The organism is Paraburkholderia tuberum STM678 (assembly GCF_902833905.1).
GTDB lineage: Bacteria > Pseudomonadota > Gammaproteobacteria > Burkholderiales > Burkholderiaceae > Paraburkholderia > Paraburkholderia tuberum.
Genome location: NZ_CADFGP010000026.1, coordinates 55,591 through 111,682 on the forward strand (window position 1 = coordinate 55,591; position 56,092 = coordinate 111,682).

Here is a 56,092-nt window from a genome sequence, read left to right on the forward strand (position 1 = left end):
TCTCCAATGCACTGCCCGCGACCAGGCAGTAAAAACAGGGCCTCGAAGCCGCAATGGCTGAGGCCCAGGATAGCGGCAAGAACCTTCGTTCGTTCATGCCGATTGTGCAAAAACGCCGCGTGTCGCGTGAAGCGGTACGCGGTGTCTTCGCAAATGCTTAACTCTCAGCGAACAGCGACATCACCGAATCGCCGCGGCGGATGCGCGAGAACGTTTCGGCGAGCAAACCGGCGCTCGTCAGCGAACGGATCTTCGCGCACGAACGGGCTTCTTCGCCGAGCGGAATCGTGTCCGTGACAACGAGTTCGTCGAGTGCGGAAGCGGCAATACGCTCACCCGCGCCGCCCGACAGAACCGGGTGGGTGGCGTACGCGAATACCTGCTTCGCGCCGCGTTCCTTCAGAACCTGCGCGGCCTTGCACAGCGTGCCAGCCGTGTCGACCATGTCGTCCATGATCACGCAGGTGCGGCCTTCGACTTCACCGATGATGTTCATCACTTCGGCGACGTTCGCCTTCGGGCGACGCTTGTCGATGATCGCGAGATCGCAATTGAGTTGCTTCGCCAATGCACGGGCGCGGACCACACCGCCGACGTCCGGCGAAACTACCATCAGGTTGTCGTAGTTCTGCTTGCGCAGATCCCCGAGCAGCACCGGCGTTGCGTAGATGTTGTCGACCGGGATGTCGAAGAAGCCTTGAATCTGGTCGGCGTGCAGATCCATCGTGATGATCCGCTCGACGCCGGCGATTTCCAGCATGTTCGCCACGACCTTAGCCGAGATGGCGACTCGCGCCGAACGCGGGCGACGATCCTGACGGGCATAACCGAAGTAGGGGATGGCTGCGGTGATCCGGCCTGCGGATGCGCGCTTGAGCGCATCGACCATGATCATCAGTTCCATCAGATTGTCGTTAGTCGGTGCGCACGTGGATTGCAGGACGAAGACATCCTTGCCGCGCACGTTTTCCTGAATCTCGACTTGGATTTCACCGTCCGAGAAACGGCTAACCATTGCTTTGCCGAGGGGAATACCGAGGTTTTTGACGACTTCCTGTGCAAGCGCGGGATTTGCGTTGCCAGTAAAAACCATCAGGCCGTCATGGCTGCTCATCGTGCACCTACTTCAGGCTGGGGGCGGGAGAAATGCGAACTACAGCGAACTACGAGAATTTTTGGCAGGGGAGAAAGGATTCGAACCTTTGCATGCCGGAATCAAAATCCGGTGCCTTAACCAGCTTGGCGACTCCCCTACACTAACTTTGAGCTCCGCCGAACGTGGAGTTTCGTTCGACGATGCAAAACTTATGACGCGAAAGCAAAGAGTGGATGCTGATCCAAGCCCGCTGCTACTGCACTGTTCCACTCGCCGGTCAGTTTGGCTTGCGCCGCTTCTGCTTCAGCTTTGCTACGGAACGCTGCAAAAACGCTGGCACCCGATCCGGACATCCGCGCTGGCGCGATGCTTTCAAACCACCGCAACACTTGCGCTACTTCCGCGTACTTTCCTACGACAACTTGCTGCATGTCATTCCGGCCGAAGCTTTCTGGCCATCCAGTGTTGCAGCTGTGTTCTGCAGGAAAGTCCGTAATTTTGAGGGGCTTTGTATCTCTTGTCAACGCTTTTTCGGAAAAAATCGCTGCAGTCGGAACCTGCACCCTCGGCGTCACTACCAGGAAGTAACGCGGCGGCAATTGTACAACGTCCAATGATTCTCCGACACCCTCTGCAAACGCATTTTTTCCAAATACGAAGAAAGGCACGTCCGCGCCGAGTTTCAACGCAAGATCCTGCAACTCCTGACGTGGCAGATCGAGCTTCCACAGGCGATTGAGCGCGAGCAGCGTCGTCGCCGCATCGGAACTGCCGCCGCCGAGGCCCGCGCCCATCGGCAGGCGCTTGTCGATTTCGATATCGACGCCTTCGCGGGAGCCCGTATGTACCTTCAGCAACGTCGCGGCGCGTACGGTCAGGTCATGCTCGGGTGGCACGTCGGCGATTTCGGTGCGGCGCGTGATGAAACCGTCGTCGCGTCGCGTGAAGTGCAGCGTGTCGCCCCAGTCAAGCAACTGGAAGACCGTCTGCAGCGTGTGATAACCATCCGGCCGACGGCCGGTGATGTGCAGGAAGAGATTGAGTTTCGCTGGCGCGAGACAGTCGCGCAGCGAATTGCTTGTTTCGATCATGAGTGAAGGCTACATGCGCCACGGTGGCGCCAAACGGGTAGCAAGGTTACGTGAGCGGATGCTGGACAAAAGGCCCAGCAAGAACGACTCACTGATCCAGCACGAGCTTGATGTCGAGTGGCGGCTCCGAGCGGCTCAGATTGAGGCGCTTCACGCCGGTGGCTGGCGCATCGGCATAGGCCACATAGTCGATCGTCCAGCCGTCCTGGGTGATCTGCTTCAGGCGCGACGGTTGCTCCGGATCCTTCTCGGTCTTCGCGCGCGAAGTCGGCGCCGGCGACGGTTGCAGCCAGTAGCGCAACCCTTCGACCGGCAGCGTGAAGCCGAGCGCGTTCTGCATCAGCGTCGACACGTTATCGGCGGTGAGCGGCTGGCGGTTCGGCAATTCGAGCGTGGCCGAAGCCGGCGACGAAGTCACGATGGCCAGCGTCTGGCCAAGCGGATTGCGCAACTGCAGCGTGACGGTGTCGCCCGTTTCCTGCCACGAGAAATTGCCGTAAGCGTTGCGCTGCTGGCCGTTCTGATCGTTGTATTGGATCGCGAAGCGGCCCTGATACGAGCGGCTCGTCTGCGCGGTGACTTCGGTGGCGGCGTTCGACGTGGACGGCCCCTGCGGCTTCACCGACGCGCAGCCGGCCAGCGCGACAACCGCCGCCGCCGCGAAACCAACCGCGCTGCCGCGAGGCGCCCTGGAAAAAGAAATCAAACGGGAAAGACGCATCAAAGGTTGTTTACCTGAAGACGTTGCAACGTTTTGACGAGCGTCTCGTTGTCGGGTTCGAGCTTGCGAGCCTCGCGAAACGCGGCGCGCGCCTGTTCCTGCTCGCCGGCCTTCCACAGCACTTCGCCGAGGTGCGCGCCGATTTCCGCGTTCGGCTGGAGGCTGTATGCCTTGCGCAGCAGCTTGATCGCATCGGCCGTGTCACCCATCCGGTACTTGACCCAGCCGACGCTGTCCATGATGAACGCATCGTTCGGTGCGAGCGCCGAGGCCTTCTCGACCAGCTTGTCCGCCTCTGGCAGGCGCTGGTTGCGATCTGCGAGCGAATAGCCGAGCGCGTTATACGCCTGCGGATTGTCCGGCTGCGTCTGGATCAGCTTGCGCAGCTGCGCTTCCATGATGTCGTAATGGCCGGTTTTCTCGGCGGCCATCGCGTAGTCGTAGGTGAGGTCGGGGTCGTCGGGAAAGTTCGCCGTGGCTTGCTGCAGACGCGCTTCGGCCTCCGGGTAGCGCTTCGCGTCGAACAGGATCGCCGCATCGGTGCGCGCAATCAGCGCCACATCACGCGGATCGGAGGTCTGCAAGTTGGAAAGCAACTGGCGCGCCTCCTCGGTCTTGCCCTGTTTCGCGAGCAGTTGCGCGCGGGTAATCTGCGCGGCCAGGTATTGTTGACTCGCTGGCGAGATCTTGTTCAGCCAGTCGCTCGCGGCCGCCTCATTCTTCTGTTCGAGCGCTAGCTGCGCGAGGTAGATGTAGGCCTGGCCCGCATCGACACCCGGCGTCTTCTCGGCCTGCTGCGCGTACTGCACCAGATACGTCTGCGCTTCGGGGAGATTCTTCTGCTGGATCTTGATCAGCGCGAGGGCCATCAGCGGTGTCAAGTCGTTGGGGTTTGCCTTGCGCATGAGTTCGAACTGCTTCTGCGCGTCGTCGAGACGGTCGCTGGCAAGATACATCTGCGCCAGCGCGAGCCGTGCGTCATGCGATTTCGGATTCTGCTGCACGTACTTTTCGAGCGACGCGATGCCTTCCTTGCGCTCCTCCGGACCCATTTGCGACAGCATCAACGCCGCCGGCAGATAGTCGGGCTTGATCGTGAGCGCCTGCTCGAGCGACTTGTGCGCGCCCGGCGCGTCGTCGGCCAGCAACTGCTGACGCGCGAGGGCCAGTTGCGCCTCCGGCCGGTTCATGTCGTTCTTCAGCAGGTCCTGCAACACGTGCAGGCCACCGACGCGGTTCGGGCCGCGCGACAACAGCAGTTGCAGCGCGAGGATCGCGCTGCCGCGATTTTCCTCGGGTACCTTCGCCAGTTCTTGCGACAGGATTTGCGACGCATCGTCGGGCTTGCCAGACAGCACGAGCAACGACGCGTCGAGCTGGGCGGCGCGTTCCGAACTCGGCGCGTACTGTTGCCACAGTTGCGCGGCGGCGAGCGCGTCCGACGGGCTCTGCGCCGCCAGCGCTATTTCGGTGGCGCGTTGCGCCATGCGCGGGTCGTGAGTGTCGCGCGCGAGCGCGAGGTAGGTCTGATAGGCCGGTGCCGGCTGGTCGCGCTGCAGCGCGATCTCGGCGGCCAGCACCTGGAAGACGATCTGGCTCGACAGCGGTACGCCGGGCAGCGACTTTTCGTCTTCAGGTGTTGCCGGACCCAGCGGGTCCGGCATCGTGACCGACGTGTCGTCGGAATCCGGCGACGGGTCCTGCGCATGCGCGGGCACGGCGGCCAGCGCACACAATCCGAGCGCGGCCGCACCGAGCATCCGGCGAGCGGACACGGCGAGCGGCACGTTGGACACGCGCGCGCGGCGCTTTGATAGCAGCTTCACGAAGGACACGTTCATGGAAATCCGTTCAATGTTTCAGTCGATTGTAACGCGCTCGCTACAATACGCGCACAACCACTCACGCAAGTAGCAGACCAATCAGCCATGCCAGAGTTGCCAGAAGTCGAGGTTACCCGACGGGGGATCGAACCGTATGTGTCCGGGCGCAAGGTTGAGCGCGTCGACGTGCGGACGGCCGCGCTGCGCTGGCCAATTCCGGCCGACCTTGCGAAAACCTTGCGCGGCCACGTGGTGCGCAAAGTCGAGCGACGCGGCAAGTATTTGCTGTTCGAAATCGACGCTGGGTGGTTCATCGTCCACCTCGGCATGACGGGCACGTTGCGCGTTCTGCGTCATGTGCCGCATCCGCCTGCCGCGGCGAAGCACGATCATGTCGACTGGATCTTCGACGACTTTATCCTGCGCTATCGTGATCCCCGCCGCTTCGGCGCGGTGCTATGGCATCCGCGCGAAGCAGGCGACATCCTCGAACATCCGCTGCTCGCGAGCCTTGGCGTCGAGCCTTTCTCGCCGGCTTTTTCGGGCGCGCTGATGCATCGGTTGACGCGCGGGCGCAAGGTGTCGGTGAAGCAGGCGCTGCTGGCGGGGGACATCGTGGTCGGCGTGGGCAATATCTACGCGTCGGAGAGTCTGTTTCGCGCGGGCATCCGGCCGACCACCGCGGCGCGCCGCGTGTCGCTCGTGCGTTATGAACTGCTGGCCGATGCCGTGCGCGTGACGCTCGCCGCCGCGATCGACAAGGGCGGCAGCACGCTGCGCGATTTCGTCGGCAGCGACGGCGAAAGCGGCTATTTTCAGCTCGACTACTTCGTCTATGATCGCGCGGGCCTGCCATGCCGCGTGTGTGGAACGCCAATCAAACAGATCGTGCAGGGGCAACGCTCCACGTACTTCTGTCCCACTTGCCAGCGCTAGATTCTCGATGCCTTCCCGCCTGACCCCAACGACCGGCGCGCGCTCCAGCGCGTCCGACACCACGCCCGCGTTTGCGCCGATGCCCGAGTTTTCCGCGCGGCTGATCGCGTGGCAGCGGCAGCACGGCCGCCACGATCTGCCGTGGCAGAACACGCGCGATCCGTATCGCATCTGGCTGTCCGAGATCATGCTGCAGCAGACTCAGGTGTCGACGGTGATTCCGTACTACGCGAAATTTCTCGCGCGTTTCCCGGATGTCGCCGCGCTCGCCGCCGCGCCGTCCGATGACGTGATGGCGCTGTGGGCCGGCCTCGGCTACTACACGCGCGCGCGCAATCTGCATCGCTGCGCGCAGGTCGTCGTCGAGCAGCATGGCGGCGCGTTTCCCGCGTCGGTCGATCAGCTCGCCGAGTTGCCCGGCATTGGCCGCTCGACGGCCGCGGCGATCGCGTCGTTCGCGTTCGGCGCGCGCGCGACGATTCTCGACGGCAACGTGAAGCGCGTGCTCGCGCGCGTATTCGGCGTCGAAGGCTTTCCGGGCGAGAAGAAAGTCGAGAACGCAATGTGGACGCTCGCGGAGTCACTGCTGCCGTCGAATGCGTCGAACGCGGAGCTCAGCGGGTACACGCAGGGCTTGATGGATCTCGGCGCGACATTGTGCGTGCGCGGCAAACCCCATTGCTCGCGCTGTCCGTTCGCGCCGGACTGCGTTGCCAACGTCACCGGACGTCAACGTGAATTGCCGACCGCGCGCCCGAAGAAAACGGTGCCGACACGCCGTACGTGGATGCTGCTGCTGCGCGACGGCAATGCGGTGATGCTCGAGCGGCGTCCGCCGTCGGGCATCTGGGGTGGTCTGTGGAGTTTGCCCGAAGCTGCCGACGAAGCATCGCTGGCCGAGCGGGCGCGCGCGTTCGGCGGCGACGGCGAAGTGTCCGCGCTCGCGTCGTTCTCACACGTATTCACGCATTTCAAGCTCGATATCGAACCGCGGCTTGCGGAGTTCGATCGCGGTGTCGGCGCCCTGGCCGCGCTCAACGATGCGGACACCGCATGGGTTGCGCTCAGCGATCTGGATTCGTTCGGCGTGCCGGCGCCGGTGCGCAAGCTGCTCGCCAGTCTGCATGGTTCGTTGCTCTAGCGGAATGGATCGGAGGTGCTGAGCGGGCGACTTGGGTCCGACGCGGCAGCCTTCACGACTTCAGGATTTCACAGCAACTGATGCTGTTGCATGTAGTGATGCACGACGTCGATGCGCGCGCCGGCATCGGTTAATTCCATCAGCTTTTGCCGTGCGCGCAACGCGATTGGCAGCACCTCGGCGAGACGGTTCGACACCCACGACGGATCGTCGAGCCGGAACGGCTCGGCGAACGGTAGGCTGTCCGGATCGCGTTCGCGGATCGTTGCGATGATCCGCTCGAGCACTTCCGCGCACGCGCCGAATTTGGCCAATAGCTCATTGCCCTCGAGCGGGAGATCATCGGCGAGCGGCTCGGCCATGCCGACCAGCAGACCGCTCGCTTCGACGCGATGCGATAACAGACGAAAGCGCGTCGTGCCGCGCGCGCGAATCAGCAGCATGCCGAATGCATCGACGTCGCACTCGTCGATTTCGGCGAGACAGCCGATCGTTTCAGGTACCGAAGGTTCTTCCTCGCGCGCGACTTCCGCGCCGCTTTTCAGCATGCAAACGCCGAACGGTGTTTTTTCGCGCAGACAGTCGCGCGCCATGTCGAGGTAGCGCGCTTCGAAGATTTTGAGCGGCAGCAAGCCATCGGGAAATAGCACCGTATGCAGCGGAAACAGCGGCAAATCGGCGTACACAGTAGGCGTAGAGGACATGGCGCAACGCTTCGGGTTAAGGCCGCGCGATGCGGCCGGTTAAGCCACCAGCTTCGATGATTCGCCGACGTCGACCGGCGCATCGCGGTGCCGCACAATCACATTCGCCGATGTTGCGAGACGCGCGGCAAGCGTCTCCGCGATAAATACCGAGCGGTGCTGGCCGCCCGTGCAACCGATTGCGACGGTCAGGTAGCTGCGATTGTCGTCGCGGAAATGCGGCAGCCACTTGGACAGATACTTCTCGATGTCGTCGATCATCTCGTGGACGACCGGCTGCGCATCGAGAAAATCCATGACCGGTTTGTCGAGGCCGGTGAGCGGCCTCAATTCATGATCGTAGTATGGGTTCGGCAGCGTGCGTACGTCGAATACGAAATCCGCGTCGAGCGGTACGCCGCGCTTGAAGCCGAACGACTCGAACATCAGCACGAGCCCCGCGTCCTCCTGTTCGATGAAGCGCTTGACCCATGCGCGCAGCACGTTCGCGCGCAGATTGCTCGTGTCGATCTGATGGCCGAATTCGGCAAGTCCCGCGACCAGTTCGCGCTCGCGTTCGATCGCTTCGGCGAGCGACGTGAGCAGGCCAACGTCCGCGTCGTGCGCGGGCGAGCCGGACAGCGGATGGCGGCGACGCGTTTCGGAAAAGCGTTGAATCAGCGACTGCGTGCTCGCGCTCAGGAACAGCACGCGCACGTCGTGCGAGCGCTTGAGGTCGCGGATCATCGCGGGCATTTCGTCGAGCGACGAACCGGAGCGCGCGTCGATCGCGACCGCGAGACGATCCTGGCCGTCCGCGGCGAGGTAGGTGGCGAGTTGCTGCAGGAAACGCGGCGGCAGATTATCGACGCAGTAATAACCCGCGTCTTCGAGCGCGTTCAGGGCAACCGATTTGCCGGAGCCGGAGATACCGGTGATCAGGATTATGCGCATGGAGTCGTCGAAAGCGTAGATTTCATCATAGCATCTGGCCTCCATGCGCGTGCCCGCGGCCTGCCTTTTGCGGGCGCTTCGTGGCGCTGTGGCGGGCTTCAGATCAGCTTGCCGGGAAACTGGCTATCGGGATCCTGCATGGCGAGACGTTGCCGATCCATGAAATCGCGCAGCGTGTCGATACCGCGCAGCTGCAGAATCGTGTTGCGCACGGCCGCTTCGACCAGCACCGCGAGGTTGCGGCCGGCGGCCACCTGGATCGTCACCTTGCTGATCGGTAGGCCGAGCACGTCGACGGTCTGGCTTTCCAGCGGCAGTCGTTGGAATTCGCCGTCGGGGCGGCGCACCAGTTGCACGATCAGCTTCAGTTTCATTTTGCGGCGCACCGCCGTTTCACCGAAGATCGTCTTGATGTCGAGCAGACCGAGGCCGCGAACTTCGAGCAGGTTCTGCAGCAGCGGCGGACAGCGTCCTTCGACGAAGTCCGGGCCGAGGCGCACGAAGTCGACAGCGTCGTCGGCGACGAGACCGTGGCCTCGGCTAATCAGTTCGAGGCCGAGCTCGCTCTTGCCGAGGCCCGAGTCGCCGGTCAGCAACACGCCCATGCCGAGGATGTCGAGAAACACGCCGTGCAGCGTCGCGCGCGGCGCGAGAATGCGCGACATGTAAAGACGCAGACTATCGATCACCGCGGCCGCCGAGGTCGGCGTCGTGAACAGCGGCGTCGACGAGCGCGTGCAGCGCAGCACCAGCTCCGGCGGCGCCGCGACTCCGCCCGCGACGACGAGAAACGGCGGCTCCAGCGCGATCAACTCGGCCATGTGGCGCGAGCGGTCTTCGTCGGTCTGGCGTTTGTAGTAGTCGATTTCAGCGTCGCCGAGCACTTGGATCCGGTTGGGGTGGATCAGGTTCAGGTGGCCGACGAGGTCGGCGCTCGACGTGGCATTGGCGACCGATTCCGAAGAAAAGCCGCGCTCCCAGCCTTCATGCCCCGTGAGCCAGCTGAGCTTCAGCATGGCGGCGTTGTCGTCGAAAATGCTTTGGGCGTTGATGCTGGACGTATCCATGAGTCAGTGACTCCAGTGTGAGCCGCTTGCCGGGTCTTTGCTGCGTGTGCGGGCGCGTATGAACTACCGCCGCCGTTGCATCAAGGTTGCCACTGAGTAAGCAGGCGATGCAACGATTCGCGTTCTTCTTCAGTGTGCAGCCGCTCGCGGGCGTCGCGATCGGACAGCAATTGCGCGATCTCGGAGAGAATTTCGAGGTGCTGTTGAGTGGCCTGTTCGGGGACGAGCAGGAAGATCAGCAGCGAGACCGGCTGGCCGTCCGGCGCTTCGAAGGGGATCGGTTCGGCGAGTCTGACGAATGCGGCGAGCGGCTGCTTGAGGCCCTTGATCCGCCCATGCGGGATCGCGACGCCTTCGCCGAGCCCGGTCGAGCCGAGTCGTTCTCGCGCAAAAAGATTGTCTGTGACGGTACTGCGGGCGATGCCGTTCTGGTTCTCGAAGATCAGGCCCGCTTGCTCGAACACGCGTTTCTTGCTGGTGACCGATAGTCCGATGACGACGTTATCGAGGGGAAGAAATTTGGCTAAACGATTCATTTTGACAGGCGAAAACGTGGCCTGAGTTCTCCCCACCGGGGCGGTTGAGTGACGTTCCATTCGTTCGATGCTGGCGAAGACGGACGCTCAGAGTCGATCGCGAAAGCGTTAGATTTCGATCGGCCGTACTTCATCCTAACTGGCTTGACCCCGATGGTAACTGGAACATTATAGAACAGGGTGACGGCCGATGGTGCGGCGCGCCATCTATGCATATCAGGTTTTTCAGCGCTTGCGCCGCGGCACGTGTCGCGCTGCGCAAACCTCTGCGGGAATGGTAGGGGTCGGCCTCGGCGAGACGCACCGGCGGCGAGCGGAAACCGGGGCGCTGAAACGAAAAACCGCCCGGTCGCGGGCGGCTCGACGAGTTCAAAGGAATTGAGGAAGTTCCTCTAATTTCTCCTATTGCGGCGGTACGTCCAGTTGCGGCGCCGGCTGATACTTGATCGCTTCGTGCTGATGGCCTTGCAGACGATCCTTGTGGCGTATCACCTGCCTGTCGAGCTTGTCGATCATCAGATCGATTGCAGCGTACAAATCGCTGTCACAACTCTCGACGAAGATATCCTTACCCTTCAGATGGAGGTTGATTTCCACCTTTTGACGCTTGTCCTTTTCCTTATGGTTGTCGACCGAGAGGACCACACTGCCGTCGATGACCTGATCGAAATGTCTTAGCACCCTGTCCAGTTTGGTGATCACGTATTCGCGCAACGCAGGCGTTACTTCGAGGTGGTGTCCACTGATCTTGAGATTCATAGTGCTTCTCCAAGCTAATGGCCGCTTGGTCCGCACAATGACAAAGGTCCGGTCGATCTGACGGCTTGCCTGTGTCGCCCCCCGGTGACGGACATCTGGCAGGTCGCAGCGGCCGGCCTGTCCGCCAGGTGCGGAGCGGCCGGTAAATGCCCGCTGCAAAACGCGGCGGGCTACAGAGACTTGCGCAGGTTGACTGCCGGGATTTTGAGCGCCTCACGGTATTTCGCAACGGTACGCCGTGCGACCACGAAGCCCTGTTCCGCCAGCAGTTCGGCTATGCGACTGTCTGAAAGTGGCGATTTCGGGTTTTCCGCTCCTATCAGTTGTTTGATCAGCGCGCGAATGGCCGTGGAGGAGGCCGCGCCGCCGGTGTCCGTCGAAACGTGTGAGCCGAAAAAGTACTTGAATTCCAGCGTCCCGAATGGGGTCAGCATGTATTTGCCGGTTGTCACACGCGAGACAGTCGACTCGTGTAGGCCCAGCGTATCAGCTATTTCCCGCAAAACCAAGGGGCGCATGGCAATTTCGCCGTGCACAAAAAAGCTCTTTTGACGCTCGACAATTGCCTGCGCAACCCGCAGGATCGTCTCGAAACGCTGCTGGATATTTTTGATCAGCCAGCGTGCTTCCTGCAGTTGCTGGCGCAACGAACCACTGCCCGGATCACCGCGGTTATTGCGCAGAATATTCGCGTATAGATGGTTAATCCGCAGCTTCGGCACTACCTCGGGATTCAGCTCCGCCAGCCAGCCCTGTGCCGTTTTGCGCACCATGATGTCGGGCACGACGTAGTCCGCTTCGGCCTTGCCGTAGGCCGCGCCCGGAAATGGTTCGAGCGAGCGGATCAGCACATGCGCGTTGCGCAGATCGTCGTCGCTGGCCTTAAGGTGCTTGCGCAGCCGCGTGAAATCGCGCGCGGCGAGCAGTTCCAGGTAATGGCTGACAATGTCTAGCGCAAGCGTGCGCGTGGGCGATGGCTCGAGCCGCAGCAACTGCAGCTTCAGACATTCGGACGCGGAGCGCGCGCCGACACCTGATGGGTCGAAGCTATGCAGCAGCGCAAGCGCGGCGTTCAGTTCGTCGACGTCGACTTCGAGTTCTTCGGGCAGGTCGGCCAGCACTTCTTCGAGCGTGGCGGCGAGATAGCCGTCGTCGTCCAGCGATTCGATCAGGAACGTGATGAGCGCGCGGTCGCGCTGGCTCGCCTGGGTGACGCGCAGTTGCGTCATCAGGTGGTCGCGCAGCGACGTGCTCGATTCGTGGATTTGCAGCGGGGGCAGGTCGTCGTCGTCCGACGCGTTGCCGGAGCGGCCGTAGTCGTCCAGGTTCCACTGCGAGGTATCGCCGCCGCCGTCGCCCGAAAGGCCATTGTATTCGTCGACACCCTGCGGCTCGCCGCTTTCGGCCCGCTCGCCGTTGCCCTCGGACGATGCCGAACCGTTGCCGGCCATCGGATCGGCCGGCGTCGAGGAGCCCGGTGTCTGGGCGATCACGGAACCGTCGGATGCCACCCGCAACGGGCTCGCGATCCACTCGTCTTCGTTTTCGAGGAGAGGATTCTGCGAGATCGCCATGGCGACTTCCTGCTGCAGTTCGAGCGTCGACAACTGAAGCAGCCGGATGGACTGTTGCAGTTGCGGCGTGAGCGCAAGATGCTGCGATAGGCGGAGTTGGAGGCTGGCTTTCATGGCAAGTTGAGATTCATTGTAGAGAGTTTGCCACGACCGCGATACCTTGCGGCACTCGCAATTTTTGGGTACGCCCAATTTGGCGCGCCGCGCGGCGCCACCCTGCGCCGCCTGACAACGAATGTGCGGGTGCCGCAAAAATGGCGCCGCGGCCGGCCGCGCGCGCTCGCTTGGCCGGGGACGCCGTACGTGCTTACATGCGGAAGTGCTCGCCCAGATAGACGCGCCGCACGCTTTCGTTTTCGATGATGTCGCTAGGCGCGCCGGCGGCCAGCACGCTGCCGTCGCTGATGATGTACGCGTGATCGCAGATACCTAGCGTTTCGCGCACGTTGTGGTCGGTGATCAGGACGCCGATATTGCGCTGCTTCAAGAACTTGACGATTTTCTGGATTTCCAGCACCGCGATCGGGTCGACGCCGGCGAACGGTTCGTCGAGCAGAATGAAGCTCGGATTGGTTGCCAGCGCGCGCGCAATTTCAACCCGACGACGCTCGCCGCCCGACAGCGACAGCGCCGGATTTTCACGCAGATGCGCGATCTGAAGCTCGTCGAGCAGCGCTTCGGTGCGTGACGTGATCACGTCTTTGCCGAGGCGCTTGCCGTTTTCGTCGTGCTGCAATTCCAGCACCGCGCGAATATTCTGCTCGACGCTCAACTTACGGAACACCGACGCTTCCTGCGGCAGATATGACAGGCCGAGCGATGCGCGTTTGTGAATGGGCAGTAGGCTGATCGACTTGCCGTCCAGATCGATTTCGCCGGCGTCGAGCGGCACGAGGCCGACGATCATGTAGAACGACGTGGTCTTGCCGGCGCCGTTCGGGCCGAGCAGGCCGACCACTTCGCCGCTCTTCACGTCGAGCGACACGTCCTTGACGACCGTGCGCGAGCCATAGCGCTTCTTCAGATTGCGCACGACCAGCGAACTGCTGGTGCCGGCCGGCTTCCTATGGGGGAGGGGCGCGATGGTGCTGCTCATGGTGCTCACTGGTTCGGCGCTCCCTGGATCGAGTTGGACGGCGTGAGCGTGGCCGACGCGCCGGTCAGCGGCGCGGCGCCGGCGTTGCGCGGCGACAGCATCGCGCGCACGCGGCCGGTCGGGTTGCCCGGACCGGCGACGTCCTTGCCTGACTTCGCGGTGTAGAAGTCGTTCTGGCCGTCGTAGGTGATCACGCTACCGTGCACCTGGTCGAGCAGCGTCGTCATGCCCTGCAGGCGGCGCACTGTCGCGTTGGTGGTCAGCGTGGTCAGATCCTGCTTGCCGTCGTAGTCGATACGGATGGCCGTACCCTCGATGTATTCGTCGAGCCCTTCGCGCTTCTGGCGGAAATACGACAGATTGCCGCCGCTCGAGGTGCCGGTCGCGAATTGGTAGCCCTGCGGGTCTTGCGACACTTCGACGCGATCGGCCTTGATCAGGATCGTCCCTTTGGTGGCCACCACGTGGCCGGTGAAGATGCTGACCTGCCGCAGGTCGTCGTAAGTCATGTTGTCCGCTTCGATGTTCAGCGGCTTGTCTTTGTCGGCGCGGTCCGCGTGCGCAAGCGGCGCGAAGCCGACGAGCGGCAGCGCGACGACGAGCGCAGCAAGTGCGGCGCGGCACGCGGACAGCGCGCGCGAACGGCCGGTATCAAAACGGGGGTGCGATTCGTTCATGCAGTCACGCCTGGAATGGATTACCCGGTATGCGTTGGCTTAGTGGCCGGAATCGGACGCGGCGATTGCGCCTCTTACATTGCCGAACAGTTGCATAAACCGGGTGACATTGTTGTATTTCATGCCGCTGGCAGTCATCACGGACATGCCGCGCTGAAGTTTAACTGGCTTTTCAGTCTCGATCACATCGTCGTTGACGAGGACCCTGAAATGCTCGGAATCGGCCTGCATCTGCGGATCGCCGCCGCCGGGCGCGCGCAGGATGCGCGCGTTCTGGTACAGATTGACGATCGACGCATCCGCGTTGACCGTGCCCGTGTCGCCGGTCGCGGTGACGATCGGCTTGCCGGGCTGGAACGCACGCATCGCCGGCTTGACGAGGTCGCTCATTTCGTCGTCCTCGTAATGGACCAGCGACTGCGCGGTCAGCCGGTACTGCGTCGCGCCTGACTGGTCGAGCTCGGACACCGAAAAGTTGTCGGCGAAGTAGTCCGGCGTGTGTTCCTTCGGGCGCACCTCGTCGTCGGTCTTGCGCGGCAACGTGGCTTGCAGCAGCCACCACGTGATGCCGGCGAGCGCCGCCATCGCGATGAGCGGGATCAGCGAAGTCAGGCGAAACTGGTTCATCCCACGAGGCCCCGTTGCTCGCCGCTGCACGCCGCGGCGAGCAGTGCTTCATATTTGTGCTGGGCACGCAGCAGCGTGTCGCACACTTCGCGCGCCGCGCCGTAACCGCCGCGCGCCTCGCTGACCCAGTGGGCGCGCGCGATCACTTCGGGATGCGAATTGGCCGGCGCGGCCGCGAAGCCGACGCGCAGCATCACCGCGAGATCGACCCAGTCGTCGCCCATGTAGCCGCAGTCCTCGGCGGTGAGGCCGGTTTGCAGCAGCAGGTCGGCGAACGCCTGTGGCTTGTCCTGCACGCCCTGGTAGACATGCGCGATGTTCATTTCTTTCGCCCGCGCGGCCACGATGCCGGACTTGCGCCCGGTGATGAGCGCCGTTTCGATGCCGGCCTGGCGCAGCAGCTTCATGCCGTGGCCGTCCATCGAGTTGAAGCCTTTCATCGTGTCGCCTTCCGCCGTGAACAGCAGGCCGCCGTCGGTCAGTACGCCGTCGACGTCGAAAATCATCAGCTTCACGCGGCTTGCGCGTTCGGTAGCGGTAGGGGGAGCAACGGCCATCAGATCACCTTCTTCGAAAACAGGTCGTGCATGTTGAGCGCGCCGATCAGCTTGCCCGTTTCGTCGACGACCAGCATCTGATTGATACGATAACGCTCCATCAGTTCAACGGCTTCGACCGCGAGATGATCCGGCCCGATCGTGCGCGGGCCCGCGGTCATCACCGAGGCGATCGGCAACTGGCGGAAATCGCCGTCGCGTTCGAGCACGCGGCGCAGGTCGCCATCGGTGAAGATGCCCGTCACACGGCCCTCGCGGTCGACGACCGAGGTCATGCCCATGCGCTTCGCGGTCAGTTGGAAGAGGGCATCGCTGACGGTTGCCTCAGGGGTGACCTGCGGCAACTGGTCGCCGGTGCGCATGACGTCGCGCACGTAGGTGAGCAGGCGTCGGCCGAGCGCGCCGCCCGGATGCGAGCGCGCGAAGTCGTCGCGGCCGAAGCCGCGAGCGTCGAGCACCGCGACCGCGAGCGCATCGCCGAGCGCGAGCGCGGCGGTGGTGCTGGCGGTGGGCGCGAGATTCATCGGACAGGCTTCCTTCGCGACGCCGGAATTCAGATGCACATCCGCGAGTTGCGCGAGGCTTGAGCCAGGACGGCCCGTCATCGCGATCAGCTTCGCGCCGATCCGCTTGATGAGCGGCAGGATCGCCATCAGTTCCTCGGTTTCGCCCGAATTGGACAGCGCGAGAAATACGTCGTCGGCGGTCACCATGCCGAGGTCGCCGTGGCTTGCTTCCGCCGGATGCACGAAGAACGCGGGTGTGCCGGTGCTTGCCAGCGTGGCCGCGAGTTTGCGGGCCACGTGGCCGGATTTACCGATGCCGGAGACGACCACGCGTCCACGGCAACCCAGGATGAAATCGACCGCGCCGACGAAACTGCCGTCGAGCTGGTCGCGAAGCGCGCGCACGGCGTCCGCTTCGATGTCGAGTACGTCGCGAGCAAGCGTGAGTGCCCTGTCGCCATTGATTTTCGCTATCATTCGCGGAGTATAGCAAAGGCGCCTGTTCGCCGCGCCGGGCCTGCTGTGCCGAGCCGCTGTCTGCATCGGCCTGTCGACAATCCCCTTTTTCAGCTGCTTTGCCGCCTTTTTGCAGCTTTTTTGCCGGCCCAATCAATCATCTCGCACGGCGTTCTCGTGCGCGGTTCCGCTGACGAACGAGGACGCTTCACCCATGCGTTTTTGCCGATGATTTCCCCGCTCGAAATGACGCTGTTTTTACTGCTGGCATCGGTGGCGGGTGTGGTGATCTTTCGCTTCCTGAATCTGCCGCCGATGCTCGGCTACCTGACGGTCGGCATCGTCGTCGGGCCGCATGCGTTCGGGCTGATTCCCGATTCGGCGGGGGCGCAGAATCTCGCGGAATTCGGCGTCGTGTTCTTGATGTTCTCGATCGGGCTCGAGTTTTCGCTCGCCAAGCTGCGCACGATGCGCCGGCTCGTGTTCGGACTCGGCTTGCTGCAGGTGATCGGCACGGTCGCGGTGGCGGTGTCGCTCGGCTTCGTGCTCGAGCGTTGGGTGCATATCACGTGGCAGGCGAGCGTCGCGCTGGGCGGCGCGCTGGCGATGTCGTCGACGGCGATCGTCAGCAAGATGCTCGCGGAGCGGCTCGAAATCGAAACCGAGCACGGCCGCAATATCTTCGGCGTGCTGCTGTTTCAGGATCTCGCGGTGGTGCCGCTGTTGATCATCATTTCGGCGCTCGGCGGCCGCTCGGAGAATCTGGTCAGCGCGCTCGGCGTCGCGGCGATCAAGATCGTCGTGGCCCTCGCGCTGCTGCTGATCGTCGGGCAGCGCTTCATGACGCGCTGGTTCAACGTGGTCGCGCGGCGCCGCTCGCAGGAGCTGTTCGTCCTCAATCTGCTGCTGGTGACGCTCGGCGCCGCGTTCATCACCGACAAATTCGGGCTGTCGCTCGCGCTCGGCGCGTTCATCGCCGGCATGCTGATCGCCGAGACGCCGTATCGGCATCAGGTCGAAGAGGACATCAAGCCGTTTCGCGACGTGCTGCTCGGGCTCTTCTTCGTGACCACCGGCATGCTGCTCAATCCGCGCGTGATCTGGGAGCATCCGCTCGTCGTGCTGGCCTTTTTCCTCGGCCCCGTGCTGCTGAAATTGGTCATGATCACCGGCCTTGCGCGGCTCTTCGGCGCGACGCCGGGCGTCGCGATGCGTACCGGTATCGGTCTCGCGCAGGCGGGCGAGTTCGGCTTCGTGCTGCTGAACCTCATTCTCGACCGACATCTCGTCGACGCGACGCTGTTGCAGGCGATTCTCGCCGCGATGCTGCTGTCGATGCTCGCCGCGCCGTTCATGATCCAGAACGCGGACCGTGTCGTGCTGCGGCTGTCGTCGACCGAATGGATGATGCAGTCGTTGCAGATGACGCGCATCGCCACGCAAAGCCTGAAGCAGAGCGGCCACGTAATCATCTGCGGCTACGGCCGCGCCGGGCAGAACCTCGCACGCATGCTCGAGCATGAAGGGCTCTCGTATGTCGCGCTCGATCTCGATCCCGACCGTGTCGCGGCGGCCGCGGCAGCCGGCGAATCGGTCGTGTTCGGCGACGCGGGGCGGCGCGAGTCGCTGCTGGCCGCCGGCCTGCATCGCGCGGCCGCGATCGCGATCACCTACGCGAACACGCCGTCGGCACTGCGCGTGCTGCACAACATTCACGAGATGGAGCCGACGCTGCCGGTCATCGTGCGCACCGTCGACGATGCCGATCTGGAGAAACTGCTCGCCGCCGGCGCGACGGAGGTGATTCCGGAGATCGTCGAGGGCAGCCTGATGCTCGCGTCGCATACGCTCGTCGTGATGGGTGTGCCGATGCGGCGCGTGGTGCGGCGCGTCGAGGAGATGCGCGACGAACGTTATTCGCTGCTGCGCGGCTATTTCCACGGCGCCGACGACATCGACGACGACGACGGCCACGAGCAGGTGCGGCTACAATCGGTGCCGGTCGACGAGAGCGCCGACGCGGTGGGCCGTACGCTCGCCGAGGTTGGCCTGTACGAACTCGGTGTCGAAGTGACCGCGATCCGCCGGCACGGCATCCGCGGCGTCGAACCGGACCCGTCGACGAAACTGCGCGCGAGCGACATCGTGGTGCTGCGCGGTCTGCCCGAACAACTGGCGCAAGCCGAGGAGCGGCTGTCGAAGCATCGCCGCGCCGCTGCGGCCTGAACCCGTGAGCCTGGCCCGTTCTGGCGGGCGACCCTGATTCAAGCCTTTCACCGGACCTGTCGAGGTCCATCCGGAGACATCATGTCCAAGGCGCTCGCGAGCGCGCCGCTCGATGCGGCCGACTACATCAGAAGTCACATTCGCACGGTGCCCGACTGGCCGCAGCCGGGCGTGCAGTTCCGCGACATCACGCCGCTGCTGCGCGAGCCGAAGTCGCTGCGTGTGCTGATCGACCTGTTCGTGCAGCGCTATATCGACGCGAAGCTCGACTACATTGCCGGGCTCGATGCGCGCGGCTTCATCATCGGGCCGATCGTCGCCCATGAGTTGAGCGTTGGCTTCATCCCGATTCGCAAGGCGGGCAAGCTGCCGTACAAGCGGATCTCGCAATCGTATGAACTGGAATACGGTACCGCGACCGTCGAGATTCACGAGGATGCGTGCGAGCCGGGCGACCGCGTCGTGATCATCGACGATCTGATCGCGACCGGCGGCACGATGATGGCCGGCAAACTGCTGCTCGAGCGGCTCGGCGCGGTCGTCGTGGAAGGCGCGGCGATCGTCGATCTGCCGGAGCTGGGCGGCTCGAAGCTGCTGGGCGACGGCGGTCTTGCGCTCTATACCGTGACGAGTTTCGACGGTCATTGAACCGGGAGGTAGTCACGGCGCGTGCCGTGACGCGCGGTAGCGTTTCCCGCCGTACCAGCGGCTAAAGTCGCATGAGCCGCACAAGCCCCGTTGGCCGAGCAAAACCAACCGGGCTCAACGATATGGCTCACCCGTCATGGTTCACCAGTCGCCCAACCAGAAGGCCACCACGATGCCCAACTTCCTGCTGTTTCTTGCCACCTCGTTCGCGATCACCGTGGCGCCCGGCCCGGACAATCTGCAGGTGCTCGCGCGCGGCATCTCGCAGGGCCGCGCGGCCGGCCTGGTCGCCGCGCTCGGCTTTGCCGCCGGCATCACGTTTCATACGACACTCGCGGCGCTCGGCGTCGCCGCGCTGCTGCGCTCGTCGCCGCTCGCGTTCGAAGCGATCAAGCTCGCCGGCGCCGCGTATCTGGTGTGGATCGGCATCAAGGCGCTGCGCAGCCAGGGCCTCGCGACCGCGCACGAGCGTGCGCCGCAGCCGCTTTCGACGGTGTTTCGCCAGAGCCTGCTCGGCAATCTGATGAATCCGAAGGTCACGCTGTTCTTCGTCGTGTTTCTGCCGCAGTTCGTGCAGCCGGACGGCGCGCAGAGCGTCACCGTGCAGATGCTGGAGCTCGGCGCGCTGTTCATGCTGCAGACCGTCGTGGTGTTTTCGCTATTCGGCGTGTGCGCGGGGATCATCGGCGGCTGGCTCAGACGGCGGCCGCGCGTGGGCCTGTGGCTCGATCGCGTGGCCGGCGCGACGTTCATCGCGATCGGGATTCGCGTCGTCTTGCGCGACTGACAGTCGTCACGCCATCCGCCCGCTTCTGCTTTGCCCCGGTTCGCCACGACGGCGGACAGTTTGGAGTTTTCCGATGACTTTGCCTTGCATCACCGCCGCGCGCCGCTTCGACGCGAACGCGCATCGGCCGTTTCTGATCGGCGCCGAACAGGTCGGGTGGATTCGCGAGCGCGACGTGCCGCTGCTCGCGCGCTGGCCCGACGTGTTCGAGATGGCGAATGACGGCGTGACGCTCTGCGCCACGTTCGATACCGTCGATCTGCGCAGCGCGGCGCTCGCTTCCGTGATCGGCGCGCTCGCCGCCGATGGTCGCATCCCCGGCTGGCGCAACGAGACGTACGCGATCCGCAATGCGTTCGACGCGCCGCCGCTCGCGTATATCGAGCGCGCGGCGTCGCGCTTCTTCGGCACGATGACCTACGCGGTGCATCTGAACGGCGTCGTAGAATATGCGGATGGCGGAGCGCCCTTTGGCGGGGCGCCCTTTGGCGGAGCGCCGCGTGGCGCACCGCAATTGTGGATCGCGCGCCGCAGCGATACCAAGGCGACCGACCCCGGCATGCTCGACAACGTCGTCGCAGGCGGGATCGGCTGGGGTTTCGGCATCGCCGAGACGATCGTCAAGGAGTGCTGGGAAGAAGCGGGCATTCCGGCGCAGATCGCGGCGAGCGCGGTCGCGGGCCGCACCGCGCATGTATTGCAATCGCTGCCGGAAGGCACGCAGGCCGAGCAGATTTTCATCTACGACCTCGCGCTGCCCGCCGACTTCGCGCCGCGCAACCAGGACGGCGAAGTGGGCGAACACCGGCTCGCGCGCATCGACGAAGTCGCGCGCTGGATCGAGGAAGGCGCGCTGACCGTCGATGCCAGCCTCGCGACGCTCGATTGCCTGCTGCGCCGCCGCTGGATCGACGAGGACGCGTGCGAGGGCATCGACGCGCTGTTCGCGCCGCCGGCGCTCGCCTAGCTCAGGCTCATCAGTCGAGCTCAACCCGTGCAGCCAGTACCCACTGAAACAAACCACGCACTGAAGAAGGGAGTCACCGAGGTCATGTCGACCGATCACAGCTTTATCCTCAAACTGTCGTGCGCCGACCGGCCCGGCATCGTTCACGCCGTGTCGGGCTTTCTGTTCGAGCGGGGCAGCAATATTCTCGACTCCGCGCAGTTCGGCGACAGCCGCACCGGCGAGTTCTTCATGCGCGTGCATTTTCAGCAGGTGGGCGGCGATCCGGGGCTTGACGCGCTGCGCGCGTCGTTCGTGACACTCGCCGAGCAGTTCGGCATGAGCTGGGAATTGCACGACGCGAACGTGAAGCCGCGCGTCGTGATCATGGTGTCGAAGATCGGCCACTGCCTGAACGATCTGCTGTTCCGCTACCGCACCGGTCAGTTGAACATCGACATCCCGGCGATCATCTCGAACCACAAGGAGTTCTACCAGCTCGCCGCGAGCTACGACATCCCGTTCCATCATTTCCCGCTGCTCGGCGGCACGCCCGAAGCGAAAACCGCGCAGGAAGCGCGCGTGCTCGAAGTGATCAACGAGCATCAGGCCGACCTCGTGGTGCTCGCGCGCTACATGCAGATCCTGTCGCCGAACCTGTGCGAGGCGCTCGCCGGCCGCGCGATCAACATCCACCACTCGTTCCTGCCGAGCTTCAAGGGCGCGAAGCCGTACTACCAGGCGTTCGACCGCGGCGTGAAGCTGATCGGCGCAACCGCCCACTATGTGACGACCGATCTCGACGAAGGTCCGATCATCGAGCAGGAAGTCGAGCGTGTGGACCATAGCATGACGCCGGAACAACTGACGGCGATCGGCCGCGACGTCGAGTGTGTGACGCTCGCGCGCGCGGTGAGGTGGCACGTGGAGCATCGCGTCGTGCTGAACGGCAGCAAGACGGTGGTGTTCCGCTAGGAGCCGCCGAGCTCGGCGCGGCCCTTTACCTGCTCGTGTTACGAACGCGCTGCCGCGCCGCCCGTGCTTCTCGCGAGATTCGCGTTTTGCGCGGAACGACGGCGCGCGTTCAGCTTCTTCAGCCGGATCAGCAGGCCCGTGACGCTCAGCACGGCCACCGCCACCCCCACCGCGCTGATCAGAATCCGCCCCCCGAGACCGAGGATGCGTCCCGAGTGCAGCGGAAACTGCACCTGCAGGAAGATGTCGCCGGCCGTGCCTCGGCCGGGAATCCGCGCGGCGAGCCGCTTGCCGGTGGCGGCGTCCCAATACATCCACGGGTTGCCGAGGCCGGTGTCGCCGTGGTCGTTGCCGGACGTGTAGAAGCCGACGCCATACGCGTGCATGAATTCGGCGTAGTAGAGCGCGCCCGGCGGCGCAGCGACATGCATTTCCTTGCCGGCCTGCCCGGCGAGTTCGACGATGCGCTCGCGGCTCAGCACCTGATCGCCGGGTTGCGGCGCGCGCAGGATTTCGGGGTTGCTGAACGGATCGGGTGTCAGCGTCGACAGTCGTGACACGATCGGCCGCACCACCTGGGACGACAGATTCATCGAAATCGACGTCAGCGCGACGATCGCCAGCAGGCCCCAGATCCATACGCCGCCGGAGCGGTGCAGATCGAACGTCAACGCATAGCCGCCGCGTTTCAGGCGGAACGTGAACGACTTGCGCCAGGCCTTCAGGCTCGGAAACGACAGGCACAGCGCAATCACGCAGTCAAAGAGCCACACGATGCCGACGATCCCCATCAGCCAGGTGCCAAGGTCGACACCGCCGGTAAACGGCAACTGCAGCGTGTAGTGCAGCTTGTAGATGAACGGAATCAGGTTGAGTCGCGCGAGCGACACGGCGCCCCACTCGCGGCGTCCCTGGATCTCGCCGGTGACGGGATCGACGGCGATCTGATTGAAATCGAGCGGATAGGGCTGCTTCGTCGCCGGATCGGTGCGCGGCAGCACCATCATCTGCAGCGTGTGGCCCGGTTCGACCGTGAGCGGCAGATAGGTCACCCGAAGACGCGGATCGGCGGCTTCGACGCGATTCGCCAGTTCGAGGCCGGACAGCGTCGGCCCGACCGTGCGAGCCTGGTAAAACGACGGGTTCAGCGCGGCATCGAGCTCGTGGTCCCACGCGATGATCGCGCCCGTAAGGCCCGCGACGAACAGAAACAGTGCGGTCGCGACGCCGAACCAGCGGTGCAGGCGGACAAGCTGGCGTCTCATGCGCGAGCCGGCAATGCACAACAGGGACCCAGGCGGAGACGCGGGTGGGAGATCAGGTGAAACGTCACGATGCGGACTGGGTGTAAATAGGAATTGTTCGCATCTTAGGGGTTGACGCGGTCGGCTGCAAGTTTTCTGTCAGCAAGAGGCGACGATGCAGGGGCGCGGGAAGCAAAAAAAAGCGGCACCGAAGTGCCGCTTGCGCTTTCGTCGGCTGCGTGGACTGCCGCGTGTGCTGCAGAGCGCTAGTGAGTGCTGACTTTTGCTACTCGACCCAGCCCAACTCACACCAACCGCAAATAAATCAGCTCCCGCTTGATGTACGCATAAAAAATCGGCGCCGCGATGACCCCGGCGAGACCGAACGCCGCTTCCATCACCAGCATCGCGATCAGCAGCTCCCATGCGCGCGCCTCGATCTGCCCGCCGACGATCCGCGCGTTCAGGAAGTACTCGAGCTTGTGAATCAGGATCAGGAACACAAGTGACATGATCGCCGCCGGAAAACTCACCGACAGCGCGACCGCGACGATGATCGTGTTCGAGATCAGATTGCCGATCACCGGCAGCAGACCCACGATGAACGTGACGAGCACGAGCGTCTTCGACAGCGGCAGCCGGTCGTGGAAAACCGGCAGGATCACGAGCAGGAAGATCGCGGTGAACACCGTGTTCAGCGCGGAGATCTTCACCTGCGCGAATACGATGCGGCGAAACGCGTCGGCAAAACGCGTGACGCGCGTGACGAACGCGGTGGACAGCGGCAGCCGCTGGATATGCTTCTGCGCACCGACCGCGATGATCGCGCCGATGATCATGCCGAGCAGCACGTGCGTGAACGCGCGCGCCACGGTCGTGCCGCTTTGCTGCAGCATGTTCGCGTGCGTGTGCATCAGTTCGGCGGCCTTCGTCTTCATCTGCTCGGTGTCCACCGGCAGATAGTTCGCGACGAATTGGGGAATCCTGCCGCGCGCCTGGTCGATCAGTTGCATGGCCTGATCGAGCAGAGCCTGCACGCTCGGCACGTCGTTCTCGAAATGCGAGATGATGCCGAGCGTGAGTCCAGTCAGCGCGCCGACGATCAGCGTCGACAGAATCACCACCGCGAGCCAGCGCGCCCGCTTGCTCGACATGTGACGCTCGATGCGCGGCGCGATCGTATGCACGAGCTGAAACACCAGCAGCCCGGCGAGCAGCGCGCCGAGCAGCTTCAGTGCGATCACCGCCCACATGCCGAACAGCATCACCACGTAGCTGCCGATCTCGACCGCCGACAGCTTCGGCAGACTCATGTCGCTGGTCAGCCTGACCGGGCGCGGGCGCAGGTCCTGCACCCGATCTTCTTCGTGCGCCTGATTACGCTTGGTCATGGCTTATCCCGTCTCCAACCTCGGTAGTGCAGCGTTACTTTGTGGTGGCGGCGCGCTTGAGCAGCGGCGCCAGATATTTGCCGGTAAAACTGGCCTTCGACTTCGCGACCTGCTCGGGCGTGCCCTGGGCGATGATCTGTCCGCCGCCGGCGCCGCCTTCGGGGCCGAGATCGATGACCCAGTCCGCAGTTTTGATTACATCGAGATTATGTTCGATGATCACGACGGTATTACCCTGGTCACGCAACCGGTGTATGACTTCCAGCAACTGCGCGATATCGTGAAAGTGCAGGCCGGTAGTCGGTTCGTCAAGGATGTATAGCGTGCGACCGGTATCACGCTTGCTCAGTTCCAGCGACAGTTTCACACGCTGCGCCTCGCCGCCCGACAGCGTGGTGGCCGACTGACCCAGGCGAATATAGCCGAGACCCACGTCCAGCAGGGTTTTCAGCTTGCGCGCGACGACCGGCACGGCCTTGAAGAACTCGTACGCGTGTTCGACCGTCATGTCGAGCACTTCGCTGATGTTGCTGCCTTTGTACTGGATATCGAGCGTTTCGCGGTTGTAGCGCTTGCCGTGGCACACGTCGCACGGCACGTACACGTCGGGCAGGAAGTGCATTTCGACCTTCAGCACGCCGTCGCCCTGGCACGATTCGCAGCGCCCGCCCTTCACGTTGAACGAGAAGCGCCCCGGATCGTAGCCGCGCTCCTTGGCGGCCGGCACGCCCGCGAACAGCTCGCGGATCGGCGTGAAAAGGCCCGTGTAGGTGGCCGGATTCGAGCGCGGCGTGCGGCCGATCGGCGACTGGTCGACGTTGATCACCTTGTCGAAGTGCTCGAGGCCCTCGATCGACTCGTACGGCGCAGGCTCCGTGGCCGAGCCGTACAGATGATGCGCGACCGCGTGATACAGCGTGTCGTTGATCAGCGTCGACTTGCCCGAGCCGGACACGCCGGTCACGCAGGTCAAAAGACCCACCGGCAGATCGAGCGTGACGTTGTGCAGATTGTTGCCGTACGCTTCGACGATGCGCAGGCGCCGCTCGTCGGGATCCTTGCGCTCGTCGGGGTATTCGATCGTGCGCGCGCCGGACATGTATTGGCCCGTCAGCGACGCCGCGTTCTTCTGCACCTCTTTCGGCGTGCCCTCGGCGATCACCATGCCGCCGTGCTCGCCGGCGCCCGGGCCCATATCGACCACGTAGTCGGCCATGCGGATCATGTCCTCGTCGTGCTCGACGACGATCACCGAGTTGCCGAGATCGCGCAGATGCTTGAGCGTCGAGATCAGCCGGTCGTTGTCGCGCTGATGCAGGCCGATCGACGGTTCGTCGAGCACGTACATCACGCCGGTCAGCCCCGAGCCGATCTGGGAAGCGAGGCGAATGCGCTGCGCTTCGCCGCCCGACAGCGTTTCGGCGCTGCGTTCGAGCGACAGGTAATCGAGCCCGACGTTGTTCAGGAACATCAGACGCGCGACGATTTCCTTGACGACCTTGTCGGCGATCTCGCGCTTCGAGCCTTCGAGACGCAGGGTCTGGAAGTAGCCGAGCGCGTCGCGCAACGGCCAGCCGCTGATCTCGAAGATGCCGCGCGCGTCGCTGTCCGCGCCGATGCGCACGAAGCGCGCCTCGCGACGCAGCCGCGTGCCCGCGCATGCCGGGCATGGCTGGTTATTCTGGTATTTGGCGAGTTCTTCGCGCACCGCGGACGAATCGGTTTCGCGGTAGCGCCGCTCCAGATTCGGGATGATCCCTTCGAACACGTGCTCGCGCACCGACGTGCGGCCGCGCTCGTTGATGTACGAAAACGGAATTTCCTGCTTGCCCGAACCGTTCAGCAGGATCTTGCGGACTTTCTCCGGCAGGTCCTCGAGCGCGGTGTCGATGTCGAAGTCGTAGAACGCCGCGAGGCTCTGCAGCATCTGGAAGTAGAACTGGTTGCGCCGGTCCCAGCCCTTCACCGCGCCCGCCGCGAGCGACAGCGACGGATGCGCGACCACCCGCTTCGGATCGAAGAACGTAATCTGGCCGAGGCCGTCGCATTCGGGGCACGCGCCCATCGGGTTGTTGAACGAGAACAGGCGCGGCTCGAGTTCCTGCAGCGAATAGGAGCAGATCGGGCAGGCGAACTTCGAGCTGAACAGGTGCTCCTTGTCCGTATCCATTTCGAGCGCGATCGCGCGGCCGTCGGCGAGACGCAGCGCCGTTTCGAACGATTCGGCAAGGCGCTGCTTCACGTCGGGGCGCACGCGCAGACGATCGATCACGACGTCGATCGTGTGCTTGTCGTTTTTCTTCAGCTTCGGCAGAGAGTCGACTTCATAGATTTTCGCGGTGCCTTCGTTGGCGGTGCCGCCGCCCGAGCGCACGCGAAAGCGCACGAAGCCTTGCGCCTGCATGTCCTCGAACAGATCCGTGTGCTCGCCCTTGCGATCGCTGACGACGGGCGCGAGGATCATCACGCGCGTTTCCTCGGGCAGCGCGAGCGCCGCGTCGACCATCTGCGACACGCTTTGCGCTTCGAGCGGAATCTCGTGATCGGGGCAGTAGGGCGTGCCGACGCGCGCGAACAGCAGACGCAGATAGTCGTGGATTTCGGTGACGGTGCCGACCGTCGAGCGCGGATTGTGCGAGGTCGCCTTCTGTTCGATCGAGATAGCCGGCGACAAGCCTTCGATCAGGTCGACGTCCGGCTTTTCCATCAGTTGCAGGAACTGCCGCGCATAGGCGGACAGACTTTCGACGTAGCGCCGCTGTCCTTCCGCATACAGCGTATCGAACGCCAGCGACGATTTGCCGGAGCCCGAAAGCCCCGTGATAACGACGAGCTTGTGACGCGGTAGGTCGAGATTGACGTTCTTCAGGTTGTGGGTGCGAGCCCCACGAATACGGATTTGTTCCACGGATTTATTCCATGAACTGCGGAAAGGGAAAGAGGCCAAACCTGCTACTATAACGACTTTTCCAGACCGCCGTTACGGTGTGCTGACAGCGGGAAAAAGGCGTAACTGGGGCCGTTTTCCGTGAGTACAAGATGCCGCGAGGGGTGAGCGGGGGCGATGGGGCACGGGCTTTGCGCGTCTCGTCGGCGCGGACCCGCCGATATGCCGGGGCTAGCCGCCTGCCTGTTCGTTCTGCTCCACTGTGCCGGCGGCCAAGGCTGTCCCCACGGGCTCGCCGCCCGGTTCATTCAAACAACGCTTCGATGTCCAATCCGTCCGCCATCTCCACACGCATGAGCGCGCCCGAATTGCGCGCGACCGTGTCGCTTGCCGCCATCTTCGCGCTGCGCATGCTGGGTCTCTTCATGATCATGCCGGTGTTCTCGATCTACGCGAAGACCATTCCCGGCGGCGAAAACGTGCTGCTCGTCGGCATCGCGCTCGGCGCGTACGGCGTCACGCAGTCGATGCTCTACATCTTCTATGGCTGGATCTCCGACAAGGTCGGCCGCAAGCCGGTGATCGCGACGGGCCTGCTGATCTTCGCGATCGGCAGCTTCGTCGCGGCGGCCGCGCACGACATGACGTGGATCATCGTCGGCCGGGTGATTCAGGGGATGGGTGCGGTGTCGTCGGCGGTGATCGCGTTCATCGCCGATCTGACCTCGGAGGAACATCGCACGAAGGCGATGGCGATGGTCGGCGGCAGCATCGGCGTGTCGTTCGCGGTCGCGATCGTCGGCGCGCCGATCGTGTTCCACTGGCTCGGCATGAGCGGGCTCTTCACGCTGGTCGGCGTGTTCTCGATTCTCGCGATCGGCGTCGTGATATGGGTCGTGCCCGATGCGCCGAAGCCGGTGCATGTGCGCGCGCCGTTCGCCGAAGTGCTGCACAACGTCGAGTTGCTGCGTTTGAATTTCGGCGTGCTCGTGCTGCACGCCACGCAAACCGCGCTGTTCCTCGTCGTGCCGCGCATTCTCGAAGCGGGCGGGCTGCCGGTCGCTTCACACTGGAAGGTGTATCTGCCGGTGATGGGGCTGTCGTTCGTGATGATGGTGCCGGCGATCATCGCCGCCGAGAAGCGCGGCAAGATGAAGATCGTGCTGCTGTCGGCGATCGCTCTTATCCTGATCGGCCAGTTGTTATTGGGCGTTGCTCCGCATACGATTCTGAGTGTGGCGGCGATCCTGTTCGTGTACTTTCTCGGCTTCAATATTCTCGAGGCCTCGCAGCCTTCGCTGGTGTCGAAGCTCGCGCCCGGTACCCGCAAGGGAGCCGCGGCCGGCGTGTACAACACCACGCAGTCGATCGGTCTTGCGCTGGGCGGAGTGGTCGGCGGCTGGCTCCTGAAGGTGAACGGCCAGAGCGCGGTTTTCTTCGCCTGCTCCGGGCTGGTATTTTGCTGGCTTATAATCGCCGCAAAGATGAAACAGCCGCCGCGCAAGGCATAACACAGCGTACTCGGGGCACCTCCCGAATCATCCAGAACTCACCCGGCGGCGGGCAGAGGCGCTCTTCTGGTCTCGGGCCTGCCGGCCGTGAGACGCGAACCGCGTAGTGCCGCGCCGCCTGCAACAGGAATCAACAGGAGAAATTCATGGCATCCGTGAACAAGGTCATTCTGGTCGGCAACCTCGGCGCCGATCCGGAAGTCCGCTATCTTCCGAGCGGCGACGCAGTGGCGAACATCCGCCTTGCGACGACGGACCGCTACAAGGACAAGGCGTCGGGCGAGATGAAGGAAGCCACCGAGTGGCACCGCGTCGCGTTCTTCGGCCGCCTCGCGGAAATCGTGGCGGAATATCTGAAGAAGGGCTCGTCGGTGTACCTCGAAGGGCGCATCCGCACGCGCAAGTGGCAGGCGCAGGACGGCACCGATCGCTATTCGACCGAGATCGTCGCGGAGCAGATGCAGATGCTGGGCGGCCGCGGCGGCGCGTCGATGGGTGGCGGCGATGAAGGCGGTTATAGCCGTGGCGAGCCGTCGGAGCGCAGCGGCGGCGGCGGTGGTCGCGCGATGTCGTCGGGCGGCGGTTCGCGTGGCGGTAGCGGCGGTGGCGGTGCGAGCCGTCCGAGCGCGCCGGCTGGCGGCGGCTTCGACGAGATGGACGACGATATTCCGTTCTGATCGTTGCGGCTCGATGCCGAGCCGACCAGCGTCCCGCTGATCGACACAAAAACAGAGGCCCGCTTTCTGCCAGGAAAGCGGGCCTTTCTGCCTTCTGTTTGCCGGCATTTTTTACGTCACGCGCGCGGACGGGGCATTTCGTCAGAAACTCACCGACTCAAATGCTCCAACGTATCCCGCAACGGCAGACTCGAAATCACGATCGGCCCGGTGAACGGCGTGTCGAGATCGACGATCACATAAACCGCCGAAGCAATCGACACCGCTCCCAGCGATATCGTCACCAGCGCCAACGCATTACGCGGCGCGATCAACCCGAAGCTCAGAAAGATCACGCCTAGCCAGAACGTCAGCGTCTTGAAGAACGGCTGCGAAATCGAGCTGTGCGCTTCCTCGATGATTTTCCAGCGCGCATCGATGACGCGCCGGTACTGCGTCAACGCGTCATCGAGCGCACGTTGCTGCAACGCATCCTGCGTGCGCAGTTGTCGCAATTGCCGCCCCACCGTGGTCAGCATGTCGCCCAGATGCACGTTTTCGAGTTGCTGCGGATTGCCCGGCGGCCCGAGATCGCGCGGATAGTCGCCGCTCGGCGCGGGCTCGCGCGGCCATGTCGAAGCGATCGCCGCCGCCGTGTACTGGCGCAACAGGCGCCGCGATTCGTCGGCCGCGCTGCCGAGCTCGCGCAGCGTCGAGTCGAATTCGATCAGTTCGGCCGCATAGCTGCGCATATCGTTCGACGCGGTGTCGAAGCTCGCTTTCGCCGATGCCGTCATCAAACCCAGCACCAGCGCGGCGAACGTCACCAGCATGCCGATCACGAGCTGCACGAGCTGTACGGTCTCGTGTGCCTTGTGCTCTTCCGGCAGCAGCGGCCGCACCCCGACGCCGAGGCCGGTGGCGATCAGCAGCAGCGCGAACACGAGTACGGCCGAACCGATTTCCGACATGGGCGCGCTCCGGGCAGGAAGGGGCTTCGACAGAAGAGCTTCAGCAAACGGGCTTCGAGACTCTATTGATGTAACGCAAGCCGGGCGAGCGATCAACCATAAAGTTTTTGGCCGATACGCCGTTGTCCCGAATGTGCTGTTTGCTTAATTTTCAGATAAGTTGCGGACCGGGCCGAACGGCGTGGGCGCAGCCTGCGTGGCCATGCAGCTATCGTCAACGATACGGAATCATCGGCCGGGCAGCCAAAGGAGACCAGTCCGATGTTGAAAAAGCTGTCGATTCGCACCAGCCTTACCCTGATGATCGTGTTCTTCGGCATCGTGCTGCTGCTCGGCGCGGCCGCGGGATTGTTGTCGCTGCGCTCGTCGAACGCGTCGCTGCAACAGATGTACACGGTCGACACGCCCGCCGTCGCCGACCTCGAAGGCAGCGCCGGCCAACTGCTGCGCCTGCGGCTCGCGCTCGCGACGTACGCGTCGCTCGTCGCGCTGAACGATCAGGACGGCGCGAACGCCGTGCTCAAGCGCTTCGATCAGTACCGCAAAGCCTCTGACGAGCGGCTTGCCCACTATTTGAGCCATGCGGGCACGGATGCCGATGAGCAGCGTCTGATCGCCGACATGCAGCAGAAGCGCGACGCGTTCCTGCACGACGGCGTCGACCCGACGCTCGCCGCGCTGAAGTCGAGCGACATCAACGCCTTCCAGCAATTGCAGGCGCATAAACTGCCGTCGCTGTACAGCGCGTACGAGAAGGCCATGCTCGCGCTCGAGCAGTTGCAGCTCGATCACGGCGCACAGCGCTACAAGGATGCGCAGGACCTGTTCTACGCGATCAGCACGGCGGTGGCGATCGGCATTGCGCTGTCGCTGGTCGGCGGCTTGCTCGCCCGCTTCGTGCTCGTGCGCGCGATCGTCACGCCGGTCGATGCGACGATCGCGCAGTTCCAGCGCATCGCCAACGGCGACCTGAGCGGCCGCATCGAGGTGCTCAGCGACAACGAGATGGGCCGTCTCGCGGCCGCGCTGCGCAAGATGCAGGAGTCGCTGATCGCGACGGTCAACGCGGTTCGTCAAGGTACCGATTCGATCGATACCGGCGTCAGCGAGATCGCGGCCGGCAACGCCGATCTGTCGCAACGCACCGAGGAGCAGGCGGCGGCGCTCGAGGAAACGGCCGCGAGCATCGAAGAGCTGACCACGACGGTCAAGCAGACGGCCGACAACGCGAAAGAGGCGAGCTCGCTCGCGCAGGGCGCCTCGACGCTGGCCGCGCAGGGCGGCGAGCTGACCGAGCAGGTGGTCGGCACGATGCACGGCATCGTCGACGATTCGCGGCGGATTGCCGATATCGTTGGCGTAATCGAGGGCATCGCCTTCCAGACCAACATCCTCGCGCTGAACGCCGCGGTCGAGGCGGCGCGAGCGGGCGAGCAGGGACGCGGCTTCGCGGTCGTCGCGAGCGAAGTGCGCTCGCTCGCGCAGCGCAGCGCGGCGGCGGCCAAGGAGATCAAGGGCTTGATCGACGCGTCGACCACCCGCGTGGAGCGGGGCTCGCAGCTCGTCGAGCGCTCGGGCACGACGATGAACGACATCGTCGGCGCGATCGCGCGCGTCAGTTCCATCATGAACGAGATCGCGGCGGCGGCGCTCGAACAGAGCACCGGCATCGATCAGGTCAATCGCGCGGTCGGTCAGATGGACGAGGTCACGCAGCAGAACGCGGCGCTCGTCGAGCAGGCGGCCGCGGCGGCGAGTTCGCTGGAAGACCAGGCGCGGCGCCTGTCGACGGCGGTGGCGGTGTTCCGGACCGGCAGCGAATCGCGCAGCCGTGCTCCGGCGCCCGGCGCGAAGCTGGCCGGTGTTGCCGGCGAGCGGAGACTGGACAGCGAGTTTGTCGCGGCGTAACGCGAGCCGTTGCGCTGCGTCAACCCGCGACCTCTCACCGTCCCACTACTGCATGGCCGCGTCATACCTCGCCACCGCATCGATTTCCTCGGGCGTCATCTGCCGCGCGACATTGCGCATCTGCTCGTTGATGTCGTTGCGCCGCGCGCCCGAAGCGAACGCCTGCAACTGCGCGGCCAGATAGGCCGCCGACTGTCCGCCGAGCCACGGCGCCGCGCCCTTGCGATCGAGTTGGCCATGACACGCCGCGCACGGTGCGATATTGCGTTGCGGGTCGCCCTGCATCACGAGCCTGGTTGCGGTCGCATCGGGTCCTTCGCCGGCGCGGGTCTTCTCGGCCGCCGCGGGGAGCGGGAGCGACGCGTAGTACACCGCCAGATCGTGCAGATCCTGGTCGCTGCGTCCCGCAATGATTGCCTGCATGACCGCGCTTTGCCGCTGGCCGCTCTGGAAGTCGCGCAATTCCTTGTCGGTCACGTCGGCGTACTGCCCGGCCAGCGCCGATTTGTGCGTCATGCGAAGAGCCGCACGAGCGCATCACGTGCATTGCTGACCAACTCGCTTTCGCCCGGACGCCGCGGCAGCAGATGAAACTCGATGGCGGGCAGCGGTGGCAAGCCGAAGTTCGCGGCACACGCCACCACGCCGCCGCCGAGCGACGACTCGTTCAGACAGGAAATCCCGAGCCCCGCCTTCAATGCGAGCTGCAGGCCCGCGACGCCCGACGCCGAATGCGACACCACGTACGGTACCTTGTGTTGGTCGAGCAGCTTGACGACGAAGCGCTGCAACTGACACGTCGACGGCAGCAGCACCAGTTGATACGGCGCGATGGGGCGGCTGGCGGCATCGGCGCAACTGGCCCATAGCAGCCTTTCGCGCCGCACGACGATGCTCGCGGCACCGGCACCCGCGCCGCGTGCACGCAGCTGGCCTGTGACGAGCCGCGCCGACAAACCGATGTCGAACGACGCGTGATCGTCCGCGCCGCTGTCGATCACCGCGCTCGGCAGCACCGTCACGTGCAGCTTCAGCCGCGGATGCTGTTCCGAAAACGTCTTGAGGATGCGCGCGATGTCGTGCGGCCGGTAGTAATCGGTGATCGCGATGCGCAGCTCGCCGTCGAGCGAGCGGCCTTGCAGGTCGTCGAAGGCCGCTTCGCTCATCGCGATGATGCGGCGCGCATGCTCGAGCAGGCGCTCGCCCGCCGACGTCGGACTCACACCCTGCCGGCTGCGCACGAGGAGCGGCTGGCCGGCGCGCTCCTCGAGCTTCTTCAACTGCTCGCTTACCGACGACTGCGACAGGAACACGCGCTGCGCGCCTGCCGACACCCCGCCCGATTCGGCGACGGCGACGAAGGTCCGCAACTGCGCAAGGTCGAAACCACGCTGGCTCATGATTCGGTTTTTCCGATGGTGGCGATCTGAATTTCCGGCTTTGCCGATGGAATGCCAAGCCGTAGCATACCCTCGAATGACACACGGAGGGTGTGATGGAAAACGGATCGATGACAGCGTCGGGCGGCACCGGCGAGCGCGGCGCGCGGCATCGCTGGAAGGTGCTGGGCGTTGGTTTTGCCGCGAATGCGAGCTTTTCGGCGGCATTTTCGGGGATTCCGACGACAGCGGTGTTCCTGCGCTCGGACTACCACCTGGGCAACCACGGGCTCGGCCTCGTGCTCGGCATGCTCGGCCTGGGCATTGCGGTCAGCGAGTTGCCGTGGGGGCTGCTAACCGACCGCTGGGGCGATCGCCGGGTGCTGCTGCTCGGCTTGCTGTCGACCGCGGTCGCGCTAGCCGGTCTCGCGCTGTTCGTGTCGCCGGGCGGCGCGCATGTGCCCGACATCGTCCCGCTCGCGCTCGGGCTGCTGTTGGTCGGACTGCTGGGCGGCAGCGTCAACGGATCGAGCGGCCGAGCGGTGATGGCGTGGTTTCGCGAAGGCGAGCGCGGCCTCGCGATGAGCATCCGCCAAACCGCCGTGCCGGCGGGCGGTGGACTCGGCGCAGTGGTCCTGCCGGTGCTCGCCTCGCACTTTGGTTTTGCGAGCGCCTATGCGGTGCTGGCGTTGGCGTGCGCGATCACCGCATGGTTCGCGTGGCGCTGGCTGCACGAGCCCGCACACGCGGACGATACGCCGGCGCCCAAAGGAGTGCGCGCGGCTGCGACGGCCCGTGCTGCGGCGGCCAACGGTCGGAGGTTGGACTCCTCGAACGTCAGCGCACCGCCGCCGATGATCTCCCCATTGCGCGACATCGCGATCTGGCGCGTCGCGCTCGGCGCGGGCGCGCTGTGCATGCCGCAGATTGCCGTGATCACATTCGGCACGGTGTTCCTGCACGACTTCGGGCGTGCCGGCGTGTTCGCGATCAGCGCGACGATGGCCGCGGTGCAGACTGGCGCCGCGATCGCGCGGGTCTGGAGCGGCGCGTGGACCGACCGGCGCGGCAACCGCCGCGCGTATATGCGGGCATGCAGTCTGGTGACCGCCGTGCTGTTCGTGCTGCTCGCGCTCGCGACCGGGCTCATCGGCCTGCGTCGCGCCGGGGCGGTCGCGCCGTTCGCGCTGATGATCGTACTCGGCGGAGTTAGCGCGTCGGCGTGGCACGGCGTCGCGTTCACCGAACTCGCGACGCTCGCCGGTACTCGCCGCGCGGGCACAGCGCTCGCGATGGGCAACACCTGCGTGTTCCTCACGCTGTTCGTGACGCCGCTCGCGATTCCGGCGCTGCTGTCTATCGGAGCATGGCCGCTGGTGTGGACGGTGGCGAGCGCTTGCGCGTTGCTCGCATTGCCGGTGTTTCCGCGCGCCGCGTCGACGCGTGCAATGCGCGCGACGCGTGCTTGCGATGCGGCGTGAGACATGGGGCGAACAGCGCGCTTTGCGTTGCCGAATCGATTTTGATTCGATTCGAATCACGGTGCGCATATTGCCTGGTCGAACTATAAATTATCCCGATTATTGATCTGGATTAGGAACGCTCCGATTGTCGTGAATTTGCGAGGGTGATCAGATGGCTTTTCCGGCACGTCGCTTGAGTGCCGCGACGCAGGTCGACGCCTGCCGCCTGCACAGCCACTGCCGCGCGCATTTCGACCATTCTTATAGCGAGCGAGACTAATCGTGACAAATCTTCGAATCATTCTGGCGGACGATCACCCGTTCATCCTGCTTGGCCTGAAATCGACACTGGAGGCGCACGAAGGTCTGTCCGTCGTCGGCCAGGCGCAGATGCCCACTGCGTTGATCGCATTGCTGCAACACACACCGTGCGACGTGCTCGTCGTCGATCTTTCCATGCCGGAGCCCGCCGGCGAGATTGGCGACGGACTCGGCCTGATCCGGCGCATTCGTGGCGAGTGGCCGTCATTGCGCGTCGTCGTCGTGACCGGGCAGACGAACGCCGCGATGTTGCGTGTCGTCGTCGCCGATGCCGCGGTCAGTGTGATCGGCAAAGCCGATTCGCTCGAGGAGCTGCCGCAAGCGGTCTGCGACAGTGCGCGCGGCGCGCGCTACCTGGGCCGCTCGGTAGTCGAAACGCTCGCGCGTTTGCAGCCGGACAACGGTCGGTTCGTGTCGGCCCTGCTGCTGTCGAAGCGGCAGACCGACATCCTGCGCAGGCTCGTGAGCGGCGAGTCCATCGTGCAGATCGCGGCGGCGCTCGGCTGCCATCGCCGCACGGTGAGCCGGCACAAGCGCGAAGCGATGGCGCGGCTTGGCGTCAACGACGACCCCGCGCTCTTTTCCTGTGTGCGCGCCTGCGGCACGGTCCTCCTCGAATCGGAAGACTAAGCATCAGGCATACGGTTGTTCGTACCATTTCAGAGCGCTCTGATGTTTGTCGCAATAGAAATGCTCGACCATTGCGTGAGCGCCGGTCACACATAACAAGGTCGAGAAATGAAAGTATCGAGGAGCGCCAGACGATGAACCTCATGGCTGCATCAGGCTCGCCTGTTCGAACGATCATTGCGGATGATCATCCGCTGGTTCTGCTGGCTATAGAAAATCTGATTGGCAACTATCCGGACCTGAAGGTGGTTGGCCGTGCGGCGGATGTCGCCGAACTGTTCATCGAAGTCGATCGCAGTCCTTGCGATATCGTGCTGATGGACCTTTACATGCCAGGAGGGCACAACGACAACCGGTTCGACGTCGTCAGGCAGTTGAAGGCGCGCTATCCCAACGTGGCGCTCGTCATTCTGACAATGGAAACGGAGGCGGCGACGCTGCGCAAAGTGATGTCGCTCGGCGTGGATGGGCTGCTGAGCAAACGTGATCGTATCGATCTGATCCATGTGGCGGTGGTCATGGCGCTGGCGCGCGAATGTTTTGTCGGTCCGGCGGTGCGCGCCATGCTGGCCGATGTCACGCTGACGAAACGTCTCGACTTCGTGCGCGCCACCCTGTCTCGCCGAGAGTTCGAGGTTTTTACGCAATACGCGTCAGGACTCGGCGTCACGGAAATCGCCACGCGGCTGGGACGTAGTGTGAAGACGATCAGCGCGCAGAAGTGCATGGCCATGCGCAAGCTGTCGCTGAATAGCGACGCCGAATTGTTTCGCTTCGCAGTCGAGTATGGCGTAGTGCCAGAAGGGCTTGGTCAAAGCCGTTAAGCGGGCGGCAACATTCTGCGCAGGCGCGCGGCGAATATATCGGCATAACCGGGGGACACATTTCGTGCGGTATGCCCGATCGACACCATAAAAAAGTCACGGAAAAGAATGCCAAACAAGATTCACGTCGTCGTGGCGGACGATCACGACTCCATTCGCGCGGGCGTCCGATCTCTGCTGCGCGACAAGCCGAATATCGAAATCGTCGGCGAAGCTGCCGACACCCGGGGTCTCGCGAAGCTGCTCGATGCCTGCGCATGCGACGTCGTCGTGTCGGACATCGGCATGCCGGGACTCGACGGAGACACCAGCGCGGTGCCGCTATTGCGCCGGCTGCTACGGCGCACGCCGCATCCCCACGTGGTCGTGCTGACCATGATTGGGCGCGCGCACGTGTTGGCCGGCTTGCGCAATATCGGCGTGACTGGAATCGTCGACAAGCGCGACACCGTGGACGCATTGATCGACGCAATCGAAGCCGTTGCCGCCGGGGGCACCCATCTATCGGAACAGGTTCGGGCCGCACTCGCGACCGCGGAGCCTGCGCCGCCCCGGCGCGGCGGTGTGATGAGCGCACGCGAGTGGGAGGTGTTTCAACTCTATGTGCGAGGCCTCGCGGTGCACGAGATCGCCACACGTCTGCGGCGTAGCGACAAAACCATCAGCACGCAAAAACGCAGCGCGATGCGCAAGCTCGGACTGGAAACAGAAGCCGACCTGATCAACTACGCCACTCAGATTGGGCTGATATGAGGCGCAGCAACGGTCACAAATTCTTTCTCGATGGATTTGAGGTAGCCCTTATCAGACTTATCTGATTGCCGTGGCGTGGGGGGCACCCAATAATCCTGGCGCCCCTGTCATTGCGCGCCTTGCGCCGCAACTGCCAAGCGGCTGGCTCGTGATCCGATTACCAATGGATCAGGGGAATCCGGTGCAGACCTCTTCGCGCGATCGTTTGGCGTCTGTGCCTCATACTTGATGGACGGGATAGAGATGGTTGCGCTAGGCAAGCGATTGTGCAGCGAGGGTGTGGGTACGGCTTGGCTCGTGTTCGTCGGCTGCGGCAGTACGGTGCTGGACACCACAGGCGTGCTGCAGGGCACTGGCGCGTTGCAAATGTCGTTGGCGTTCGGTCTTGCGCTTGCTACCGGCAGCTATGCCTTCGGCAAGATTTCCGGCGCGCATTTCAATCCTGCCGTCACCATCGGCCTGACGATCGCGCAGCGCTTTCCCGTGCGTGATGTCTTGCCCTATATCGCTGCGCAAATCTGGGGCGCCATAGTCGCCGCGGCGCTGCTCGCCTACCTCGCCAGCGGCCGGCCAGGTTTCGAACTCTCCGCGAGTGAATTCGCGGCGAACGGCTTCGGCGCTCATTCGCCCGCCGACTATCCATTGCATGCGGCGCTCGTCGTGGAATGCGTGCTGTCGTTCGTGTTTGTCGGAGCATGCCTGCTGGTCGTCGTTCGAAAAGAGGTGGCAACGATTGCGCCATTCATCACTGGCGCATGTCTGATGCTCGTCTACCTGGTGTCCATTCCGATCACCAATGGAGCGGTCAATCCCGCACGCTCGACCGCGCAGGCGCTGTTCGTCGGCAACTGGGCGCTGGATCAGTTGTGGCTGTTCTGGGCCGCGCCGTTGGCCGGAGCAATCGCGGCTGGCGTGCTGTTTTCGTTTCTGGACGGCGGAGCCGATTCGTCTTCGGTGTCGTTGGTGGACGGGCAGGGTGACGTTTCGTGAGCGAGGGACGGTACTCACCACTTCCGGTCGATGCGCGGCGTTTGTTGCGGTGTCTTTGGCCGCGCTCGCCGCGCCACTCAATGACGCATTGGCTCGCGTTTTTTCTGCTGGCGGTTACGGATGCGGTCTGCATGGCCGGACCTGCCGGCGCTGCGTCACAGCCACCCGTAATTTCCGCAGTGGGAACGGGTTCTTCCGCGTCGTCATCCATTGCATTTCCTGCCAGATTGACGATCGGCATTCTCGAAGGAGGCTGGGCGCCGTTCGACATTCCGCTGGGCGGCCGGCTCGCCGGCGTCAGCGGCGACCTGTTGCGCGCGCTCGTGGGGCCGAACGTCGTCATCGAGACGAAGAGCTTTCCCGACATGGCCAGGCTGGTCGCCGCGGCTTGCGCCGGCGAGGTCGACCTGCTGACGAGCATAGCGCGCACGCCGGAGCGCGAGCGCTGCCTCAGCTTTACGGCTCCTTACTTCCACTCGTTCGCCTCGGCCGTCGTGCGTCGCGACGACGCCCGGCATGTGAACCCCACCGACCTCGCTGGCGCGCGTATCGCGATCGAGCGCGGTTTTGCGCGTGAGCGTTTGTTGCGCGCAGGTTTTCCTCGCGCGAGTATCGTCTCGTTCGCGAGCACGCACGAAGCGCTGAACGCGCTACTGCATGGCGATGCAGACGTCTACTTCGGCTTCACGCCGGTCGTGCAATACGAACTGGCGACCGACGCGTATCGCAAGCTGCGCGTAGCGTTCGAGCAAGGCGGCAAAGCGCTCGACCTGCGCTTTGCCGTATCGCCTAGCCAGCCTGCTTTGCGCGATCAGCTGAACCGCGCGCTCGTGTCGATGAATCCCGCCGAGGCCGCCGCGATACGCGCGCGCTGGCTGTCCGGCAACTTCAACGCGGCGCCCGCGCCGCATGCACCACGTTTCACGTTGACGCCGGAAGAGAAGAACTGGCTGCGTTCGCTGCCGCCGTTGCAGGTCGGCTTCGACAACGACTGGGCGCCGTTCAGCTATGTTGATTCCGCAGGCCGCCCCGTCGGCCTGACCGCCGATTACCTCACGTACCTGAGCAGCACGCTCGGTGTCGTGTTCAACCGCGCGCGCATGGCCGACTGGGCCGCCGCCGTCGAGGCGTTCCAGCGTGGCGACCTCGCGATGCTGTCCTCCACATCGAGTCGCGCCGCGCTCCTGGTAGGCGCCGACCATAGCCGTGTGTACGAGAGCGATCCGCTGGTGATCGTCGGGCGGAGCGGCGCGCCGCCCCCGTGCTCGTTCGACGACATCACGTCGTGCCGCGTCGTGATGTCGCCGCACGTGGCCGGCTCGGTGCCGCTCGCGTTGGAAGCGGTGCCGGTCGATCACATCGTCGTCGCGGCGAGCCTGGGCGAGGCGCTGCGCATGGTCGCGAGCGGCGAGGCCGACGTGCTGGTCGGCAACGCGGCCGCGATCAACGTGCAACTGCGGCAGCACTACGTCGGCGCGCTCAGGGTGCTCGACTCGCTCGGCGAATCCGACTCGTTGTATTTTGCTGTGCGCGAGGATCTGAGCCCGCTCGTCAAGCTGATCGATCGCGCGTTGCAGGCGATGCCGGCAGCCGAAAAGCAGCGCATCCGGCGCAAGTGGGTGAGTCCCGCCGCGCCGGACAACGCCGTATGGAGCGTGACTGCGGTGCGGCTGCTGCCGGTGCTGATCGGCATCGGCGTCGTGCTGCTGGTCACGTTGCGCGCGTACGTGCTGCTGCAACGCGAAGTCCGGCTACGCAAGCAGACCGAGCGCGAACTCGCACTGCAATTGAACTTCCAGGAAACGATGATGAAGACGGTGCCGTATCCGCTCATCGCGAAAGGCCTGGACGGACGGTACATCGCGATCAACGAGGCCTATGAGAAAGCGTGCGGGCTGGAGCGGAAGGACGTGCTCGGGCGCACGACGACCGAGGTCGGCACATGGGGCGACGCAAACAGCCGCGTGCTCGACGACATCACGGGCGAGATCCTGCGCGGCGGCGGCATCGCGAAAGTCGAACTCCAGTTCGAGGACGGCGCTGGCGAGGCGCGGCATGGGATTTTCTGGACGAGCGTCTGCGAGGCCAGCGATGGGCATCCGGCGTACGTGCTTGGCACGATGGTCGACATCACCGACATCCGGCGCGCTGAAATGCGCGCGAGCGAAACCGAACGGCGCCTGTTCGACGTCACGCGCTCGTTGCCCGCCGTCGTGTTCCAGTTGCGGCGCTCGCCGTCCGGCGCGTATTCCTTCCCGTACATCGGCGGCGACACGCGGCATCTGCTCGGCGAGGGTGATTGGCATGGGGGGGCACGGGTCGATTTCCAACGAGTGTCGGAGCTGGATCGGCCGCGCGTTCTCGCCGAGCTCGAGCGTTCCGCGAGCTGCGCCTCCCCAGTGCATATGGAGTTCCGCCTGGGAAACGCCGGTCAACTGAAGTGGGTGCGGGCCGAGCTGGTGCCGCGGCGAGAAGCCGATGGCAGCGTCGTTTGGAGCGGCTATTGGGTCGATGCGAGCGTCGAGCGCGCGCGTTCGGAGGAACTCGCGCGGGCACGCGATGTGGCCGAGGCGGCCTCGCGCGCGAAGGACGACTTCTTCGCGATGATGAGCCACGAAATCCGCACCCCGATGAACGGTGTGCTCGGTCTCGTCGAAGTGCTCGAGCGCACGCCGCTCAGTACCGATCAGAGCGAAATGCTCGGCATGATCCATGAGTCGGCGGGCGCGCTGCTGCAGATTCTCGATGATTTGCTCGATTATTCGAAGATCGAGGCGGGGCGGCTCACGCTCGAAGCCGAGCCGATCGATCTGCGCGAACTCGTCGATAACGCGGTCGGCCTGCTCGCGGGGCGCGCCCACGAAAAAGGGCTGAAAGTGCGCGTCGACATCGCGACCGACGCCGCCGCGACGCTCCGCGGCGACAGCGTGCGTCTGCGCCAGATTCTGTTCAATCTGCTTGGCAATGCGATCAAGTTCACGCCGAAGGGCGAGGTGGGTGTTAGCGTGGCGGTCGTCCAGGATCGCGCGGACTCGCAGACGTTGGAGCTGACCGTTGAGGACACCGGCATCGGCATCGCGCCGGACGTGCAGGCGGGCCTGTTCGAGCCGTTCGTGCAGGCTGAGTCGTCCACCACGCGGCGCTTCGGCGGCACGGGCCTTGGGCTGACGATCTGCCGCAAGCTGATCGACCTGATGAACGGCACGCTCGCGCTGCGCAGCGAACCGGGCCACGGCACGAGGATGACCGTGCGGCTGACGATGCCGATCGTCGAGCAGCGTTATTCGATCAACGGTCTGCGCGGCAAACGCGCCGTCGTGATCACGCGAGATCCGCGCATCGGCCGCGCTCTCGCACACTTCGGCGAGGCGCTCGGGCTCGAACTGCGCAGCCTCTCGGCCGCTGCGGCGACGCAGGGCAAAAGCGACCTGCTGAGCCGCGCGGATCTGCTGTTCGTCGGCGAGGACGTCACGTTGCCCGTACAGATCGGCGCAAATGCGCGTGTCGTCACGCTGACCGAAAAGCCGATGCCGACGGGTTACCGCATCCTCGACGACAAGGTGCGCGTGAGCATCAATCCGTTTTCGTGGCGCGGCCTCGGCGCCGCATGCGCGGCCGCGATGACGGGCCTGTCGTCGATGTCCCCGATGGTACCGCGAGCGCCAGGCGTGCCGTTCTCGACCCTTGGCGTCGCGCCGCCGCCGGATCGTGAACGCGCGATCGCGAGCGGGCGACTGATTCTTGTCGCGGAAGATCACCCAGTCAATCAGGAGTTGATCCGCCATCAACTCGCCCTGCTGGGGTTCGCGTGCGACGTCGCGAACGACGGCGTCGAAGCGCTTCTCGCGCTCGAGCGCACGAGCTATGGCTGCCTGATCACGGACTGTCACATGCCGAACCTGTCCGGTTACGAACTGACTCGCCGTATCCGCGAAGCGGAGGCACTGCGCGGCGGCGCGCAGCGTCTCCCGATACTCGGCATCACGGCCAACACCGCGCCCGACGACCTGAGGCTGTGCCGCGAAGCCGGCATGGACGACAGTCTGATCAAGCCGACTCGGCTCGCCACGTTGCGCGACTACCTGAGCCGCTGGTTTGGCACCGACACCGTTCGGCACCCCGCGCCGGCAGAAACATGCGGTCGCGAATCGTCTGCGCCGGCCGGCGAGCGGCAGATCACGCAGCGCGTCGGTGTCGAACCGTACGTGCCCATCGAACTAGCACACATGACGCAGTTATGGGGAAGCGAGTCGACGGTCAAGGCGTTGCTCGGTTCATTCATCTCGTCGATGCGCGAAGACTTCAACGCGCTTGCGACGTTACTCGAACGCGCGGACACGGGGCGGGTGCCCGAGTGGCTGCATCGGGTGATGGGGGCGGCCAGCGTGCTGCGGTATCAGCCACTCGTACACGCGCTCGAAGCCTATCGTCGCGACATTGTCGCGAAGTCGCCCGAGCAGTTGCGTAACGAGGGGCATGCGCTAATCCGCCAATGCGAGGCAATGCTCGATGGCATCGAACAGCAGGCTGCATTGCTCGCCTAGCGGGCGGCGGGCGGTGACCTCGCGCGAATACGCGGCCGATTCAAACGGCCGCGACAAAAATCGGGACGAAAAAAAACGCGGCCGAAGCCGCGTTAAAGATTTGGAGACATCCTTCGATGAAGGAGTCACTTCTCGCAAATCGAAGCATACCAGGAACAGCGTCATTTATTCATTACAAATCGCGCAATTAACTTTTCGATTAAATCGATTAAAACGATTTCGCACTACATTTTTGCCGGTATTTTAGGCATATCGTGACGAACGCCTGCGCGCATTGCGCACCTTGCCCATCGGGCCTTCGGTTTTAATCACAGTCCGGTTCGAATTAAAGCGGCCCGCGCAAGCCACCATCCCAACCTCACCGGCTCCAAATGATTTGCACTAGTATGTGGAAGCTCCGCACGGCCGACACGGGTGCCGCGGCGGCGCGTCAATGTCCGGAGAAGACCATGATTTCGCTGCGAAAATTGAATCTGGCCGTGGTGGTATGGGCGCTTGCGTCGGGCGCTGCGTTCGCGGATACGGTTGCGCTGAAGGCGAATCTCCAGCCGTCGAGCGAAGTGCCGCCGCGCGTGAGTCACGGGCACGGCATGCTGAATGCGACCTTCGACACGTCCACCCAATCGCTGCAGTGGACTGCTACTTACGAAGACTTGAGCAGTCCGGTCACCGCCGCGAATTTCCACGGTCCCGCGCCGGTTGGCCAGAACGCGAAGGTCCAGGTGCCGATCGAGAAGAATGGCCTCGCGAGTCCGATCAAAGGCACGGCGAAGCTGACCGAGCAGCAGGTCACGGATCTGATGGCGGGGCAGTGGTACTTCAATGTTCATACCGCGCAGAATCCGACGGGCGAAATTCGCGGGCAGGTGTTGCCGGCGAACTAGGCGTGGGCCTCGCGTGGGCCGAGCGCGCGTGCCGCGGCCAAAAGCAGCTTCACACCGTTAGAACCCGCCAACCAACGGCGTCCCCGCCACCGCCCGTACCATGACGGGACTTCAACGAAGGAGCATGTCCCGATGAGCTGGCAAAGCGCACTCGCTTGCTGGTATTTGCGCAAGCAGTTCCGGCCCGAAACCCTCAAACCGTCTATCAACGTCGAGCGGGCGCGCGCGCTGACCTCGAAGCGGGTGTGGTCGCCACGCGTGCCGCGCGGCTGGCATCTTCGCGAAACGTATGGCGCGGGCGAGGCGCCGCTCGTCGGCGAATGGCTGGAACGCGTGGACGGCGGCACGGCCGGCGGCGCGGAGCCGACGGTGCTGTATTGCCACGGCGGAGGCTACTACTTCTGCTCGCCGCGCACGCATCGGTCGCTAACGTTCGCTCTCGCTACCCGCGCAGACGCGCGGCTCTTCTCCCTCGACTACCGCCTCGCGCCCGAGCATCGCTTTCCGGCCGCGCTTGACGACGCCACCGCCGCCTATCGACAGCTGCTCGCGATGGGCATCGCGCCGAGCTCGATGGTGGTCGCCGGCGACTCGGCCGGCGGCGGCCTCGCGCTCGCCACGCTGGTCGCGCTGCGCGACGCCGGCGCACCGATGCCCGCTGGCGGCCTGCTGTTCTCGCCGTGGACCGATCTGGCGACGACCGGCGCGAGCCTGCGCACCAACGACAGCGTCGATCCGATGTTCTGTGGCGCCTCGATCGAGCGCGCGGCCAAGATCTATCTCGGCGACGCGCCGGCCACGCATCCGTACGCGTCGCCGGTCTACGCGGACCTGCGCGGTCTGCCGCCGCTGTTCTTGCAGGTGGGCAGCACCGAGGTGCTGCTCGACGACGCGCGCCGCGTCGCCGACAACGCGCATGCGGCAGGAGTCGATTGCGAATGCGAGGTGTGGAAAAACCTGCCGCACGTGTGGCCGATGTTCGCGCCGTTCATGCCGGAGGCGAACCGCGCGCTCGATCGCGCGGCCGCGTTCGTGCGACGCGCGACGAGCCGCGCCGCGAACAGGGCTCAGGCGTCGAGCGTCACGTCGAGCGTCCGATAGACGGCTTCGATCGTTTGCTGGCCGTATTGCCGCTCGAGCCGCCGCACGGTGAAGTGCCCGTGCGCGACCTGCTGGAAGTGATCGATAAACACGGTGTTGACCATCGCGCCGAGCACCGCGCCGATCGCGGGAATCGATTTGGCAGCGATCTGTTCGCTGACCTGCACCGAAAAGCGCGCGGCGATCGCGTTGAGCAGCCGCAGCAGCGCCGCCGAGCCGTGGGTCGTGAAGCCCTTGCTGGCCACCTCGGACGACGCCTTCGACACCGCCTGCGCTAGCGCGCCGCGCATGAAGAAGTAGCCGAGGTCGGCGTCGTCGTCCTCGCTCGATGTACCACCCATGCCGAGCACGGTCAGGCATTGCAACTGCGTGTCGACCGAGGTCAGGTCCTCGCCCTCGCTGCGCGCGATGTCGCAGATCGAGCGGAACATCAGCGTAGTCGTGACCGGCAGCTCGACTGGCAGCGCGATCAATCCAAACGCCCCGCCGGCCGCGCCGGTGGTCGCGACCGCGAACTTGTGCAGCAGGTTGTTCGGCTTGTCGGGCGCGAGAAGCCTGGCGTCCTCGCGCCGGCCGAGCGTGCGTAGCGCGATCGACAGACATTTGCGCAACGCGGCCTGCGTCGCATCGGACACTTTTTGGTTGGCGAACGCCGGGATGCGCGATAGCAGCTTCTCGATCGGCGCGCCGACGACGCTCGCGAGCTTCATCGTGAGCGCGGGGCTTTCGAGCTGGTGTTTCGCGCGCCGCAGCGCGGCGAGATCCTGCTCCGATAAGGATGGTGCTGCGAGCGAACTCGGCTGCATGGGCCTCCCTGGCATGTCGTGTCTTGCGTACCTGGAGTCAGTCTACCGCGTTGCAAGACGCGTTCCGTCCCGCTTGGCGCGTCGCACCATGGTATGATCCCCAATCTTTTGACACGTCAACTTTTGCTCCATCAAAAATGGCTGTCCATACCGCCGCCCACCATTCGAGTGGGCAAGTCTTACCGTTTCGCGAATCCCTGCTGGCCATGCTCGGCATCTCGTTTGTCACGATGCTGGTCGCGCTCGACCAGACCGTGGTCGGCACCGCGCTGCCCACCATCGTGTCCGAACTCCGAGGCTTCGAGTTGTACGCATGGGTCGCAACCTCGTATCTGCTGACCTCGGTGATCACCGTGCCGATTTTCGGGCGGCTTGGCGATTATTACGGGCGCAAGCCGTTCGTGATTGCGTCGATCGTCGTGTTCACCGGCGCCTCGGTGCTGTGCGGCGCGGCCAACAGCATGCTGTTTCTCGTGCTCGCGCGCGGGTTGCAGGGCATTGGCGGCGGCATGCTCGTCGGCACCGCGTTCGCATGCATTCCCGATCTGTTCCCCGATTCCGTCGTGCGGCTGCGCTGGCAGGTGCTGATGAGCTCGGCGTTCGGCATCGCCAATGCGGTCGGCCCGTCGCTCGGCGGTTTCCTCACGCAGTACTACGGCTGGCGCTCGGTGTTCTATGTGAATTTGCCGGTCGGGCTGCTGTCGCTGTTTTTCGTCTGGCGTTTCCTGCCGCATCTGCGGCACGTCGAACATACCGGCAAGATGCGGCTCGACTGGCCCGGCGCGCTGCTGATCGCCATCGCGCTCGGCTCACTGCAGCTGTTCGTCGAATTGCTGCCGAAGCACGGCGTCACGCTGAGCGCGTTCGCGCTGCTCGGGCTCGCCGTCGCGTCGGCCGTCACGCTGTGGAAATGGGAAAAGCGCTGCCCGACCGCGATCCTGCCCGTCGACATGTTCCGCAACCGCAGTCTGGCCGCGCTGTTCACGCTGGCCGTGCTCGGCGGCTTCACGATGTTCTCGCTGCTGTTCTACGCACCGCTGCTGTTCCAGGGCGGCTTCGGCATGTCGCCGAAAGAGGCGGGCCTCGTGATCACGCCGCTCGTCGTGTTCATCACGATCGGCAGTATCGCGAACGGGCGCGTCGTGTCGCGGGTGAAGAATCCGAACCTGATGCTGTACATCGGCTTTGCGATGGTCGCGCTGTCATGCCTTGGCATCGTCGTCGCGACCCGTTCGATGCAGCAATGGGTGCTGATGTCGTTCATGGTCGTCGGCGGCCTCGGGCTCGGCTTCGTGATGCCGAACCTGACGATCTTCGCGCAGCAGACCGCGGGCCGCGAACACCTCGGCATCGCGACCGCGCTGCTGCAGTCGCTGCGGATGATCGGTGGCATGATCGGCACGGCGCTGACCGGCACGCTCGTGACCCACATGTACAGGAGCGGTGTGCGCAATGCACTCGAAGGCGCGGGCGCGTCGCACTGGTTCGCCGATCTCGGCGATCCGCAGATCCTGATCAACCGCGATGCGCAGACCACGCTCGTCGACCAGTTGACCCACGCTGGCCACAACGGCGCGATGTTGCTCGAAAGTGCGCGCGAGGCGCTGGTCGGGGCGATTCATCTGGGTCTCGCGATGGCCGCGGTGATCGCCGTCGTGTCGGTGTGGCAAACCCGCCGCGTGCCGCCGATCAAGCTGCAGCGCAAGCTCGAGCCGGTGATTCACGCAGACTGATTTTTGAACTTGGTGTTGGACAGGCAGATTATGGAAGAACAGGACCGCGTCGCCGTCATGCAGCAATTTGGTCGCACGTATCGGGCGTTCATGTCGGCATTCGAGGCCCAGGTGGGGCATCCGTTGCCACGCTGGCGCATTCTGCTCGCGCTGCGCGAGCAGGCCGGCGAGTCGTCGCAGAAGCGGCTCGTCGAGCGGTTGCGCGTCGATCCTGGCGCGCTCACGCGACAGTTGAAGGCGCTCGAAGGGTTGGGCTGGATCGCGCGCAGCATGGATACGCGCGATAACCGCGTGACCAACGTGCGCCTGACCGAAGCGGGCCACGCCGCGACCGAAGCGAGCCTGCCGCGTCGCAACGCGTTCTTGCACGACACGATGGCCGGGTTGCCGGATCAGGCGCTCGCGGCGTTGTCGAGCGCGCTGAAAATGTTGGAGACGCGCATCGGCGAGGTGACGGCCAACGCCAACGCCGCGACCGTGGCCGCCGCGCCGCAGGAGACCGCTGGCGACGAGGCGGCGCAGCGCATGTGATTTTTAGTCCGCGCGTGGCGATAAAAAAGGCTGTGAGCCCAGGGGCGCACAGCCTTTTTCTTTAGCGGAACAGATCGCGCTTCAGTCAGCGCGGCGTGGTCCGATCAGAAGAACGTCTCGATCACTTCCTTCACGCGATACTGCGGATCGACGACCAGCACCTGCTTCCACTTGTCGAACGTCAGGCACGGATGCGAGATGTCGAACGCGATCATGTCGCCCACTTTCAGATCGGCGCCGGCGGGAATCCGCAGATACGCGTGCTGATCCATCAGACCGAAGATCTCCCAGCCCTCGCTCGCGGCGATGTCGCGCGGCGCTTGCTGGCCCGGGCGATAGTGGCGCGCCGGCTCCGGCATGCCTGCGTCGAACGCGGAGTCGCGTTTGCCGAGGCCGATGATCGCGCGATCCGGCTCGGGAATGGACTGCACGTACGCCCACAATTGCAGCGCCGGCAGCAAGCCTTCGCCCATTTTCTTCGCGACCGGATTGCGCTTGAAGATGTCGGTCTGCGCCTTGCGATAGATGCCGACGTCATGCGTCAGATAGCAGCCGGGACGCAGCACGACCTCGACCTTGCCGGATTGCGTCGCCTGCGCGAACTCTTCGGCGACCACGTCGTACCACGCCGATCCGGCGCCCGATAGCACCGCCGGCGAGCGCGCGAAACGCCCCTGCTCAACTAGTTCGCGAGTGACCGCAACCGCGCCTTGCAGGAACGCGCGCACTTCGGGTTCTTCCTTCAGCACGCCTTCGTACAGTTCGACCCCCGCGAGCTTCAGCACGTCCGGATAGCGCGCGATCGCGTCGAGCACCGCGTTGCGCTGCGCTTCGTCGCGCACGCCGGTGCGTCCACCCGGCACGCCGAGTTCGAGCAGCACCTGCAGCGGCTTCTTCACCGAGGTGAAGAATTCGCCGAGTTGCTCGACGCCTTCAGCCGAATCGACGAGGCAGAAAAATTCGAAATCCGGATCGCTGAGCAATTCGGCGATCATCATCATGTTGTGACGGCCGACCAGCTGATTCGCCATCAGGATGCGCGAGACGCCGCCGTGGTACGCCGCGCGCACCTGATGAGCGGTGGCGAGCGTGATGCCCCACGCACCGGTTTCGAGCTGACGGCGAAACAGTTGCGGCGCCATCGTGGTCTTGCCGTGAGGCGCGAGCTTGACGCCGTATTCGGCAACGAACGCCTGCATCCACTTCAGGTTGTGCTCGACGCGATCGGCGTACAGCACGGCGGCCGGCAGGCTGACGTCCTCGGCGAGCAGGTTCCACTCGAGGCGCGCGGCGTCCGTCAGCTGGATGCTCGTGCCCGGAACCATGCCCAAGCCCTTGCTATAAGGATCAATCGTCGCGCCCTGATAGTTTGTAACTTTCATGTCTCCGTGCTCCATCGTCCGGGTAAATTGAGTTGGATTTGACTTTACCATGTTATCGAAAGTACGATGTCTGAACGAATGTTATTTAGTACCATGGGTTTCGAAGGCCGCCGGAAAGGGCCGCGAAAGCCGTGCCGCGAACCCCACCGCCTGCCATGAACCGTAGCGCCGAACCGCTCGCTTTCGACATCGTCGCGCGCATTGCCGAGTGCGCGCCGGAGTTGCGCTCGGCCGAACGCAAGGTCGCCGCGCTGATCCTCGACGATCTGACCGGCGCGTCGCGCGCGAGCATCGGCGCGCTGGCACAGCAGGCCGAGGTCAGCATCGCGACCGTCACGCGCTTCGCGAAGGCGGTCGGCTGCCGCGACGTGCGCGAACTCAAGCTGCGGCTCGCGCAGGCGGCCGCGGTCGGTCAGCGGTTTCTCGAGCGCGACACCGCAAGCGACGCACCCGAGCCGATCGCCACGCGCGTCTTCGACGAGCTGCAAACGGCGCTCGCGCACAATCATCAACTGCTGCGCCAGGCGCCGCTCGCCGAAGCGGCGGCCGCGCTGCGCGATGCGCGCATGATCTACGTGTTCGGCATGGGCGGCGGCTCGACCGCGCTCGCTGACGAAATGCGTTTCAGGCTCGTGCGCCTCGGCCGCCCGGTCGCGACCTATCAGGACGGGCTGTTGCAGCGCATGGTGGCGAGCACGGTGTCACGCGAGTGCGTCGTGATCGCGCTGTCCACCACGGGGCGCGTGCCCGAGATGGTCGAGAACTGCAAGATCGCGCGCAGCTACGGTGCGACGGTGGTCGCGCTGACGGCGCCCGCGTCGCCGCTGGCGAAGCTCGCCAACTGGCTGATCCCGATCGTCGCGTTCGAAACCGATTTCATTTACAAGCCGTCGTCGTCCCGTTACGCGATGATGATGGCGCTCGATGTGCTCGTCACCGAACTTGCCGTCAGTCAGGGCGACGAAAGCCGCGAATTGCTGCGCCGCATGAAGCACGCGCTCGACGCGCACCGCGGCGGCGGCGATCGACAACCGTTAGGAGACTGATCCATGCATTCGCATCCCGAAGCCGCCGACACGCTGATCTTCGGCGCGCAACTGTACGACGGCACGGGCGCGCCGCCCGTCGAGCGCGACGTGGCAATCCGCGACGGCCGCATCGCCGCGATCGGCAATCTGTCGAACTGGCTCGCCGAAGAGGTGATCGAGGCCGAGGGGCGCGCGCTCGCGCCGGGCTTTATCGACGTGCACACGCACGACGACACGCATGTGATCCGCTCGCCGCAGATGCTGCCGAAGATCACCCAGGGCGTGACGACGGTGATCGTCGGCAATTGCGGGATCAGCGCGTCGCCGGTATCGCTGAAGAGCGATCCGCCCGATCCGATGAACCTGCTCGGCGAGCGCGACGCGTTCCAGTACCCGACCTTCGCCGACTATGTGAACGCGGTGAACGCCGCGCGGCCGGCGGTAAACGTCGGCGCGCTGATCGGCCACACGGCGTTGCGCAACAACCAGATGGACCGGCTCGATCGCGCGGCGACTGCCGAGGAAATCGAGCGCATGTGCGCGCAGCTCGAGGAAGCGCTCGCGCACGGCGCGCTCGGTCTCAGCTCGGGGCTCGCATACGGTTCGGCGTTCGCCGCGCCGACCGAGGAAGTGATGGCGCTCGCCGAGCCGCTCGCGGCCGCGGGCGCGTTGTACACGACCCATATGCGCACCGAGTTCGACGCGATTCTCGACGCGATGGACGAGGCCTACCGCGTCGGTCGTCATGCGCGTGTGCCGGTCGTGATCTCGCATCTGAAGTGCGCGGGGCCGTCGAACTGGGGGCGCAGCGTCGAGGTGCTGAAGTCGCTCGAAGGCGCGCGCGGCGGGCAGCCGGTCGGTTGCGACTGCTATCCGTACAACCGCAGCTCGTCGACGCTCGATCTGAAGCAGGTGACAGGCGACATCGACATCACGATCACGTGGTCCGAGCCGCATCCGGAAATGGCGGGCAAGCTGATCAAGGAAATCGCGGCCGAATGGGGCGTCTCGCAGCAGGAGGCGGGCAAGCGCCTGCAGCCGGCCGGCGCGGTCTATCACAACATGTCCGAAGACGACGTGCGGCGCATCCTGTCGCATCCGGCGACGATGGTCGGTTCCGACGGCCTGCCGAACGATCCGCTGCCGCATCCGCGGCTGTGGGGCGCGTTTCCGCGCGTGCTCGGCCACTATGCGCGCGATGCCGCTTTGCTGCCGCTCGAGGAAGCGGTGCGCAAGATGACGAGCCTGTCCGCGCGCCGCTTCGGACTCGCGCAACGCGGCGAAGTGCATATCGGCTATCACGCCGACCTTGTGCTGTTCGATCCGGCGAAAGTGCATGACGTGGCGACGTTCGACAAGCCCCAGCAGCCCGCTGCCGGCATCGACGCGGTGTGGGTCAACGGCGTGCTGTCGTATCGCGATGGCGCGGTGACGGGCGAGCGGGCTGGCCGGTTCGTCACGCGCGGTGCGCCGTCGAAGGGCGATGCGCAGGGCGCGTTCTGATTTTTTATCGATTGATGGCGGCACGCGCGGCAAGGGCGCCGCGCGTGCCCGACTTTTTAAGGAGTGTGACGATGAAGCGATATGGCGTGGAAGGCGGAAAGGGAACGGGCGGTCAGGTGATGCCGTTCGCGCGCGCGGTCGAGGCGGACGGCTGGCTGTTCGTGTCGGGCCAGACGCCGATGGAAAACGGCGAAGTGATCAACGGCGGCATCGTCGAGCAATCTCACAAGGCGATCCAGAACGTGTTCGCGATCCTGAAGGAAGCGGGCTATGGCGCCGAGCACGTCGTGCGTTGCGGCGTGTGGCTCGACGATCCGCGCGACTTCGCGTCGTTCAACAAGGTGTTTCGCGAGTATTTTGGCGAGAATCCGCCGGCGCGCGCGTGCGTGGTGTCGTCGATGGTGATCGACTGCAAGGTCGAGGTGGATTGCGTCGCGTATAAGAAGCCGGCGGCCTGATCGCTTTGATGGCTTTCATGTGACGAGGGCGCCGCAGGTCGTGATGGCCTGCGGCGCCCTCGTCGCGTTTACCGCTGTTTTTTGTGTTGGAGTTACTGCCGCGCGAGCCGCATGTTGTCCGGCATCGGCAGGTTGTAGTTGGTGCGGAACGGGTTGATGTCGAGCCCGCCGCGGCGCGTGTAGCGCGCATACACGGCGAGCTTCAGCGGTTTGCACATCTTCATGATGTCGACGAAGATTCGCTCGACGCATTGCTCATGAAACCCGGTGTGATTGCGGTACGAGATGATGTATCGCAAGAGGCCCGCGTGATCGATCTGCGGGCCTGCGTAGTGGATCTGCACGCTGCCCCAGTCCGGCTGACCGGTCACCGGGCAGTTCGACTTCAGCAGGTTCGAGAACAGCGTTTCCTCGACCGGCGCTTCGTCGCGCGCCGCGCTCAAAAGTGACGCGTCCGGCTGATAGACGCTCGCCTCGAGTTCGAGCCGGTCGAGCGACAGACCGGCGAATTCTTCCATTTTCAGCTTGCCGAATTCGTGCGGTGTGCTCAGATGTACCGACACGGTCGCGCCGCACGACGCGGACACGTCGCGCCTGATCGTGTCGCGCACGCTCTCGGCCGAGTCGAACGCAGTCTGCGCGAACGAGCCCAGATACAGCTTGAACGATTTCGACTCGACGATGTTCGGCGAGTCGGCCGGCACGAAGAACGTCGCGACGGCGATCTGCGGCTTGCCGCGCGCGTTCAGCCACGACAGCTCGTAGGCGTTCCAGATGTCGGTGCCGAAAAACGGCAGTCGCGCGGTAATGCCGATCGCCTCGCGCGCATGGCTGCGCGAAATCGGAAATAGCAGCGTCGGATCGTATTGTTCGGTGTAAGTCGAGGACTTGCCGAGCGGGGATTGTTCGGGTGTCATGATGCGTTCACGATGCCACTCAGCACGTGCCCGGTCGCGGTTACGACGCGGGCCGATTCGCAGTGGCCGATCTGGTCGTCGAAGAAAAAGTCGGGCTCGAACTCGCGCAGAAATGCGCTTTTGTCGAGGCCGCCGAGGAACATCGCTTCGTCGATTTCGATGTTCCATGCCATCAGGGTGCGGATCGCGCGCTCATGCGCGGGAGCCGAGCGCGCCGTCACCAGCGCCGTGCGAATGCGCATCGGCGCGGCCGCGTCCGCGAGTTTTTGCAGCCGGTGGAGTGCTTCGAGCAGCGGCTTGAGCGGACCGTCCGCGAGCGGCAGATGCTTGTTGTCGATCTCGTGACCGACGAACGCGCGCAGGCCGTCTTGCTGGAAGATGCGTTCCGCTTCGTCGGAAAACAAGACCGCATCGCCGTCGAACGCAATGCGGATTTCGTCCGGGTATTTGCTCGCCATTTTCGCCGATTCCGGCAACACGCGTGCGGCTGGGAAGCCAGCGGCGAGCGCATCGCGCACGTCGTGCTGATTCGCCGACAAAAACAGCGAAGCGTTCAGCGGCTTCAGATAACCGAACGGCGCGCGGCCGCGCGTGAACACGCCGCGCTCGATCGCGAGCCCGTGTTCGCGGCAGGAATGAAACGCGCGCAGACCGCTGATCGGATCGCTGCGCGACAGGATCACCACTTCGACGCGATGACCGCCGGCGTTCAGCGCAAGCAGCTTGCGGATCAGCGGAAACGCGACGCCCGGTTTCGCGGGCACGTTCAGACGCTCGCGCTGCAACGCTTCGTAAGCCTGCAGGTCGCCGGCCTCGTAGACACGGTTCTCTTCCTCGAAGTCGAACAGCGCGCGCGACGAGATTGCGACCACCAGTTTGTCGACGAGCGAAAGCGCCATCGTTGCGTTCCGGTTCGAAGAGATCAGGCGAGAAAGAGACGATAGACCGGATTCTTCGTCTCTTCCCAGCACGGATAGCCGAGCGTTTCGATGAAGCGCTCGAACGCCGCGTGGTCGCTCCCGGGCACCTGAATGCCGACCAGAATCGAGCTGTAGTCCGCGCCCTGGTTGCGGTAGTGGAACAGGCTGATGTTCCAGTTCGGCGCCATCGACGACAGGAATTTCATCAGCGCGCCCGGACGTTCCGGAAACTCGAAGCGAAACAGTCGTTCGTCGCGCGCGAGCGGCGAGCGGCCGCCGACCATGTAGCGGATGTGCTGCTTCGACAGTTCGTCGAAGGTCAGGTCGACGGTGGCAAAACCGTGCGCTTCGAAGGCGCCGGCGATCTGCGCCGATTCGCTGCGATTGCGGATCTGCACGCCGACGAAAATATGCGCCGAGTTCGCGTCGGCGATCCGGTAGTTGAACTCGGTGACGCTGCGCGTGCCGAGCAGCTCGCAGAAGCGCCTGAAGCTGCCGCGCTCTTCGGGGATCGTCACCGCGAAGACCGCTTCGCGCGCTTCGCCCACTTCCGCGCGTTCGGCGACGAAGCGCATGCGGTCGAAGTTCATGTTCGCGCCCGACGTGATCGCGATCAGCGTCTGGCTCTCGATGCCTTCCCGTTCGGCATACTGCTTGGCGCCGGCCACCGCGAGCGAGCCCGCCGGTTCGAGCACGCTGCGCGTGTCCTGGAACACGTCCTTGATCGCGGCGCACAGCGCATCGGTGTTCACGAGCAGCACTTCGTCGAGATATTCGCGGCACAGACGGAAGGTCTCTTCGCCGACGAGCTTCACCGCGGTGCCGTCGGAGAACAGGCCCACTTCGTTCAGCGTCACNTCGGTCTGCACGCCGATCACCTTGATCTCGGGGCGCACCGATTTCACGTATGCGGCGACACCGGCCGCGAGACCGCCGCCGCCGATCGGCACGAAGATCGCGTGAATCGGCCCTTGGTGCTGGCTGAGGATTTCCATCGCGACGGTGCCCTGGCCGGCGATCACGTACGGATCGTCGAACGGATGCACGAAAGTCAGGCCGCGCTCTTCCTGCAGCTTGACCGCGTGACCATAGGCGTCGCTATACGACTCACCGAACTGCACGATCTCGACGGTCGGCCCGCCATGCGTGCGGATCGCGTCGACCTTGAGCTGCGGCGTCGTCACCGGCACGACGATGATCGCCTTCACGCCCATGCGTGCCGCCGATAACGCTACGCCCTGCGCATGATTGCCCGCCGACGCGGTGATCACGCCGCGACTGAGCGCCTCGGCCGGAATATGCGCCATCTTGTTGTATGCGCCGCGCAGCTTGAACGAGAACACCGGCTGGTTGTCCTCGCGCTTCAGATAGACCGGGTTGCACAGCCGCGCCGACAGGTTCGGCGCGCGTTCGAGTTCGGTCTCGCGCGCCACGTCGTAGACGCGCGCGGTCAGGGTCTTTTTCAGGTAGTCGTG

The 56,092-nt window shown here is 64.4% G+C and carries 48 protein-coding genes, 1 tRNA gene and 1 pseudogene; 23 read left to right on the forward strand and 27 right to left on the reverse strand.

All coding sequences use genetic code 11. The features are described 5' to 3' along the window. Positions 1-157 precede the first annotated feature (157 nt). The 5 genes from HWY30_RS22515 to HWY30_RS22535 all read right to left on the reverse strand — a co-directional run bounded on the left by HWY30_RS22515 (position 158) and on the right by HWY30_RS22535 (position 4,749). The gene (locus tag HWY30_RS22515) at positions 158-1,114 is read right to left on the reverse strand and encodes a ribose-phosphate pyrophosphokinase (RefSeq protein WP_008921698.1); all 957 of its coding nucleotides are present in this window, start codon (positions 1,112-1,114) and stop codon (positions 158-160) included. 62 nt (positions 1,115-1,176) lie between these two features. Further along, positions 1,177-1,253: transfer RNA gene (locus HWY30_RS22520), tRNA-Gln, on the reverse strand. Positions 1,254-1,305: 52 nt separating this feature from the next. Continuing rightward, a complete protein-coding gene (gene ispE / locus HWY30_RS22525) occupies positions 1,306-2,187 on the reverse strand; it encodes a 4-(cytidine 5'-diphospho)-2-C-methyl-D-erythritol kinase (protein WP_090802937.1) in 882 nt (293 codons plus the stop codon). An 88-nt stretch (positions 2,188-2,275) separates the two neighbouring features. After that, positions 2,276-2,908 (reverse strand): lipoprotein insertase outer membrane protein LolB, encoded by a 633-nt coding sequence (gene lolB, locus HWY30_RS22530; protein ID WP_090802938.1) that lies wholly within the window; start codon positions 2,906-2,908, stop codon positions 2,276-2,278. Beyond that, positions 2,908-4,749 carry a tetratricopeptide repeat protein gene (locus tag HWY30_RS22535; RefSeq protein WP_090802939.1) on the reverse strand — a complete coding sequence of 614 codons (1,842 nt, stop codon included), beginning with the start codon at positions 4,747-4,749 and terminating at the stop codon, positions 2,908-2,910. Before HWY30_RS22535 ends, lolB begins: the two co-directional genes overlap by 1 nt. 87 nt (positions 4,750-4,836) lie before the next feature. Between HWY30_RS22535 and mutM the strand changes: the two genes are divergently transcribed. Both mutM and mutY read left to right on the forward strand, forming a co-directional pair. Then, on the forward strand, positions 4,837-5,667 hold the full coding sequence (gene mutM / locus HWY30_RS22540) for a bifunctional DNA-formamidopyrimidine glycosylase/DNA-(apurinic or apyrimidinic site) lyase (RefSeq protein ID WP_090802940.1): 831 nt from the start codon (positions 4,837-4,839) through the stop codon (positions 5,665-5,667). Between the two features lie 7 nt (positions 5,668-5,674). Then, the gene (gene mutY, locus HWY30_RS22545) at positions 5,675-6,808 is read left to right on the forward strand and encodes an A/G-specific adenine glycosylase (RefSeq protein WP_176078933.1); all 1,134 of its coding nucleotides are present in this window, start codon (positions 5,675-5,677) and stop codon (positions 6,806-6,808) included. A 68-nt stretch (positions 6,809-6,876) separates the two neighbouring features. Here mutY and HWY30_RS22550 read toward each other — a convergent pair whose 3' ends face one another. From HWY30_RS22550 to kdsD, 11 genes are all read right to left on the reverse strand, one after another. After that, positions 6,877-7,512 carry an LON peptidase substrate-binding domain-containing protein gene (locus HWY30_RS22550; protein WP_090802941.1) on the reverse strand — a complete coding sequence of 212 codons (636 nt, stop codon included), beginning with the start codon at positions 7,510-7,512 and terminating at the stop codon, positions 6,877-6,879. Between the two features lie 39 nt (positions 7,513-7,551). Then, positions 7,552-8,445: an RNase adapter RapZ gene (gene rapZ, locus HWY30_RS22555; RefSeq protein ID WP_041734268.1), complete on the reverse strand. Its 894-nt coding sequence runs from the start codon at positions 8,443-8,445 to the stop codon at positions 7,552-7,554. Between the two features lie 98 nt (positions 8,446-8,543). After that, the gene (hprK, locus tag HWY30_RS22560; RefSeq protein WP_008921706.1) at positions 8,544-9,512 is read right to left on the reverse strand and encodes an HPr(Ser) kinase/phosphatase; all 969 of its coding nucleotides are present in this window, start codon (positions 9,510-9,512) and stop codon (positions 8,544-8,546) included. Positions 9,513-9,592: 80 nt separating this feature from the next. After that, positions 9,593-10,108 (reverse strand): PTS sugar transporter subunit IIA, encoded by a 516-nt coding sequence (locus HWY30_RS22565; protein WP_090802942.1) that lies wholly within the window; start codon positions 10,106-10,108, stop codon positions 9,593-9,595. A 342-nt stretch (positions 10,109-10,450) separates the two neighbouring features. Next, on the reverse strand, positions 10,451-10,807 hold the full coding sequence (hpf, locus tag HWY30_RS22570) for a ribosome hibernation-promoting factor, HPF/YfiA family (RefSeq protein WP_027199628.1): 357 nt from the start codon (positions 10,805-10,807) through the stop codon (positions 10,451-10,453). A 170-nt stretch (positions 10,808-10,977) separates the two neighbouring features. Continuing rightward, complete coding sequence (locus HWY30_RS22575) at positions 10,978-12,495, reverse strand: RNA polymerase factor sigma-54 (RefSeq protein WP_090802943.1); 1,518 nt, start codon at positions 12,493-12,495, stop codon at positions 10,978-10,980. Between the two features lie 193 nt (positions 12,496-12,688). After that, positions 12,689-13,465 (reverse strand): LPS export ABC transporter ATP-binding protein, encoded by a 777-nt coding sequence (lptB, locus tag HWY30_RS22580; RefSeq protein ID WP_090805577.1) that lies wholly within the window; start codon positions 13,463-13,465, stop codon positions 12,689-12,691. Between the two features lie 17 nt (positions 13,466-13,482). Then, positions 13,483-14,154, reverse strand: coding sequence for a lipopolysaccharide transport periplasmic protein LptA (gene lptA / locus HWY30_RS22585; protein WP_090802944.1), 672 nt, complete (start codon positions 14,152-14,154; stop codon positions 13,483-13,485). A 39-nt stretch (positions 14,155-14,193) separates the two neighbouring features. Next, positions 14,194-14,781 (reverse strand): LPS export ABC transporter periplasmic protein LptC, encoded by a 588-nt coding sequence (gene lptC, locus HWY30_RS22590; protein WP_018419357.1) that lies wholly within the window; start codon positions 14,779-14,781, stop codon positions 14,194-14,196. After that, positions 14,778-15,338 (reverse strand): KdsC family phosphatase, encoded by a 561-nt coding sequence (locus HWY30_RS22595; RefSeq protein ID WP_090802945.1) that lies wholly within the window; start codon positions 15,336-15,338, stop codon positions 14,778-14,780. Before HWY30_RS22595 ends, lptC begins: the two co-directional genes overlap by 4 nt. After that, positions 15,338-16,321, reverse strand: coding sequence for an arabinose 5-phosphate isomerase KdsD (gene kdsD / locus HWY30_RS22600; RefSeq protein WP_090802947.1), 984 nt, complete (start codon positions 16,319-16,321; stop codon positions 15,338-15,340). The genes HWY30_RS22595 and kdsD overlap by 1 nt, the downstream gene beginning before the upstream one ends. 207 nt (positions 16,322-16,528) lie before the next feature. Between kdsD and HWY30_RS22605 the strand changes: the two genes are divergently transcribed. The 5 genes from HWY30_RS22605 (at position 16,529) to purU (ending at position 21,882) form a co-directional block, all read left to right on the forward strand. After that, positions 16,529-18,526, forward strand: a complete 1,998-nt coding sequence (locus HWY30_RS22605; protein ID WP_090802948.1) for a monovalent cation:proton antiporter family protein — start codon at positions 16,529-16,531, stop codon at positions 18,524-18,526. An 81-nt stretch (positions 18,527-18,607) separates the two neighbouring features. Continuing rightward, positions 18,608-19,174, forward strand: coding sequence for an adenine phosphoribosyltransferase (locus HWY30_RS22610; RefSeq protein WP_090802950.1), 567 nt, complete (start codon positions 18,608-18,610; stop codon positions 19,172-19,174). Positions 19,175-19,346: 172 nt separating this feature from the next. Continuing rightward, positions 19,347-19,961 carry a LysE family translocator gene (locus tag HWY30_RS22615; RefSeq protein WP_090805579.1) on the forward strand — a complete coding sequence of 205 codons (615 nt, stop codon included), beginning with the start codon at positions 19,347-19,349 and terminating at the stop codon, positions 19,959-19,961. 73 nt (positions 19,962-20,034) lie between these two features. Beyond that, positions 20,035-20,928: an NUDIX hydrolase gene (locus tag HWY30_RS22620; RefSeq protein WP_090802952.1), complete on the forward strand. Its 894-nt coding sequence runs from the start codon at positions 20,035-20,037 to the stop codon at positions 20,926-20,928. Positions 20,929-21,012: 84 nt separating this feature from the next. Next, a complete protein-coding gene (gene purU / locus HWY30_RS22625; RefSeq protein WP_090802954.1) occupies positions 21,013-21,882 on the forward strand; it encodes a formyltetrahydrofolate deformylase in 870 nt (289 codons plus the stop codon). Between the two features lie 38 nt (positions 21,883-21,920). Here purU and HWY30_RS22630 read toward each other — a convergent pair whose 3' ends face one another. The 3 genes from HWY30_RS22630 to uvrA form a co-directional block, all read right to left on the reverse strand. After that, the gene (locus HWY30_RS22630; protein ID WP_090802956.1) at positions 21,921-23,147 is read right to left on the reverse strand and encodes a PepSY-associated TM helix domain-containing protein; all 1,227 of its coding nucleotides are present in this window, start codon (positions 23,145-23,147) and stop codon (positions 21,921-21,923) included. Between the two features lie 284 nt (positions 23,148-23,431). Beyond that, a complete protein-coding gene (locus HWY30_RS22635) occupies positions 23,432-24,517 on the reverse strand; it encodes an AI-2E family transporter (RefSeq protein WP_090802957.1) in 1,086 nt (361 codons plus the stop codon). A 34-nt stretch (positions 24,518-24,551) separates the two neighbouring features. After that, complete coding sequence (gene uvrA, locus HWY30_RS22640) at positions 24,552-27,425, reverse strand: excinuclease ABC subunit UvrA (RefSeq protein ID WP_090802959.1); 2,874 nt, start codon at positions 27,423-27,425, stop codon at positions 24,552-24,554. A 302-nt stretch (positions 27,426-27,727) separates the two neighbouring features. Here uvrA and HWY30_RS22645 point away from each other — a divergent pair, with 302 nt between their 5' ends. Beyond that, positions 27,728-28,915 (forward strand): MFS transporter, encoded by a 1,188-nt coding sequence (locus HWY30_RS22645; RefSeq protein ID WP_090802960.1) that lies wholly within the window; start codon positions 27,728-27,730, stop codon positions 28,913-28,915. Between the two features lie 146 nt (positions 28,916-29,061). Continuing rightward, positions 29,062-29,592 carry a single-stranded DNA-binding protein gene (locus HWY30_RS22650; protein WP_090802962.1) on the forward strand — a complete coding sequence of 177 codons (531 nt, stop codon included), beginning with the start codon at positions 29,062-29,064 and terminating at the stop codon, positions 29,590-29,592. Between the two features lie 149 nt (positions 29,593-29,741). On the opposite strand, the gene HWY30_RS22655 is transcribed toward HWY30_RS22650, so the two are convergent. Continuing rightward, positions 29,742-30,542: a bestrophin-like domain gene (locus tag HWY30_RS22655; RefSeq protein ID WP_090802965.1), complete on the reverse strand. Its 801-nt coding sequence runs from the start codon at positions 30,540-30,542 to the stop codon at positions 29,742-29,744. Between the two features lie 261 nt (positions 30,543-30,803). On the opposite strand from HWY30_RS22655, the gene HWY30_RS22660 reads away from it, so the two are divergent. Further along, positions 30,804-32,450: a methyl-accepting chemotaxis protein gene (locus tag HWY30_RS22660; RefSeq protein WP_090802966.1), complete on the forward strand. Its 1,647-nt coding sequence runs from the start codon at positions 30,804-30,806 to the stop codon at positions 32,448-32,450. 45 nt (positions 32,451-32,495) lie between these two features. Here HWY30_RS22660 and HWY30_RS22665 read toward each other — a convergent pair. Beyond that, positions 32,496-32,951: pseudogene (locus tag HWY30_RS22665) on the reverse strand (c-type cytochrome); the annotation flags it as partial. A gap of 11 nt (positions 32,952-32,962) precedes the next feature. Further along, entirely contained in the window at positions 32,963-33,850 is an 888-nt protein-coding gene (locus HWY30_RS22670) for a LysR family transcriptional regulator (protein ID WP_090802968.1), read from the reverse strand. 95 nt (positions 33,851-33,945) lie between these two features. Between HWY30_RS22670 and HWY30_RS22675 the strand changes: the two genes are divergently transcribed. The 8 genes from HWY30_RS22675 (at position 33,946) to HWY30_RS22710 (ending at position 45,339) form a co-directional block, all read left to right on the forward strand. Further along, complete coding sequence (locus HWY30_RS22675) at positions 33,946-35,310, forward strand: MFS transporter (protein ID WP_090802969.1); 1,365 nt, start codon at positions 33,946-33,948, stop codon at positions 35,308-35,310. Between the two features lie 264 nt (positions 35,311-35,574). Continuing rightward, positions 35,575-36,243 carry a response regulator gene (locus HWY30_RS22680; protein WP_090802971.1) on the forward strand — a complete coding sequence of 223 codons (669 nt, stop codon included), beginning with the start codon at positions 35,575-35,577 and terminating at the stop codon, positions 36,241-36,243. 134 nt (positions 36,244-36,377) lie between these two features. After that, positions 36,378-37,067 carry a response regulator gene (locus tag HWY30_RS22685; RefSeq protein WP_090802973.1) on the forward strand — a complete coding sequence of 230 codons (690 nt, stop codon included), beginning with the start codon at positions 36,378-36,380 and terminating at the stop codon, positions 37,065-37,067. Between the two features lie 108 nt (positions 37,068-37,175). Continuing rightward, positions 37,176-37,820, forward strand: coding sequence for a response regulator (locus HWY30_RS22690; protein ID WP_090802974.1), 645 nt, complete (start codon positions 37,176-37,178; stop codon positions 37,818-37,820). A gap of 243 nt (positions 37,821-38,063) precedes the next feature. After that, entirely contained in the window at positions 38,064-38,810 is a 747-nt protein-coding gene (aqpZ, locus tag HWY30_RS22695) for an aquaporin Z (RefSeq protein ID WP_090805580.1), read from the forward strand. A 131-nt stretch (positions 38,811-38,941) separates the two neighbouring features. Then, on the forward strand, positions 38,942-43,354 hold the full coding sequence (locus HWY30_RS22700; RefSeq protein ID WP_244144965.1) for an ATP-binding protein: 4,413 nt from the start codon (positions 38,942-38,944) through the stop codon (positions 43,352-43,354). A gap of 449 nt (positions 43,355-43,803) precedes the next feature. Further along, the gene (locus HWY30_RS22705; protein WP_090805584.1) at positions 43,804-44,238 is read left to right on the forward strand and encodes a CHRD domain-containing protein; all 435 of its coding nucleotides are present in this window, start codon (positions 43,804-43,806) and stop codon (positions 44,236-44,238) included. Between the two features lie 132 nt (positions 44,239-44,370). Next, positions 44,371-45,339, forward strand: coding sequence for an alpha/beta hydrolase (locus tag HWY30_RS22710; RefSeq protein ID WP_090802976.1), 969 nt, complete (start codon positions 44,371-44,373; stop codon positions 45,337-45,339). Here the strand turns inward: HWY30_RS22710 and HWY30_RS22715 are convergent. Further along, a complete protein-coding gene (locus HWY30_RS22715; protein WP_090802977.1) occupies positions 45,306-46,145 on the reverse strand; it encodes an EcsC family protein in 840 nt (279 codons plus the stop codon). The two genes, HWY30_RS22710 and HWY30_RS22715, sit on opposite strands and share 34 nt — an antisense overlap. 137 nt (positions 46,146-46,282) lie before the next feature. Between HWY30_RS22715 and HWY30_RS22720 the strand changes: the two genes are divergently transcribed. Together HWY30_RS22720 and HWY30_RS22725 are read left to right on the forward strand one after the other, a co-directional pair. Next, complete coding sequence (locus HWY30_RS22720; RefSeq protein ID WP_090802979.1) at positions 46,283-47,878, forward strand: MDR family MFS transporter; 1,596 nt, start codon at positions 46,283-46,285, stop codon at positions 47,876-47,878. Between the two features lie 30 nt (positions 47,879-47,908). Then, positions 47,909-48,409: a MarR family winged helix-turn-helix transcriptional regulator gene (locus HWY30_RS22725; protein WP_090802981.1), complete on the forward strand. Its 501-nt coding sequence runs from the start codon at positions 47,909-47,911 to the stop codon at positions 48,407-48,409. Between the two features lie 104 nt (positions 48,410-48,513). Here HWY30_RS22725 and HWY30_RS22730 read toward each other — a convergent pair whose 3' ends face one another. After that, complete coding sequence (locus HWY30_RS22730; RefSeq protein WP_090802982.1) at positions 48,514-49,791, reverse strand: amino acid deaminase; 1,278 nt, start codon at positions 49,789-49,791, stop codon at positions 48,514-48,516. Positions 49,792-49,946: 155 nt separating this feature from the next. Between HWY30_RS22730 and HWY30_RS22735 the strand changes: the two genes are divergently transcribed. The 3 genes from HWY30_RS22735 (at position 49,947) to HWY30_RS22745 (ending at position 52,780) form a co-directional block, all read left to right on the forward strand. Then, a complete protein-coding gene (locus HWY30_RS22735) occupies positions 49,947-50,837 on the forward strand; it encodes a MurR/RpiR family transcriptional regulator (protein ID WP_090802984.1) in 891 nt (296 codons plus the stop codon). A 3-nt stretch (positions 50,838-50,840) separates the two neighbouring features. After that, positions 50,841-52,322 carry an N-acyl-D-amino-acid deacylase family protein gene (locus tag HWY30_RS22740; RefSeq protein WP_090802986.1) on the forward strand — a complete coding sequence of 494 codons (1,482 nt, stop codon included), beginning with the start codon at positions 50,841-50,843 and terminating at the stop codon, positions 52,320-52,322. A gap of 71 nt (positions 52,323-52,393) precedes the next feature. Beyond that, on the forward strand, positions 52,394-52,780 hold the full coding sequence (locus HWY30_RS22745; protein WP_008923846.1) for a RidA family protein: 387 nt from the start codon (positions 52,394-52,396) through the stop codon (positions 52,778-52,780). A 92-nt stretch (positions 52,781-52,872) separates the two neighbouring features. On the opposite strand, the gene queF is transcribed toward HWY30_RS22745, so the two are convergent. The 3 genes from queF to ilvA form a co-directional block, all read right to left on the reverse strand. Then, complete coding sequence (gene queF, locus HWY30_RS22750; protein ID WP_090802987.1) at positions 52,873-53,697, reverse strand: NADPH-dependent 7-cyano-7-deazaguanine reductase QueF; 825 nt, start codon at positions 53,695-53,697, stop codon at positions 52,873-52,875. Then, a complete protein-coding gene (locus tag HWY30_RS22755) occupies positions 53,694-54,596 on the reverse strand; it encodes a 5'-nucleotidase (RefSeq protein WP_090802989.1) in 903 nt (300 codons plus the stop codon). Before HWY30_RS22755 ends, queF begins: the two co-directional genes overlap by 4 nt. A 23-nt stretch (positions 54,597-54,619) precedes the next feature. Continuing rightward, the coding region (gene ilvA, locus HWY30_RS22760) for a threonine ammonia-lyase, biosynthetic (protein WP_176078934.1) at positions 54,620-56,092 on the reverse strand (1,473 nt) is incomplete at its 5' end.

Bases quoted from the DNA above. Each gene is read 5' to 3' on its own strand.
- HWY30_RS22515 (WP_008921698.1), bottom strand. From the start codon at position 1,114: ATGAGCAGCCATGACGGCCTGATGGTTTTTACTGGCAACGCAAATCCC.
- ispE (WP_090802937.1), bottom strand. From the start codon at position 2,187: ATGATCGAAACAAGCAATTCGCTGCGCGACTGTCTCGCGCCAGCGAAA.
- lolB (WP_090802938.1), bottom strand. From the start codon at position 2,908: ATGCGTCTTTCCCGTTTGATTTCTTTTTCCAGGGCGCCTCGCGGCAGC.
- HWY30_RS22535 (WP_090802939.1), bottom strand. From the start codon at position 4,749: ATGAACGTGTCCTTCGTGAAGCTGCTATCAAAGCGCCGCGCGCGCGTG.
- mutM (WP_090802940.1), top strand. From the start codon at position 4,837: ATGCCAGAGTTGCCAGAAGTCGAGGTTACCCGACGGGGGATCGAACCG.
- mutY (WP_176078933.1), top strand. From the start codon at position 5,675: ATGCCTTCCCGCCTGACCCCAACGACCGGCGCGCGCTCCAGCGCGTCC.
- HWY30_RS22550 (WP_090802941.1), bottom strand. From the start codon at position 7,512: ATGTCCTCTACGCCTACTGTGTACGCCGATTTGCCGCTGTTTCCGCTG.
- rapZ (WP_041734268.1), bottom strand. From the start codon at position 8,445: ATGCGCATAATCCTGATCACCGGTATCTCCGGCTCCGGCAAATCGGTT.
- hprK (WP_008921706.1), bottom strand. From the start codon at position 9,512: ATGGATACGTCCAGCATCAACGCCCAAAGCATTTTCGACGACAACGCC.
- HWY30_RS22565 (WP_090802942.1), bottom strand. From the start codon at position 10,108: ATGGAACGTCACTCAACCGCCCCGGTGGGGAGAACTCAGGCCACGTTT.
- hpf (WP_027199628.1), bottom strand. From the start codon at position 10,807: ATGAATCTCAAGATCAGTGGACACCACCTCGAAGTAACGCCTGCGTTG.
- HWY30_RS22575 (WP_090802943.1), bottom strand. From the start codon at position 12,495: ATGAAAGCCAGCCTCCAACTCCGCCTATCGCAGCATCTTGCGCTCACG.
- lptA (WP_090802944.1), bottom strand. From the start codon at position 14,154: ATGAACGAATCGCACCCCCGTTTTGATACCGGCCGTTCGCGCGCGCTG.
- lptC (WP_018419357.1), bottom strand. From the start codon at position 14,781: ATGAACCAGTTTCGCCTGACTTCGCTGATCCCGCTCATCGCGATGGCG.
- HWY30_RS22595 (WP_090802945.1), bottom strand. From the start codon at position 15,338: ATGGCCGTTGCTCCCCCTACCGCTACCGAACGCGCAAGCCGCGTGAAG.
- kdsD (WP_090802947.1), bottom strand. From the start codon at position 16,321: ATGATAGCGAAAATCAATGGCGACAGGGCACTCACGCTTGCTCGCGAC.
- HWY30_RS22605 (WP_090802948.1), top strand. From the start codon at position 16,529: ATGATTTCCCCGCTCGAAATGACGCTGTTTTTACTGCTGGCATCGGTG.
- HWY30_RS22610 (WP_090802950.1), top strand. From the start codon at position 18,608: ATGTCCAAGGCGCTCGCGAGCGCGCCGCTCGATGCGGCCGACTACATC.
- HWY30_RS22615 (WP_090805579.1), top strand. From the start codon at position 19,347: ATGCCCAACTTCCTGCTGTTTCTTGCCACCTCGTTCGCGATCACCGTG.
- HWY30_RS22620 (WP_090802952.1), top strand. From the start codon at position 20,035: ATGACTTTGCCTTGCATCACCGCCGCGCGCCGCTTCGACGCGAACGCG.
- purU (WP_090802954.1), top strand. From the start codon at position 21,013: ATGTCGACCGATCACAGCTTTATCCTCAAACTGTCGTGCGCCGACCGG.
- HWY30_RS22630 (WP_090802956.1), bottom strand. From the start codon at position 23,147: ATGAGACGCCAGCTTGTCCGCCTGCACCGCTGGTTCGGCGTCGCGACC.
- HWY30_RS22635 (WP_090802957.1), bottom strand. From the start codon at position 24,517: ATGACCAAGCGTAATCAGGCGCACGAAGAAGATCGGGTGCAGGACCTG.
- HWY30_RS22645 (WP_090802960.1), top strand. From the start codon at position 27,728: ATGTCCAATCCGTCCGCCATCTCCACACGCATGAGCGCGCCCGAATTG.
- HWY30_RS22650 (WP_090802962.1), top strand. From the start codon at position 29,062: ATGGCATCCGTGAACAAGGTCATTCTGGTCGGCAACCTCGGCGCCGAT.
- HWY30_RS22655 (WP_090802965.1), bottom strand. From the start codon at position 30,542: ATGTCGGAAATCGGTTCGGCCGTACTCGTGTTCGCGCTGCTGCTGATC.
- HWY30_RS22660 (WP_090802966.1), top strand. From the start codon at position 30,804: ATGTTGAAAAAGCTGTCGATTCGCACCAGCCTTACCCTGATGATCGTG.
- HWY30_RS22670 (WP_090802968.1), bottom strand. From the start codon at position 33,850: ATGAGCCAGCGTGGTTTCGACCTTGCGCAGTTGCGGACCTTCGTCGCC.
- HWY30_RS22675 (WP_090802969.1), top strand. From the start codon at position 33,946: ATGGAAAACGGATCGATGACAGCGTCGGGCGGCACCGGCGAGCGCGGC.
- HWY30_RS22685 (WP_090802973.1), top strand. From the start codon at position 36,378: ATGAACCTCATGGCTGCATCAGGCTCGCCTGTTCGAACGATCATTGCG.
- HWY30_RS22690 (WP_090802974.1), top strand. From the start codon at position 37,176: ATGCCAAACAAGATTCACGTCGTCGTGGCGGACGATCACGACTCCATT.
- aqpZ (WP_090805580.1), top strand. From the start codon at position 38,064: ATGGTTGCGCTAGGCAAGCGATTGTGCAGCGAGGGTGTGGGTACGGCT.
- HWY30_RS22700 (WP_244144965.1), top strand. From the start codon at position 38,942: ATGGCCGGACCTGCCGGCGCTGCGTCACAGCCACCCGTAATTTCCGCA.
- HWY30_RS22705 (WP_090805584.1), top strand. From the start codon at position 43,804: ATGATTTCGCTGCGAAAATTGAATCTGGCCGTGGTGGTATGGGCGCTT.
- HWY30_RS22710 (WP_090802976.1), top strand. From the start codon at position 44,371: ATGAGCTGGCAAAGCGCACTCGCTTGCTGGTATTTGCGCAAGCAGTTC.
- HWY30_RS22715 (WP_090802977.1), bottom strand. From the start codon at position 46,145: ATGCAGCCGAGTTCGCTCGCAGCACCATCCTTATCGGAGCAGGATCTC.
- HWY30_RS22720 (WP_090802979.1), top strand. From the start codon at position 46,283: ATGGCTGTCCATACCGCCGCCCACCATTCGAGTGGGCAAGTCTTACCG.
- HWY30_RS22725 (WP_090802981.1), top strand. From the start codon at position 47,909: ATGGAAGAACAGGACCGCGTCGCCGTCATGCAGCAATTTGGTCGCACG.
- HWY30_RS22730 (WP_090802982.1), bottom strand. From the start codon at position 49,791: ATGAAAGTTACAAACTATCAGGGCGCGACGATTGATCCTTATAGCAAG.
- HWY30_RS22735 (WP_090802984.1), top strand. From the start codon at position 49,947: ATGAACCGTAGCGCCGAACCGCTCGCTTTCGACATCGTCGCGCGCATT.
- HWY30_RS22740 (WP_090802986.1), top strand. From the start codon at position 50,841: ATGCATTCGCATCCCGAAGCCGCCGACACGCTGATCTTCGGCGCGCAA.
- HWY30_RS22745 (WP_008923846.1), top strand. From the start codon at position 52,394: ATGAAGCGATATGGCGTGGAAGGCGGAAAGGGAACGGGCGGTCAGGTG.
- queF (WP_090802987.1), bottom strand. From the start codon at position 53,697: ATGACACCCGAACAATCCCCGCTCGGCAAGTCCTCGACTTACACCGAA.
- HWY30_RS22755 (WP_090802989.1), bottom strand. From the start codon at position 54,596: ATGGCGCTTTCGCTCGTCGACAAACTGGTGGTCGCAATCTCGTCGCGC.